Annotated in this window: 46 protein-coding genes, 1 pseudogene and 1 riboswitch (2 of these 48 running past the window's edge); of the genes and pseudogenes, 23 read left to right on the top strand and 24 right to left on the bottom strand. The window is 70.9% G+C overall.

Annotated features, from left to right (window positions below; genetic code table 11):
* Nucleotides 1–1,495, bottom strand: partial view of an MFS transporter gene (locus AQJ27_RS00665; RefSeq protein WP_067360103.1) — the 5' portion only. Its footprint begins 5 nt before the window's first position; 1,495 of the gene's 1,500 nt are visible here — the first part of the coding sequence; the start codon lies at nt 1,493–1,495; the stop codon falls past the left edge of the window.
* 209 nt (nt 1,496–1,704) lie between these two features.
* On the opposite strand from AQJ27_RS00665, the gene AQJ27_RS00660 reads away from it, so the two are divergent.
* Nucleotides 1,705–2,058: an ArsR/SmtB family transcription factor gene (locus AQJ27_RS00660; protein ID WP_067360098.1), complete on the top strand. Its 354-nt coding sequence runs from the start codon at nt 1,705–1,707 to the stop codon at nt 2,056–2,058.
* 5 nt (nt 2,059–2,063) lie between these two features.
* A complete protein-coding gene (locus AQJ27_RS00655; protein WP_067360092.1) occupies nt 2,064–2,600 on the top strand; it encodes an SRPBCC family protein in 537 nt (178 codons plus the stop codon).
* 37 nt (nt 2,601–2,637) lie between these two features.
* On the opposite strand, the gene AQJ27_RS00650 is transcribed toward AQJ27_RS00655, so the two are convergent.
* The 4 genes from AQJ27_RS00650 to AQJ27_RS00635 all read right to left on the bottom strand — a co-directional run bounded on the left by AQJ27_RS00650 (nt 2,638) and on the right by AQJ27_RS00635 (nt 8,801).
* A complete protein-coding gene (locus AQJ27_RS00650) occupies nt 2,638–5,463 on the bottom strand; it encodes an NHLP bacteriocin export ABC transporter permease/ATPase subunit (protein WP_067360090.1) in 2,826 nt (941 codons plus the stop codon).
* A gap of 1 nt (nt 5,464) precedes the next feature.
* Nucleotides 5,465–7,687 (bottom strand): NHLP family bacteriocin export ABC transporter peptidase/permease/ATPase subunit, encoded by a 2,223-nt coding sequence (locus AQJ27_RS00645; RefSeq protein ID WP_067360088.1) that lies wholly within the window; start codon nt 7,685–7,687, stop codon nt 5,465–5,467.
* Nucleotides 7,684–8,493, bottom strand: coding sequence for an HlyD family efflux transporter periplasmic adaptor subunit (locus AQJ27_RS00640; protein ID WP_067360086.1), 810 nt, complete (start codon nt 8,491–8,493; stop codon nt 7,684–7,686). The genes AQJ27_RS00645 and AQJ27_RS00640 overlap by 4 nt, the downstream gene beginning before the upstream one ends.
* Before the next feature lie 92 nt (nt 8,494–8,585).
* On the bottom strand, nt 8,586–8,801 hold the full coding sequence (locus AQJ27_RS00635) for a hypothetical protein (protein ID WP_067360085.1): 216 nt from the start codon (nt 8,799–8,801) through the stop codon (nt 8,586–8,588).
* A gap of 669 nt (nt 8,802–9,470) precedes the next feature.
* Here AQJ27_RS00635 and AQJ27_RS00630 point away from each other — a divergent pair.
* Complete coding sequence (locus AQJ27_RS00630) at nt 9,471–10,865, top strand: S1 family peptidase (protein ID WP_201264241.1); 1,395 nt, start codon at nt 9,471–9,473, stop codon at nt 10,863–10,865.
* A 151-nt stretch (nt 10,866–11,016) separates the two neighbouring features.
* Here AQJ27_RS00630 and AQJ27_RS00625 read toward each other — a convergent pair whose 3' ends face one another.
* Complete coding sequence (locus AQJ27_RS00625; RefSeq protein WP_067360083.1) at nt 11,017–13,179, bottom strand: SpoIIE family protein phosphatase; 2,163 nt, start codon at nt 13,177–13,179, stop codon at nt 11,017–11,019.
* A 179-nt stretch (nt 13,180–13,358) separates the two neighbouring features.
* On the opposite strand from AQJ27_RS00625, the gene AQJ27_RS00620 reads away from it, so the two are divergent.
* The 4 genes from AQJ27_RS00620 to AQJ27_RS00605 all read left to right on the top strand — a co-directional run bounded on the left by AQJ27_RS00620 (nt 13,359) and on the right by AQJ27_RS00605 (nt 19,206).
* Nucleotides 13,359–15,803, top strand: a complete 2,445-nt coding sequence (locus AQJ27_RS00620) for a SpoIIE family protein phosphatase (RefSeq protein WP_067360081.1) — start codon at nt 13,359–13,361, stop codon at nt 15,801–15,803.
* A 60-nt stretch (nt 15,804–15,863) separates the two neighbouring features.
* Nucleotides 15,864–17,384 (top strand): HEAT repeat domain-containing protein, encoded by a 1,521-nt coding sequence (locus AQJ27_RS00615; protein ID WP_079064711.1) that lies wholly within the window; start codon nt 15,864–15,866, stop codon nt 17,382–17,384.
* Nucleotides 17,385–17,488: 104 nt separating this feature from the next.
* Nucleotides 17,489–18,655 (top strand): acyltransferase family protein, encoded by a 1,167-nt coding sequence (locus AQJ27_RS00610; RefSeq protein ID WP_067360079.1) that lies wholly within the window; start codon nt 17,489–17,491, stop codon nt 18,653–18,655.
* Nucleotides 18,656–18,705: 50 nt separating this feature from the next.
* Nucleotides 18,706–19,206 (top strand): metallophosphoesterase family protein, encoded by a 501-nt coding sequence (locus AQJ27_RS00605; protein WP_067360077.1) that lies wholly within the window; start codon nt 18,706–18,708, stop codon nt 19,204–19,206.
* Nucleotides 19,207–19,211: 5 nt separating this feature from the next.
* Here AQJ27_RS00605 and AQJ27_RS00600 read toward each other — a convergent pair whose 3' ends face one another.
* The 7 genes from AQJ27_RS00600 to AQJ27_RS00570 all read right to left on the bottom strand — a co-directional run bounded on the left by AQJ27_RS00600 (nt 19,212) and on the right by AQJ27_RS00570 (nt 26,876).
* A complete protein-coding gene (locus AQJ27_RS00600; RefSeq protein WP_067360076.1) occupies nt 19,212–19,868 on the bottom strand; it encodes an SRPBCC family protein in 657 nt (218 codons plus the stop codon).
* Nucleotides 19,852–21,012 carry an XdhC family protein gene (locus AQJ27_RS00595; RefSeq protein WP_079064710.1) on the bottom strand — a complete coding sequence of 387 codons (1,161 nt, stop codon included), beginning with the start codon at nt 21,010–21,012 and terminating at the stop codon, nt 19,852–19,854. The genes AQJ27_RS00600 and AQJ27_RS00595 overlap by 17 nt, the downstream gene beginning before the upstream one ends.
* A 33-nt stretch (nt 21,013–21,045) precedes the next feature.
* Nucleotides 21,046–22,191, bottom strand: a complete 1,146-nt coding sequence (locus AQJ27_RS00590; RefSeq protein WP_067362549.1) for a vWA domain-containing protein — start codon at nt 22,189–22,191, stop codon at nt 21,046–21,048.
* A 77-nt stretch (nt 22,192–22,268) separates the two neighbouring features.
* Nucleotides 22,269–23,153, bottom strand: coding sequence for an AAA family ATPase (locus tag AQJ27_RS00585; protein WP_107120658.1), 885 nt, complete (start codon nt 23,151–23,153; stop codon nt 22,269–22,271).
* A 5-nt stretch (nt 23,154–23,158) separates the two neighbouring features.
* Complete coding sequence (locus AQJ27_RS00580; RefSeq protein ID WP_067360074.1) at nt 23,159–24,010, bottom strand: FAD binding domain-containing protein; 852 nt, start codon at nt 24,008–24,010, stop codon at nt 23,159–23,161.
* The gene (locus AQJ27_RS00575) at nt 24,007–26,409 is read right to left on the bottom strand and encodes a xanthine dehydrogenase family protein molybdopterin-binding subunit (RefSeq protein WP_067360072.1); all 2,403 of its coding nucleotides are present in this window, start codon (nt 26,407–26,409) and stop codon (nt 24,007–24,009) included. The genes AQJ27_RS00580 and AQJ27_RS00575 overlap by 4 nt, the downstream gene beginning before the upstream one ends.
* The gene (locus tag AQJ27_RS00570) at nt 26,406–26,876 is read right to left on the bottom strand and encodes a (2Fe-2S)-binding protein (RefSeq protein ID WP_067360070.1); all 471 of its coding nucleotides are present in this window, start codon (nt 26,874–26,876) and stop codon (nt 26,406–26,408) included. The genes AQJ27_RS00575 and AQJ27_RS00570 overlap by 4 nt, the downstream gene beginning before the upstream one ends.
* A 247-nt stretch (nt 26,877–27,123) precedes the next feature.
* Between AQJ27_RS00570 and AQJ27_RS00565 the strand changes: the two genes are divergently transcribed.
* Complete coding sequence (locus tag AQJ27_RS00565; protein WP_201264242.1) at nt 27,124–29,109, top strand: elongation factor G; 1,986 nt, start codon at nt 27,124–27,126, stop codon at nt 29,107–29,109.
* Between the two features lie 115 nt (nt 29,110–29,224).
* Entirely contained in the window at nt 29,225–31,093 is a 1,869-nt protein-coding gene (locus tag AQJ27_RS00560) for a cellulase family glycosylhydrolase (protein ID WP_235613426.1), read from the top strand.
* On the opposite strand, the gene AQJ27_RS00555 is transcribed toward AQJ27_RS00560, so the two are convergent.
* Complete coding sequence (locus AQJ27_RS00555; RefSeq protein WP_067360066.1) at nt 31,086–32,354, bottom strand: YncE family protein; 1,269 nt, start codon at nt 32,352–32,354, stop codon at nt 31,086–31,088. The two genes, AQJ27_RS00560 and AQJ27_RS00555, sit on opposite strands and share 8 nt — an antisense overlap.
* A 173-nt stretch (nt 32,355–32,527) precedes the next feature.
* On the opposite strand from AQJ27_RS00555, the gene AQJ27_RS00550 reads away from it, so the two are divergent.
* The 3 genes from AQJ27_RS00550 (at nt 32,528) to AQJ27_RS00540 (ending at nt 35,131) form a co-directional block, all read left to right on the top strand.
* Complete coding sequence (locus tag AQJ27_RS00550; RefSeq protein WP_067360065.1) at nt 32,528–33,181, top strand: TetR/AcrR family transcriptional regulator; 654 nt, start codon at nt 32,528–32,530, stop codon at nt 33,179–33,181.
* 165 nt (nt 33,182–33,346) lie between these two features.
* Entirely contained in the window at nt 33,347–34,027 is a 681-nt protein-coding gene (locus tag AQJ27_RS00545) for an HAD family hydrolase (RefSeq protein WP_067360063.1), read from the top strand.
* A gap of 111 nt (nt 34,028–34,138) precedes the next feature.
* Nucleotides 34,139–35,131, top strand: a complete 993-nt coding sequence (locus AQJ27_RS00540) for a polyprenyl synthetase family protein (RefSeq protein WP_067360061.1) — start codon at nt 34,139–34,141, stop codon at nt 35,129–35,131.
* On the opposite strand, the gene AQJ27_RS00535 is transcribed toward AQJ27_RS00540, so the two are convergent.
* On the bottom strand, nt 35,118–35,465 hold the full coding sequence (locus AQJ27_RS00535; protein ID WP_067360059.1) for a hypothetical protein: 348 nt from the start codon (nt 35,463–35,465) through the stop codon (nt 35,118–35,120). The genes AQJ27_RS00540 and AQJ27_RS00535 overlap by 14 nt on opposite strands.
* A complete protein-coding gene (ctaD, locus tag AQJ27_RS00530) occupies nt 35,462–37,147 on the bottom strand; it encodes an aa3-type cytochrome oxidase subunit I (RefSeq protein ID WP_067360058.1) in 1,686 nt (561 codons plus the stop codon). Before ctaD ends, AQJ27_RS00535 begins: the two co-directional genes overlap by 4 nt.
* A gap of 105 nt (nt 37,148–37,252) precedes the next feature.
* On the opposite strand from ctaD, the gene AQJ27_RS00525 reads away from it, so the two are divergent.
* Together AQJ27_RS00525 and AQJ27_RS00520 are read left to right on the top strand one after the other, a co-directional pair.
* Nucleotides 37,253–37,816, top strand: coding sequence for an RNA polymerase sigma factor (locus tag AQJ27_RS00525; protein WP_067360056.1), 564 nt, complete (start codon nt 37,253–37,255; stop codon nt 37,814–37,816).
* Nucleotides 37,809–38,795, top strand: coding sequence for a CU044_5270 family protein (locus tag AQJ27_RS00520; protein ID WP_067360054.1), 987 nt, complete (start codon nt 37,809–37,811; stop codon nt 38,793–38,795). The genes AQJ27_RS00525 and AQJ27_RS00520 overlap by 8 nt, the downstream gene beginning before the upstream one ends.
* A 116-nt stretch (nt 38,796–38,911) precedes the next feature.
* Here AQJ27_RS00520 and AQJ27_RS00515 read toward each other — a convergent pair whose 3' ends face one another.
* Nucleotides 38,912–39,763, bottom strand: coding sequence for a bifunctional 5,10-methylenetetrahydrofolate dehydrogenase/5,10-methenyltetrahydrofolate cyclohydrolase (locus AQJ27_RS00515; protein WP_067360051.1), 852 nt, complete (start codon nt 39,761–39,763; stop codon nt 38,912–38,914).
* Nucleotides 39,764–39,786: 23 nt separating this feature from the next.
* A riboswitch (ZMP/ZTP riboswitch) is annotated at nt 39,787–39,873 on the bottom strand.
* A 17-nt stretch (nt 39,874–39,890) separates the two neighbouring features.
* Nucleotides 39,891–40,862: a hypothetical protein gene (locus AQJ27_RS00510; protein WP_067360049.1), complete on the bottom strand. Its 972-nt coding sequence runs from the start codon at nt 40,860–40,862 to the stop codon at nt 39,891–39,893.
* 59 nt (nt 40,863–40,921) lie between these two features.
* Between AQJ27_RS00510 and AQJ27_RS00505 the strand changes: the two genes are divergently transcribed.
* The gene (locus AQJ27_RS00505; protein ID WP_079064708.1) at nt 40,922–41,536 is read left to right on the top strand and encodes a MarR family winged helix-turn-helix transcriptional regulator; all 615 of its coding nucleotides are present in this window, start codon (nt 40,922–40,924) and stop codon (nt 41,534–41,536) included.
* A gap of 24 nt (nt 41,537–41,560) precedes the next feature.
* On the opposite strand, the gene AQJ27_RS00500 is transcribed toward AQJ27_RS00505, so the two are convergent.
* Nucleotides 41,561–41,926: a nuclear transport factor 2 family protein gene (locus AQJ27_RS00500; RefSeq protein WP_067360047.1), complete on the bottom strand. Its 366-nt coding sequence runs from the start codon at nt 41,924–41,926 to the stop codon at nt 41,561–41,563.
* A 172-nt stretch (nt 41,927–42,098) separates the two neighbouring features.
* Between AQJ27_RS00500 and AQJ27_RS00495 the strand changes: the two genes are divergently transcribed.
* The gene (locus AQJ27_RS00495) at nt 42,099–42,395 is read left to right on the top strand and encodes a hypothetical protein (protein ID WP_067360045.1); all 297 of its coding nucleotides are present in this window, start codon (nt 42,099–42,101) and stop codon (nt 42,393–42,395) included.
* Nucleotides 42,396–42,525: 130 nt separating this feature from the next.
* On the opposite strand, the gene AQJ27_RS00490 is transcribed toward AQJ27_RS00495, so the two are convergent.
* Nucleotides 42,526–44,280 (bottom strand): ABC transporter ATP-binding protein, encoded by a 1,755-nt coding sequence (locus AQJ27_RS00490; protein ID WP_067360043.1) that lies wholly within the window; start codon nt 44,278–44,280, stop codon nt 42,526–42,528.
* A 727-nt stretch (nt 44,281–45,007) separates the two neighbouring features.
* Between AQJ27_RS00490 and chvE the strand changes: the two genes are divergently transcribed.
* Both chvE and AQJ27_RS00475 read left to right on the top strand, forming a co-directional pair.
* Nucleotides 45,008–46,096 (top strand): multiple monosaccharide ABC transporter substrate-binding protein, encoded by a 1,089-nt coding sequence (gene chvE, locus AQJ27_RS00480; protein WP_067360037.1) that lies wholly within the window; start codon nt 45,008–45,010, stop codon nt 46,094–46,096.
* Nucleotides 46,097–46,164: 68 nt separating this feature from the next.
* A complete protein-coding gene (locus AQJ27_RS00475) occupies nt 46,165–46,359 on the top strand; it encodes a hypothetical protein (protein ID WP_067360035.1) in 195 nt (64 codons plus the stop codon).
* Nucleotides 46,360–46,408: 49 nt separating this feature from the next.
* Here the strand turns inward: AQJ27_RS00475 and AQJ27_RS00470 are convergent, their stop codons facing one another.
* From AQJ27_RS00470 to AQJ27_RS00455, 4 genes are all read right to left on the bottom strand, one after another.
* The gene (locus tag AQJ27_RS00470; protein ID WP_067360033.1) at nt 46,409–49,186 is read right to left on the bottom strand and encodes an alpha/beta hydrolase family protein; all 2,778 of its coding nucleotides are present in this window, start codon (nt 49,184–49,186) and stop codon (nt 46,409–46,411) included.
* A 364-nt stretch (nt 49,187–49,550) separates the two neighbouring features.
* Nucleotides 49,551–51,476: an SMI1/KNR4 family protein gene (locus AQJ27_RS00465; RefSeq protein ID WP_235613427.1), complete on the bottom strand. Its 1,926-nt coding sequence runs from the start codon at nt 51,474–51,476 to the stop codon at nt 49,551–49,553.
* A 122-nt stretch (nt 51,477–51,598) separates the two neighbouring features.
* Complete coding sequence (locus AQJ27_RS00460) at nt 51,599–51,835, bottom strand: hypothetical protein (protein ID WP_067360031.1); 237 nt, start codon at nt 51,833–51,835, stop codon at nt 51,599–51,601.
* 99 nt (nt 51,836–51,934) lie between these two features.
* Nucleotides 51,935–53,074: an inorganic phosphate transporter gene (locus AQJ27_RS00455; protein WP_067360028.1), complete on the bottom strand. Its 1,140-nt coding sequence runs from the start codon at nt 53,072–53,074 to the stop codon at nt 51,935–51,937.
* Between the two features lie 281 nt (nt 53,075–53,355).
* On the opposite strand from AQJ27_RS00455, the gene AQJ27_RS00450 reads away from it, so the two are divergent.
* The 5 genes and pseudogenes from AQJ27_RS00450 to AQJ27_RS00435 form a co-directional block, all read left to right on the top strand.
* Complete coding sequence (locus AQJ27_RS00450) at nt 53,356–54,174, top strand: carbon-nitrogen hydrolase family protein (RefSeq protein ID WP_096239680.1); 819 nt, start codon at nt 53,356–53,358, stop codon at nt 54,172–54,174.
* Nucleotides 54,171–54,611, top strand: a pseudogene (locus tag AQJ27_RS58340) (glycosyltransferase); the annotation flags it as partial. The gene AQJ27_RS00450 and the pseudogene AQJ27_RS58340, both read left to right, overlap by 4 nt.
* A 507-nt stretch (nt 54,612–55,118) precedes the next feature.
* Nucleotides 55,119–56,204 carry an S-(hydroxymethyl)mycothiol dehydrogenase gene (locus AQJ27_RS58335; protein WP_067362543.1) on the top strand — a complete coding sequence of 362 codons (1,086 nt, stop codon included), beginning with the start codon at nt 55,119–55,121 and terminating at the stop codon, nt 56,202–56,204.
* A complete protein-coding gene (locus AQJ27_RS00440; protein ID WP_067360026.1) occupies nt 56,204–56,833 on the top strand; it encodes an MBL fold metallo-hydrolase in 630 nt (209 codons plus the stop codon). Before AQJ27_RS58335 ends, AQJ27_RS00440 begins: the two co-directional genes overlap by 1 nt.
* Nucleotides 56,834–56,956: 123 nt before the next feature.
* On the top strand, nt 56,957–57,671 hold the 5' portion of the coding sequence (locus AQJ27_RS00435) for an SDR family oxidoreductase (protein WP_067360024.1). 200 nt of this gene lie beyond the right edge of the window; the window shows 715 of its 915 coding nt (coding positions 1–715); its start codon is at nt 56,957–56,959; the stop codon falls past the right edge of the window.

The raw sequence follows: 57,671 nt of genomic DNA, 5'->3' as shown, positions 1-57,671 counted from the left end.
TGTGGACGGCCCGCACGGCGTCCGGGTCCGCGTCCAGGGTTCCGCGGCGGTAGAGCAGGAAGGCGATCACCGCGCCCGCGGCGAAGAAGCCCGCGGACCACCAGAAGGCGGTGGTGTAGCTCTCGATCGTGGCCTGCGCCTGGACCAGCTTGCTGGTCGCGTCCTTGCCGGCGAGATAGCTCGTCGCGGCGCTCGCGGCCAGCGTGTTGAGCAGCGCCGTACCGATCGAACCGCCCACCTGCTGCATGGTGTTGACCGTCGCGGAGGCGACACCCGCGTCCTCCGCCGCGATCCCGCTGGTGGCCAGCGACATGGCGGGCGGCATCACGATGCCGAGGCCCGCGCCGATCAGCAGCAGCGGCGGCAGTACGGCGGTCGAGAAGTCGGAGGCGACTCCGATGCCGGTCAGCCAGGCCATGCCGCCCACCGCGATCGCGAAGCCCGCGGGGATGACGACCTTCGGTCCGATCCGCGGCACCAGGACGGTGGTGGAGACCTGGGCCATGACCATCAGGGCCGCCATCATCGGCAGGAACGCCACACCCGTCTTGGTGGGGCTGAAGCCCAGGTTCAGCTGCAGGTAGTAGGTGAGGAAGAGGAAGACGCCGAACATGCCCGCACCGGTGATCAGGACGGTGACGAAGGACGCGGCACGGTTGCGGTCGAGCAGCACGCGCATCGGCAGCAGCGGGTGCTCGGCGCGCGTCTGCCACCAGGCGAACGCGCTCAGCAGGATGCCACCGGCGGCCAGGAAGCCCCAGGTCTGGGGCGAACTCCAGTCGTGCGTCTCGGCGTTGGAGAAGCCGTAGACGAGGGCGAAGAGGCCGGAGGAGACCAGCAGAGTGCCCGGCAGGTCGAGCTTGGAGTTGGCGGCGTCACGGTGATTGCTCAGCAGTACCCAGCCACCGGCGAAGGCGACGACCGCGAAGACGAGGTTGACGAACAGCGTCCAGCGCCAGTCGAGCGCGTCGGTCAGCACACCGCCGAGCAGGAGGCCCACCGCGCCACCGGCGCCGGCGATCGCCCCGTAGACGCTGAACGCCTTGGCGCGTTCCTTGGCGTCGGTGAACGTCGTGTTCAGCAGCGAGAGCGCGGCGGGCGCGAGCAGCGCGCCGAAGACACCCTGCAGGGCGCGCGCGGTGACCAGCATCCCGAAGCTGGTGGAGGCGCCGCCGAGCACCGAGGCTCCGGCGAATCCTGCGATACCGATGAGGAAGGCGGGCTTGCGTCCGAAGAGGTCGGCGATGCGTCCGCCGAGCAGCAGCAGGGAGGCGAAGGCCAGCGAGTACGCCGTGACGATCCACTGCCGGTTGCCGTCGGAGAAGCCGAGGTCCGCCTGGGCGGAGGGCAGGGCGATGTTCACGATGGTCGCGTCGAGGACCACCATCAGCTGTGCGATGCCGATGATCGAGAGGATCCACCATCGCTTCGACGATGGAGTGGACGATCCGTCCACGGTGCCCTTGCGGGCACCTTCGGTCAGGGTCTGGGACATGGGAGAACCACTCCAGGGAAGTCGCTCAGGGGTTACAGGAACATAAGCGAAACTGTTTCGTACACCTGGAGATTAGAACACCCCCAGCGAAACGGCAACGTTTCGCTGGGGGTGTCGGGTGAGGTGGCCGTCACAGTGGCGCCGGAGGTGGTCGGTGCCGCGGCACATATGCCTTGACGAGAATATAACCAGCGAGGCATATTGGGGCCATGTCCGACGCCACCCTCTGGACCGCTCTCGCCGACCCCCACCGTCGTGCGATCGTCGCGCTGCTCCTTGAGCGCCCGCGGCCGGTCGGAGAGATCGTGGAGGCGTGCGGTCTGAGTCAGCCGAGCACGTCGAAGCATCTACGGGTGCTCCGCGACGCGGGCCTGGTGCGTGTACGACAGGACGCGCAACGCCGTGTCTACGCCCTCGACCCGGCCCCGATCGCCGCACTCGACACCTGGCTGACCCCGTACCGGAAGCTGTGGAACGAGAGCCTGGACGCCCTCGGCCGCCGCCTGGACAGGACGGCGGGGGAGCCGTCGGACCCCCCGGAAGACCCCACCCCTAAGGACTGAGCCACATGTCCGCCGAACCCACCGCGCTCACCGGCACCTATCTCACCCTCGACGACGGCCGCCCCGCCGTCCGCTTCAGCCGCACCTACGACCACCCCGTCGACCGCGTCTGGCGGTTCGTGACCGACCCGGACGAACTGGCCGAGTGGTTTCCGTCCCGGGCGGAGATCGAGCTGCGCCCCGGCGGCACGATCAGGTTCAGCGGCGACCCGAACATGCCCGAGTCCACGGGCCGGGTCCTCGCCGTCGACCCGCCCCGGCACCTCTCCTTCGACTGGGGCGGTGACGAGCTCCGCTTCGACCTCGACGCCCTGGACGAGAAGCGCACCCACTTCACCCTCACCCACGTCCTCGCGGCCGAGAACACCGCCGCCCGCAACGGCGCCGGCTGGGAGGTGTGCCTCGCCGCCCTGGACGCGAAGGCCCGCGGCGAGCGCTTCGCGGGCCCGCACGCCGGGGCCACCGCGCCCTGGAAGGAGATCTACGCCCGTTACGTCGAGGCCGGGGTCCCGTCCGGCGCCCCGGTGCCGGGCATGGACTGACGGCGCCCCGGTACCGGGAGGGACCGACGGCGCCGACTCAGGCCAGTTGCCGTCGCACCAGCTCGTGCAGCCGCCCGCCCGTGTCCGCGAGCAGATGCGCGGGCGGGCCCTGCTGGGCGACCCGGCCGTCCTCCATCACGATGACACGGTCCGCGTCCATCACCGTGGACAGCCGGTGCGCGATCACGATCCGGGTGGCGTTGAGCGCCCGGGTGCTCTCGATGACCGTGCGCTGGGTCTCGTTGTCGAGCGCGCTGGTCGCCTCGTCGAAGAAGAGGATGCGGGGCCGGCGGATCAGCGCCTGGGCGATCATCAGGCGCTGCCGCTGGCCGCCCGAGATCGCGCCGCTGCCGGAGACGATGGTGTGCAGCCCCATCGGCATCCGCCTGATGTCCTCGGCCAGGCCGGCCATCTCGGCCGCCGCCATCGCCTCCTCGGGCGTGTACGGCTCGGTGCCGCAGATGCAGTCCAGGATCGAACCGGTGAACGGCTGGGCGTGCTGGAGCACCACACCGCACTGACGGCGTACGGCGGACTGGTCGAGCGCTCCCAGGTCCTGCCCGTCGTAGAGCACACTGCCCGAGACCGGCTTGTCGAAGCCGATCAGCAGCCGCAGCAGCGTGGACTTTCCGCAGCCGCTGGGGCCGACGATCGCCACGAACTCGCCGGGCTTGATGTCGAACGACACGTCGTCCAGGACCAGCGGACCGTCGTCGGCGTACCGGAAGGACAGCCGCCGGGCCTCGATTGCGCCGGACAGCACCCCGGGGCGGGTGCTCGCCACCCGCACCTCCGGCGTGGCGTCGAGCACCGGCTTGATCTCCTCGAACATCGGCAGCGCGGCCGCCGCCGACACGAACGCGCCGGTCACCTGGGTGACCGAGGTCAGCAGCATCGTCATCGACGTGCTGAAGGTCAGGAAGTCGGCGGCCGACAGCGAGCCGCGCGCCGGACCCGCGAGCAGCATGAACATCAGCAGCGAGCACAGCGGCAGGTACACCGCGCCCATCACCGTCGTGAGGTTCTTGATGCGGCCGACCTTCTGCTGGAGCTCACGGCTGCGCGCGAACTCGCCCGCCCAGGCGGCGTACGCGTAGTTCTCGGCCGCCGCGACCCGCAGCTTGGGCAGGCCGCGCAGGGTCTGGAACGCCTGGTTGTTCAGCTTGTTGCTGAGCACGACCAGGCGGCGCTGCCAGCGCACCTGCCACAGTCCGAGCCCGAGGAACGCGGCCGCGATGACGACGAGCATGCCGATCGCGGCGAGCGCCAGCGGCACGCTGTACCAAAGGAGCAGCCCCAGGTTCATCGCACCGACCGTGCCCGCCTGCGCGAGCGTCGGTCCGACGCCCGCGAGGAGGCGGCGGATCGCGCTGATGCCCATGGCGGCGCTGGCCAGCTCACCGGTCGAGCGGGACGTGAAGAACTTCGTGGGCAGCCTCAGCAGCCGGTCCCACACGGCCGGTTGGAGCGTCGCCTCGATCCGCCCCTCCATCCGCAGCATCGTGAGGTTCTGGAGCAGCATGAACGCGGCCGACACGATGCTGGTGACCATGATGGCCAGACAGACCTGCACGATCAGGCCGTGCTGCGCCTTGGGCACGTACTCGCCGAGCACCTTGCCGGTCGCGATCGGCACCAGGGCGCCGATCGCGACGGTGACGAGACCGCTGATCGCGAGGTTGCGCAGGTCGCCGCCGGTGCCCTGGAGGCAGAAGCGCAGCAGCCGCAGCGGGCTCAGCTTCCGCTCGGGCAGCGGACGGTAGAACATCACGGCCCGCGCCTCGAACTCAGGCGCGTTGGCCTTCTCGACCGGGGTCTCCCGGCCCGAAGACGGCTGTACGGCCACGTATCCGCCGCGCCGCCACAGCAGCGCGACCGGGGAGCCCGACACGGCACGGTGGCCCACCAGCGGGCCGATGTTGTCGTGCCACCAGCGCCCGTCGAGGCGTACGGCACGGGTGCGGACGCGCGAGGCGAGCGCGATCCGCTCCACCGGGTCGAGCCGGTCGCTCTCCGTGCCGCTCTGCGCGGACTCGGCGAGGGTGATCCCGGACGCGCGGGCGACCAGCTTGCAGGCCGCGTACGTGGCGTCCGCGTCGGCCGCCGTCGGGCGCTTGGACGACTTGCCGATCGACGCCAGCAGGGTCCGGTCGGCCTGGGCGCGGACGGCCTCGCCCGCCTTGATGCCCGCTGCCGTACGGTCCTCGTGGCTGGCCTCCAGCTGCTCGATCCAGCGGTCGAGCGTGGACAGCAGCCGGTACTGCTGGTCGACCATGCCCTGCCAGACACCGGAGTCCATCAGCAGATCGGCCGCCGCCTCGGCACCGTAAAGGGAGCCGTACTGGACACTCCCGGGCGGCACCTGCATCCAGAAGACGTCGTCGTCGGTCAGCGCGGCGGCGTTCTCCGTGGCCATCGGCGCCTGGAAGAGAATGGACAGGCTGCGGCCGACGCCGAGGGCGAGGGCGTACTCCAGCGGGCTCGACGTCGGCGGTACGTACTGGGGGTTGCCGTAGTCGTCGTAGGACCAGGTCTGGGTGTCCACCGGCTGGTACAGCTCGCGCAGCACGATCCGGCGCACCACGCAGTCCCGCAACGGCCGCCCCACGAGGGTGTGTTGCGGGCCGGCGACGGGGCCGAGCAGCAGGGAGCCCGCTTCGAGGCGGCCGAGATGGTGCCAGTGGCCCTGCTGGACGGCGTCGACCGCGAACAGGTCCATGGCGCCCGCCGCCACCAGCCAGAGGACCTGCGGTCCTTCCAGGTCGAGGCGGCCGAGGCCGGAGCAGTCGACCGGCGTACCCATGCCGCCGAGCGCGCCGAGGACGAGGTCCCCCTCGCGTGCGCCCTCGTGAACCGTGGTCATCTCATCGCTCCTTGACCAGCTCGGCGTACGGACCGCCGGCCGCCACCAGGGCGTCGTGCCGCCCGCGTTCCACGATCGTGCCGTGCTGCAGCACGACGATCTCGTCGCTGTCGCGCACGGTGCTGAGCCGGTGCGCGATCACCACACAGGCGCAGCCGCGCTTGCGCAGGTTGTCGATGACCGTCTGCTCGGTCTCGGCGTCCAGCGCGCTGGTCACCTCGTCGAGCACCAGGATGCTGGGCCGGCGCACCAACGCCCGTGCGATCTCCAGGCGTTGACGCTGGCCACCGGAGAAGTTGCGGCCGTCCTGCTCCACCCGGCTGTGGATGCCACCGGGGCGGCGCGTGACGACGTCGTACAGCGCCGCGTCCTCCAACGCCGCGACCACGGCCTCGTCGGGGATGGACGGATCCCACAGCGCCACGTTGTCGCGGACCGTCCCCTCGAAGAGGAACACGTCCTGGTCGACGAAGGAGACGGAGGCGGCCAGCGCGCCGCGCGGGATGTCCTCCAGCCGCTGTCCGTCGATGCGGATCGTGCCCTCCCACGGGGCGTACAGGCCCGATATGAGCCTGGAGACCGTGGACTTGCCGCTGCCCGAGCCGCCGACCAGGGCCACCTGCTGGCCCGGGCCGACCGTCAGTGAGAAGCCGGTGAGCAGGGGTTTGTCGAGCGGGCTGTAGCCGAACGTGATGTTCTCCAGCTCGACATGACCCTGGAGCCGGCGGGTGGACTCGCCGCCGCCGGAACGGGCGTAGAGCGGGTCGGTCTGGAAGTTCTCGACGTCCTTGAGCCGGGCCACGTCGGCGGCGAAGTCCTGGATGCGGCCCGCGACGCCGTTGAGCCGGGTGAGGGGTGCGGTGAAGCGGGTGACCAGGGCCTGGAAGGCGACGAGCAGACCGACGGAGATGTGCCCCTCGACCGCCCGCAGACCTCCGATCCACAGGATCAGCGCGGAGTTGAGCGTCGCGAGCGTCGGTGCGACCACGCCCAGCCAGGCGCTCGGCACCCCGAGGCGCTGCTGCTCCTCCAGGGTGGTCGCGTGCTGGCCCGCCCACTTGCGGAAGTAGCCGTCCTCCCCGCCGGTCGCCTTCATCGTCTCGATCAACTGGAGGCCGGTGTACGCGGTGTTGGTGAGGCGCGCGTTGTCGGCGCGCAGCTTCGCCGTACGGGTCGCGCGCAGCCGGATCACCACGCGCATCGCGATCACGTTGAGCAGCGCGACACCGATGCCCACGGCCGTGAGCTGCGGGTCGTAGGTGTAGAGGAGCACCGCGTACAGGACGACCACGATCGCGTCCACGCCCGCCGCCGCGAGGTCGCGGGCCAGGGTCTCGGCCACTGCGTCGTTCGACTGGAGCCGCTGCACCAGGTCGGCCGGGCTGCGCTGGGAGAAGAACGTGACGGGCAGCCGCAGCAGATGGCGCAGGAAGCGGGCGCTGGAGAGGGTGGAGGAGATGATCCGGCCGTGCAGCAGGTTCGCCTGCTGGAGCCAGGTCAGCACGACGGTCAGCACCACACAGGCGCCCATCGACGCGAACAGCACACCCAGCAGCGAGGTCCGGCCGCCGATCAGATACGTGTCGATGTACGTCCGGCTCAGCGCGGGGACCGCCGCGCCGACCGCGACCAGCAGCAGGCTCGCCAGTACGGCCGCGGGCATCGTGCCGGAGGTGCCGCGCAGCCGGGCCGGCATGGCACCCAGGACGCCCGGCTTGCGGCCGCCCTTGTGGAAGTCGGGCCCCGGCTCCATGACCAGCACCACACCCGTGAAGCTGGTGTCGAAGTCCTCCATGGGCACGAAACGCCGGCCCTTGCCGGGGTCGTTGATGTGCACACCGCGCCGTCCGAAGCGGCGGCCCATGCCGTCGTAGACGACGTAGTGGTTGAACTCCCAGAACAGGATCGCGGGCGCCTTCACCTCGGCGAGCGCGGCCGTGTCCATCTGCATGCCCTTGGCCGTGAGGCCGTAACTGCGCGCCGCCTTGAGCAGGTTGCTGGCGCGCGAGCCGTCCCGGGAGACACCGCAGGCGATGCGCAGCTCTTCGAGGGGGATGTGTCGGCCGTAGTGGCCGAGCACCATCGCGAGGGAGGCGGCGCCGCACTCCACGGCCTCCATCTGGAGGACGGTGGGGGTGCGGACCGTCTTCCCCTTCGCCTTGGGGACCGTGCGCTTGGGCGGGGCGGTACGGCGTCTGCTCCGGGTGTCCGGTGCGGGGGTCACGGCAGGAGCCAATCGACGGGGCGCTGATCGGCCAGGCGGATCGAACCCGTGGCCACGGTCATGGAGGTGAGCGCGAACGGCGGCCCGTCGGCCGAGGACCACTTCAGACCGCTCTTCGTCGCGGCGGAGCGGTCGAGGCGGACCAGGACGGCCACCGGCCTGCCCTTCTTGGTGAACTGTTCGCCGAGTTGGCTGTCACCGAGGAAGGAGGAGATCTGCTGGGGGGTCTGCACGCTGCGGCCGACCGCCTTCACATGGCCGCGCAGTACTCCGTACTGCTGGGTCGGCACCGACTGCACGGTGAGGTCGACGGCGGCGTTCGCGGGGATGGTGGCCGCGCTCTCGGCGGGGACGTACACCGTCGCGTAGAGCGGATCATCGGCGTGGGCGACCTTCTCCACGGCGGCGACGTTCGCGCCGGTCGAGATGATCGCGCCGATGGTGGCGGCGAGCGCGGTGACGCGTCCCGCGGCGACCGTGCGGACGACGGTCGTAGCGCCCTGGGCCGTACGGACCTTGAGCACGGGCGCGTTCGCGGGCAGCCGTTCGCCCTCCTGGGCGACGACCTCGGTGACCTGCCCCGCGACGGGGCTCTGCAGGATGTAACTGCCCTCGCCGTGGGTGAGGACGGCGGGCGCGCTCACGGTGGACGCCACCGTGCCCGTCACGGCCCAGACGGACGCCGCCGCCATGACGACCACCGTCACGGACAGGGCGAGCCAGCCCTGGGGGCGGGCGAAGCGCACCGGAAGGTCGAGCTCTTCGGGCGACTGCAGCTTGGCGAGGGCCTGTTGGCGGAACTGCACGGGACTTCCCTCACCTGTTCGAGAGGTTTACGGCATCCGAGAAGTCCCGGAACCGGGGAGTGGTTCCGGGACTCAACGGCACTGAAACGCGATCAGAGACCGGCGACCAGGCCCGTGACCGGGGCGGTGTTGAGGCCGGTGACACCCTCGACGGTGCCGACAACCGTGTTGACCAGGCCGGAGACCGGGGCAACACCGTCGACCAGGCCGGAGACGGTGCCAACGGCGTTCAGCGACAGGCCGCCGGACACGTTGTCGAGGTCGGCGTCCGAGATCTCGGCGGTGGCAACCTGGGGGGTGGAGTTCATGAGGGAACTTCCCTTCGTATGGATATTCATAAGGGGGAGAGCGGCCCCCCTCTGGGGACAGATGACGGCCGCCACCGCGGGGGTGCGGCACCCGATTCCGAGCGCTGTGCGGCGCCCGTTCCCGGATGCCTGGCTGCGACCTCCGCGGTGCAACGGATCAAAGCACGCTCGTGGCGCGCGCATCCAATCAACCGGGGCTCTCACCTGCGAACTTGAGCGCGGCCGGGTCCCAACCGTGCAGGTGTGCGCACGTCTCGGCAGTCAGTTCTTCACATGCTGCACGGCATTGTTCCGTCCCCGCGCTTGTCGCCCCGCGCCCGAAAGGGACAGTCCCACCGCAATGGCGCGGAGGGGGGCGCGCGAGTGTGCAGATCCGCTGTCCTCCGTGACGCGCCTGCGTATTCGATGTGCAGATTCCCTGAAGCCAGGATTCCGCTCCCGCCGGAAGACGGACCGTTACCGATCGGTAGCGGAACGTGCCGGATCGGCTGCTCACTCGGTGTAATGGCCCGATTGCCTGGTATTCCATGCGTTTGGCCAAGCCAACTCGGCTCTTTTTTAAACACAGTTGAACAGCCCGCGCGGCTCACGCGTATCAACAGGCATCCAGGCGCCCCCTAGTCAGCCGCCGGACGGTGGCCTCGACCCCGTCCCCAGGAGGTCAAAGAGTTGAGTCACAAAAGGATTCCCAAGCGCAAGGCCGCCATCGCTGTCGGAGGCGTCGCGGCGCTCGGAGCGGCGGCTCTGCTGCTGCCCCACGCCAACGCCTCGCAGACCGACGCGAAGGACGCCGCTCCCAAGACGCTGAAGTCCGCGGACGCCTCGAGCCTGGCCTCGCTCATCGCCTCCCAGCTCGGTGACGCCTACGGCGGCGCGTACTGGGACGCCGCGAAGCAGCAGGTCATCGTCAATATCGTTGGCAACAACAGCAATGTCGTCAACACCGTCGAGAAGGCCGGCGCTGTTCCCCGCAGTGTCGACAACAGCCTGTCCACGCTCAAGACGGCTGCCAAGACACTGAAGTCCGACGCGACCATCCCGGGCACCGCCTGGTCGATCGACCCCAAGACGAACCAGGTCCAGGTCACCGCCGACAGCACCGTCACGGGTGCGAAGTGGGCCAAGCTGACGTCGACCGTCGACTCGCTCGGTTCCGGCGTGGCCACGGTCAAGAAGTCCGCCGGTACGTTCAAGACGTTCGTGTCGGGCGGTGACGCGATCTTCGCCCAGACGGACGCCGGCGGCGTCCGCTGTTCCCTCGGCTTCAACGTCACAGCGAGCGACGGCGCCCCCGCCTTCCTGACCGCCGGACACTGCGGTGTCGCGGCCAAGCAGTGGTCGGACTCGCAGAACGGCCAGCCGATCGCGACCGTCGACCAGGCCACCTTCCCCGGTGCCGGCGACTTCTCCCTCGTGAAGTACGACGACCCCGCCACCCAGACGGCGAGCGAGGTGAACGAGGGCAATGGGAAGACCGTCCAGATCACCCAGGCGGCGGACGCCACGGTCGGTCAGCAGGTCCTCCGGATGGGCAGCACCACCGGTCTGCACGACGGCTCGGTCACCGGCCTCGACGCCACGGTCAACTTCCAGAGTGAGACCGACCCCAACGGCGTCGACACCGTCACCGGTCTCATACAGACCGACGTCTGTGCCGAGGCGGGCGACAGCGGTGGCTCCCTGTTCACCGCGGACGGCAGTGCGATCGGCCTGACCTCCGGCGGCAGTGGTGACTGCACCGTCGGCGGCGAGACCTTCTTCCAGCCCGTGACCGCCGCCCTCCAGGCGACCGGCGCGACGCTCGGCGCGGGTGACGCCGCGGGTGCCGGCGACGCGAGCGCCGCGGCGACCGACCCGGCGGCCACGGACCCGGCGGCCACCGACCCGGCGGCGACCGACCCCGCGGCCACCGACCCGGCAGCCACGGACCCGGCGGCAACCGACCCCGCGGCCACGGACCCGGCGGCCACCGACCCGGCCGCGGGCGACGAGTCCGGGACCGGCAGCCACCAGTCCAGCACCGGTATGGACGCCGGCTCCGGCCTGGTGACCAGCACCCCGTGACACCGGTGACCACGAGCCACTGACCCGGCCGCGCCACCACGGCCCGGTCGGCAGTGGAAGGGTCCGGCCCTCCGGCGGGAGGGCCGGACCCCACCGCGTTTCCCCCCGCCGCTCACGAGAGGGCCGTACCTCGCGGGGTTTCCGGTACCGCTCAGTCGTGCGGACGCGCCCGCAACAGCAGCAGCGCCACGTCGTCGAGCCGCTCCTGCGACACCGCCCCGCTCTGCTCGACGAGACGGTCGGCCAGCGCGTCCAGCGGCAGGTCACCGCCCTCGGTGAGTTTCCGGCCGAGGTCTGCCAGGGCGTCCTCGATGTCCACGCCGGGCGACTCGATCAGACCGTCGGTGTACAGGGCGAGTACCGAACCGGGGACGAGCGGCACCTCGGTCGTCGGATACGTGGCGGCCGAGTCGATCCCCAGCAGTGGTCCACCGGCCAGGTCGAGCACCCGGACCCGCCCGTCCGGCCGCAGCAGCAGCGGAGGCGGATGACCCGCGCGCGACATGACGGCCACCTCGCGCGCCGGGTCGAGACGCAGATAGAGACAGCTCGCGAAGAGTTCGGCCCCCAGGTCGATCAGCAGCCGGTTGGTGCTGCGCATGACCTCCTCCGGCGGCTGACCGACGGTCGTGTACGCCCGTACGGCCGTGCGGATCTGCCCCATCAGGCCCGCCGCCGTCACGTTGTGCCCCTGCACGTCACCGATGACCGCGGCGGCCAGACCGTGCGAGGGCATCAGGTCGTAGAAGTCCCCGCCGATCTCCATCCCCTGGGTGGCCGGGAGATAGCGCGCGGCCGCCTCGATCGAGGGCAGCGTGGGCAACGAGTGCGGCAACAGCGCGGCCTGCAGACCGTGTGCCAGCTGCAGCTTGGCGTCGTAGAGCAGGGCCCGCTCAAGGGCCTGCGCGATCAGACCGCAGAGGCTGGTCAGCACGGCACGCTCCTCCGCCGGGAAGGTGTGCGGCTCCGCGTACCCGAGGACGCAGGTGCCCACCGGCCGTCCGGACGCGATCAGCGGCAGATACGCCCACGCCGCCATCCCGTCGGGCGTCGCACACCCGTCCGGGTAGAGGCGCTCCAGCTGCTGACGGGAGTCGAAGAACGCCGGCACCCCGGTCTTCAGGGCCTGGGTGCCCGGAGTCTGCGCGCTCAGTGGCACTCCGTGCCAGCACTCGACGACGTTCGCGTCCGCGTACCCACGGTGGCCGAGCACGTGCAGGCGGCCGGACCGCGAGCCGAGGACGACCAGGGCCTTGCTGCCGACGGCCGGCGCGATCTCGTCCGCCACCAACTGCACCACGTCCTCGACACCGGCCGCCTGGGTGAGCGCGCCGGCCAGACTCAGCACCTGGGTGATGGTCACCAGGCGCGGGGTGGTGTCGTCCTCGCCGTACCGCGACTCGAGGCGCCCCATCTCGGCCACCGCCCGGGCCCGGGAGATGCGCACGCTCAGTCCGGTCGTACTCGGATAGAGCCGGAACGACATCCAGTCGCCGGGCGGCCGCAGCGCCACGAACGACGTCACATGCTGGCTGATCAGCGCGGCCCGGTAACGGTCCTCGTAGACCGGGTCGTTGAGCCAGGGCACCGACGCCCACAGCTGGGTGCCCAGCAGCCCGCTGACCGGGACGCCGAGCATGTCCGCCGTCGCGGCGTTGGCGAAACTGATCCGGCCGTTCAGGTCCAGGGCACACAGCCCGTACGGCAACCGCGCCACCATCCGCGCCGCCTCCAGCGTGCCGAGCACGTCGGTCGCCGGAGCCGCGGACGACCCCAGCAGATCCGCCTCGGGATGGGCCGGACGCCGTTCCGTCGCCGCCCGCTCCAGACGCAGCGCGAGCCGGGCGCAGGACGCGGTGAGATGGTCGCGTTCCCGGTCGGAGAGGTCCAGCGGGTGCGATCCGGGCCAGGTCACGAAGACGGCGCCGTACACGTTCCCCGCGGTCGCCACCGGGAGGGCGGCCAGCGCGAAGGGGTACGGCAGGACCATGGCGATCCGCGGGAAGCGGCGGGCCATCTCCTCCTCGCCCCCGACCCAGACAAGGCGCCGCTCGCGCACCGCCAAGGCGACCGGGATCGGCGCGTTGAGCCCCACCCGCTCCCACGGCGCCGCGAACGACCTGGGCATGCCCGCCATGACCGCCATCTCCAGCACGGCCTCACCCGGCGTCAGCAGGTACACCGCCCCGGAGTGGGCGTGGACCGCCTCCATCATCGAGGCCAGCGTCAGCGACAGCATCGGCCGCCCGACCGGCATCGGCCGCCGTCCCGCCGGCGCCTGCTCGGACCTCTGCCAGTCGGACACGCCGACCACCTCCTCGCAGGGCCGCGCGACGGGACTCAGGGATCAAGGCTCCCTCGTGACGGCCCTTCCCGCACGGCGAGTGCCACCCGCGGCACAGGGTGCCGCTCGTGGACTCCGTCGCAGGCCCGACGGCCCCGGAACGGTCGCAGGGGCTGCGCGAGCGTCCCGGAAGCGCTGTAATTGCGGACGTGGTCAGTGAGGGCGCTGCGGAGCGCGGAACGAGGACGCTGCGTGCCGAACTTGCCCTCAAGACGCCCACCCCGGACCTGGACCCGCGCGAGCGACAGCGCCGCGTGCTCGAACTGGCACTCGTCTTCGCGGGTGCGAGCGTCGTCGCGGTGTACTCGCCCACCGAGAGCGGCGACGAGCTGTACCTGTCCGAGTCGGCAGGTGTCCCCAGGACGCTCTACGGCCTGCGCGACAGCTATGTCCTCACCGGCGGCTCCCCGGCGGTGGACGCGTATCGCTCGGGCCGACCGCTGTGGCTCGGCCCGGCGGAGATCGCCCACTGCGCCGACGCCCGCAGGCTGCCGTCCCAGGACTTCTGGCTGGCCGTCCTGCCCCAGCCGGACGGTGGCTGCCTCGTGGCGGCCGGCGAGCGCCCGGGCGGCTTCGACGAGGAGGACCGCGAGTGCCTCGGCCTGATCGCCGAGGCCGCCGTCGTCCCCGCGCCCGGCTCACGGCGCGACACCGGCGCCCGGCCCACCAGCTCGTTCGACCTCGCCATGGACACCGGACACCTCGAGGTCGACGGCGAGATGCTGGAGCTGTTCGGCCTCGACGCGGCCGAGTTCGACGGCAAGGTCGAGAGCCTGCTGTCGATGACCGTCCCCGAGGACCTGCCCACGCTGATGTCCGTGGTGGAGGCGGACCACATGTCCATCGGCGAGCGCGAGCTGGAGTTCCGCATCCTCCAGCCCTCCGGAGAGCCGAAGTGGCTACGGCTGCGCGGCCATCTCGTGCCCGGCGGAGAGGGGCGCCCGGCGCACCTCGTGGGCACCGTCGCCGACGCCTCCAAGCTGCGCTCCGGCGTCAGCGACGTCGCCCGCGTCCAGCGACTCGCCTCGACCCTCGCCACCGCGGGCACCGTCCGTGACGTCGGCCGGGCCGTGGTGGCCGCGCTGCGGGGCCCCCTGCGGGCCGACCGGATCGCCCTGGCCGAGCTGGAGGGCGACCGTCTCGTCGTCACCCTCCTCGACCCTCCCGAACCCGACGCCTGGCCCGAGGTGTGGCGCTCCGAGTGGCGCTCGGAGTGGCCCGACGCGCCCGTACGCGCCATGCCCACGCTGGAGGCGGCCCTCAGCGAGGGGCGCCCCGCCGTCTGGCCCGCCGGAGCACCCTTGGAACCGGCGCTCGCCGACGTCGGCCCCGGCGGTCTCGCCATCCTGCCGCTGCCCGCAGGCGGCCGGATGGCGGGTGCCTGTCTGATCGGCTGGGACGACCCGCACGAGTTCGGCGCCGACGAGCGCGCGCTGCTCACCGCGTCCGCGGGCCTCGCGGGCCAGGCCCTGACCCGCGCCCACGCCTTCGACGCCGAACACGAGCTGGTCGGCATGCTCCAGCGCTCCCTGCTGCCGCGCCGCCTGCCCCGGATCCCCGGCGCGGTCGCCGTCGCCCGCTATCTGCCCACCACGGCGGGCCTTGAGGTCGGCGGCGACTGGTACGACGTCATCCCGCTGCCCGACAACCACGTCGCCCTCGTCATCGGCGACGTCCAGGGCCACAACGCCCAGGCGGCCACCCTGATGGGCCAGATGCGCACGGCCCTGCGCGCGTACGCCGTCGAGGGCCACCCCCCGGACGTCGTCGTGCAGCACGCCAACCGACTCCTCATGGACCTGGAGACCGACCTCTTCGTCACCTGCTGCTATGTCGACGTGGACCTCGAGGAGGGCACCGCCTGGTGCGTACGCGCCGGACACCACCCGCCCGTGCTGCGCCACCCGGACGGCACAACGGAGGTCACCGTGTCCGAGGGCGGACCACCACTGGGCGTCGTCACCCAGGCCGACTTCCCGATGATCCCGCTGCGACTGCAGCGCGGCACGGTCCTCGCCCTGACCACGGACGGGCTCGTCGAGTCCGCCGAGGTCGACATCGAGGACGGACTGAACCGGCTGGCCGGCGAACTGACCGCGTCCGACCCCGCCCACCTCGGATTGGTGGCCGACGGACTGCTCACGGGCGCCAACCGCAGCGACGACGTGGCCCTCCTCCTGATGCGCTACGACGGTCTGGCGACCCGCCCGCTGCGGGAGAGCTGGACGGTGTGGCGCGTCCCGGAGGCGGTGCGGCACGCCCGCCGCTTCACCCGGCGTACCCTGCGCGCCTGGGGCGTGCCCGACGACCGCATGGACGGCGCGCTCCTCGTCGTCTCCGAACTCGTCACCAATGCCCTCGTACACACCGACGGGCAGGTCAGACTCGACATCACCCTCATCAACCACCGCCTGCGGATCTCCGTCGCCGACACCTCCCCCCGTACGCCCATCAAGCCCACCAGCATCGGCTGGGAGGCCACCGGCGGCCGCGGCATCCTCCTCGTCGAGGCCATGTCGTCGACCTGGGGCACCGTGCCGGTCAGCGGCGGCAAGCAGGTGTGGAGCGAAATCCCGCTGGACGAAGGGGGATAGGGTCGGGCACCAGGTGCTCCTGGGGGGCGGGGGCCGGTCTGCACACGGGGGGCATCGAGCATGGGGAAGACACCTGAGCGGATATGGGAGGAAGCCGACCTGACCGCGCGGCGGCTGGCCGGGCTGGCACTCAACCCCTCCACCCCGCAGGACGTCCTGCTGCGGCTGCTCGCCGAGGGTCCGCCGGCGGTACGGATGGTGCTGTGCCGGGACCGGGTCCTGCCCGACGCCGTCGTGGACGCGGTGATCGAGCACCCCGACACGTACACCCGCAGCTTCTTCGCCCGCAATCCCCACGTCGATCCGGCCCAGCGGGTACGACTGATCGACGACCCGGAGTGGTTCGTCCGCGCGCACCTCGCCGATGGGCCCCGGATGCCTTTCCAGGTCCGGCCCGAGCCCCTGCCCGACGAGGCCCTCGTCCACATGATCAGGACGTACGGGAACGACGAACTCGCCGGCCTCTTCTACCAGCAGATCTCCACCGAGCTGCTGCGGACGATGCACACACACCCGGACGCGAAGGTCCGCCGCTGGGGGGTCGGCGCGTGGGAGTGGCTGTCCGCCGACGCGCGGGCCGCGCTGCTGGCGGACCCCGACGAGGGCGTCCGGGACAGGGCGCTGTTGCGCACCCACAACGAGGATGCGGCCTGGCTGGAGAGCGCGCTGCCCGCCAAGCCCTGTCACGGACGCACCGGCATGCTGTGCAACCTGCCCCTCACCAGAGCCGTCGTGGACCTTGTCCTGACCGCTCCGGCCAGTGACGACGAGCGGGCGATGATCGCCCACAACCCCAGCCTCCCCGCCGATGTGGTGGTCCTGCTGGCCGCCGATCCGGACCCGGAGGTGCGGGAGGGCATCGCGTACCGCGCCGACCTCGGACCCGCCGAACGCCGTGCGCTCGCCGTGGACCCCGACCCCAAGGTGCGGCTCGCGCTGTCCCTGCACCCGGCGCTGAGCGAGGAGGAGCGGGCCGCGATCGACTACGAGGTGCCCATGGACCGCGGTTTCTCTCACTGGCCCGCACCATGGGTGTCACGAGCCCCCGAGGACGTCCGCCGGGACGCCCTGTCCGCCCACCCGATGCTGCGCAGGAAGGCAGCCGGGGTCCACTCGCTCCCGCCGGACCTCGTGGCACGCCTGGCCGACGACGAGGACCTCGGTGTACGCGTCACGCTCGCCCAGAACCATCCCGACGCCCCCGCGGCCCTGCTGCTGCGCAGTTTCCTGGAGTACACCGGCGCCGACCGCTCACACCTCGCCACCCGGCCGAACTTCCCGACCACCCGACTGGCCGCCTTCGCCGACCACGAGGACCCCGAGGTCAGAGCCCTGGCCGTGCGCGACCCCGAGATCGCGCCGGTCGTCGTGGAACGCCTCACCAGGGACCCGGACCCCGCCGTACGGGCCGCGGCGGCCCGCCACCCGAGCCTCCCGCGGCCCCGGCTGACGGAACTCCTCGACGACGAGGAACTGGCTCATCCGGCAGCCGCGAACCCGGCGTTGGACGTGGCGGAGATACGGCGGCTGGCGCGGACGCTCGGGGACCCGGCCGGGCCCCGCGCCGATACGCTGACCTGAGCGGCCGGCCCGGTCCGCTGTTCCCGTTCACCGACTCCGAGGCGTACACGCCGATGATCGGACGGTAGGTGAACACCGGCCCGGAACGGCACGTGAGAAAGAGTATGGGAACCCCACTCACCGTCTCTCCACCGCTGGAGCGGCCCGAAACGCGTGGACGCGGCCAGGTGCTGGGCCTTGACGGGCTCCGCGGCCTCGCCGCGCTGTACGTGTTGCTCTTCCACTGCTGGCTTCTGACCATGCCGGGCTTTCCCGAGAACTCGGGTCCCGCCTGGCTGGGCTGGCTGATGTACGGGCGTCTCGCCGTGGTCTTCTTCCTGGTGCTGTCCGGTTTCTCCCTGGCCATCTCACCGGCGCGCAACGGCTGGCACCTGGGCGGTGTTTCCCGGTTCCTGCGGCGGCGCGCGTGGCGCATCCTGCCTCCCTACTGGGCGGCACTCGCGTTGAGCCTGGCGGTCGCCTGGTTCGTGGTGCCCGCCTCGCATTTCGGACCGCCGACCGGCACATCGATTCTGGTGTACGGCTTCGTGGTCCAGGACGTATTCACGGCTCCCACGCCGAACGGGGCCTTCTGGTCGATCGGCGTGGAGGCGGAGCTCTATCTCGTCTTTCCGCTCCTCCTCCTCGTCCGACGGCGGCTGGGCGCGGTCGTCCTGGTCGCGAGCGTGACGCTCCTGGTGATCGCACGTGGCCTGCTGGCGCCGCACGCGTCCCCGGTGGAAGGCGTGAACTGGCTGACCCCGAACCTCGCCCCCGTGTTCGTCGCAGGGCTGGTGGGCGCGGGGATCGTCGTCGCGCCGGAGAAGATCCGGCGCCTGCCGTGGCACTGGCTCGCCGCTCTGGCCGCCCTGCCGGTCGTGGCCCTGGTCGTCATCAAGGGGTCGGTGTGGACCGTGGACCACTATTTCTGGATCGATCTCGCCGTGGCACCCGCCATGACCATGATGATCGCGGCGGTTGCCACCGGCAGGCCCGCCGTCCTCATGCGGCTCCTGGCCACACGCCCCATGCGCGGCCTCGGCGACTTCTCCTACAGCCTCTACCTGGTTCACCTGCCGATCGTCATGATCGTCTGCCGGAAGGTGGCCCCACATTTCGTGTCGCCGGGTCTGCCCGCGTTCTGGTTCACGCTGACACTGGCACTGCCCGCCTCGGTACTGGGAGCGTGGCTGTTCGCCAAGCTGTTCGAGCTGCCGTTCAAGCGGAACCGATCATGGAAGTCCATGTTCTCGGCAGGGCGCGAGCTGACACGACCGCACTCCGCGAGCTGACACGACCGCACTCCTCGCGGTGACCCGACCGTACTCCTAGGGTGGGTGCCGTGCGTCTGCTCCTGATGTCCGACACCCACCTGCCCAAGCGGGCCAAGGCACTGCCGCCGCAGCTGATGGCCGAACTCCCGCACGCCGACGTCGTCGTCCACGCGGGCGACTGGGTGGACACCGCCACCCTCGATCTGCTGGAGGAGCGGTCCCGCAGGCTCGTCGGGGTGTACGGCAACAACGACGGCCCGGCCCTGCGCGCCCGCCTCCCCGAGGTCGCCCGTGCCGACCTGGACGGTCTGCGCCTCGGCGTAGTCCATGAGACCGGTGCCGCCCAGGGCCGCGAGCGGCGCTGCGCCGAGCGCTACCCCGACCTCGACGTCCTGGTCTTCGGACACAGTCACATCCCCTGGGACACCACCACCGGGACGGGCCTGCGTCTGCTCAACCCGGGCTCCCCGACCGACCGCCGCCGCCAGCCGCACCACACGTACATGACCGCGACCGTGACCGAAGGACAGCTGACCGAGGTGACCCTGCACCGCGTCGACCCCGGCTGAGGCACTCAGGCGTGCCGGCGGCGTCGTATGCGCACGAAGACCAGCGCCAGTACGGCGGTGGCCACCACGACCGCCACGCGTTTGGCGACCGGAGGCCCGGCGGTCCGCAACAGGTCGATCGGCTCGACCGGTTGGAGCGGCTGCACGGGTCGGTCCGGTTGTGCCGATCGGAATGGTTCGACCGGCTCGACCGGCTCGACCGGCTCGGTCCGTTCGGTCGGTTCCTCGAGGCGCCGCGCCAGACACTCCGCGAACTGTCCGACCAGCTTGTCGCCCACCTCCGCCATGACGCCGCGACCGAACTGCGCCGGACGCCCCGTGACGGTCAGATCGGTCCGTACCGACACCGCCGTGCCGCCGTCGCGTTCGGCGAGCGTGCCCGTGACCGTGGCCCGCGCGGTGCCCTGGCCGCGGGTCTCCTTGCCGTTCGCGATCAGTACCATCCGGTGCGCGGAGTCGTCCTGTTCCTCGAAGACGGCGGTGCCCCGGTACGTCACCGTGATGGGCCCCACCTTGACCTTCACCGAACCGGTCACGGTCTTGCCGTCGTAGTCGTCCACCGTCGCGCCCGGCATGCACGGGGCGATCCGTTCGACGTCCAGGAGCGCCCGCCAGGCGTCGTCGACGGGAACGGGGACGGTGAACTCATGATGCAGTTCCATGGTGCTCTCCTCCAGGCGTATCGGCGGGTCCGGCGGGTGTATCGACGGGTCCGGGATGGATCGCCCCGCCCGTCGCCGTCAGCGGCGCCCCGCTGCCGCCCCACCGCAGTGCGACGATCTCCGCGGCGACGGACACGGCCACCTCCTCCGGCGTACGGGCTCCGAGGTCGAGCCCGACCGGCGAGCGCAGCCGGGACAGCTCGCCCTCCGACAGACCGGCGTCGATGAGCCGCTTCCTGCGGTCGTCGTGGGTACGACGGCTGCCCATCGCCCCGATGTACGCGGCCGGGCGGCGCAGTGCCTCCTCCAGCAGGGGCACGTCGAACTTCGGGTCGTGTGTCAGGACGCAGATCACCGTGCGCGCGTCGGTCGTCGTACCCCGCAGATAGCGGTGCGGCCAGTCCACGACGACCTCCACACCCGCCGGGAAGCGTTTCGCGGTGGCGAAGACCGGGCGGGCGTCGCACACCGTGACCCGGTAGCCGAGGAAGTCCCCGATGCGGGCCACCGCCGCCGCGTAGTCGATCGCGCCGAAGACCAGCATGCGCGGGGGCGGCGCGAAGGAATGGAGGAAGACGGTCACGACGTCCTCGCGGCGCTCGCCGTGCGGTCCGTAGTGCCGCCGGATCGTGGCGCCCTGGGCCAGTTCACCGCGGGCGTCGGCGGTGACGGCCACGTCCAGACCGGTGGAGCCCAGCGAACCGGCCACCTCGTCCGGCCACACCGCGAGCGTGGCCCCGAGCGGCGCCGGTCCCTCGATCACCGTCGCCACCGTCACGGGCCGGCCGGCGGCCACCGAGTCGGCCACCGCGGCGAAGGAGGGGTCCTCGGCGGGCGTCACCCGGCGGATGAGCAGGGTGATCTCGCCGCCGCAGGTGAGTCCCACGGCGAACGCGTCCTCGTCGCTGTACCCGAAGGTCTCCAGGCGGGCCTCGCCGGACGCCACCACCTCCTGGGCCAGCTCGAAGACCGCCCCCTCGACACAGCCGCCGGACACACTGCCCACGACCTCGTCGCCCGGCCCCACGGCCATGGCGGCCCCCGGGTCCCGGGGTGCGCTACGGCTGACCGTGACCACCGTGGCGAGCCCGAAGGGGGAGCCCGCCGCGTACCACCGCTCCAGCGCCGGGAGGATCTCACGCATCGCTCGCTCCGCTCACCACAGGGTGCGTCCCACTCAAGAGTCCGCTCCTCTCACCACCGCCGCCAGCCGCTCCAGCGCGGCCGGACTGTGTCCCTCGACGAACGCGTCCACGCTCGGCAGCGCCGCGGCCATCCCGCCGGCCAGGGGCGCGTAACCGGGTCGGGCCTTGCGCGGATTCGCCCAGATCACCCGGTGCGCGAGCCGGTGCAGGCGGCGCATCTGCTCCGCGAGCAGGGCCGGATCGCCACGCTCCCACCCGTCGGACAGCACGACGACCACCGCGCCGCGTGCCATGCCCCGCCGCCCCCACCGGTCCAGGAAGCCGCGCAGCATCTCACCCAACCGGGTGCCGCCACGCCAGTCCGGAACCGCCGCCGCGAGCGCGGCCATGGCCGTGTCGGGATCGCGGTGCGCCAGTTCACGGGTCACGCGGGTCAGCCGGGTACCGATCGTGAAGACCTCCGTGCGGGTGCCCCGTGCGGCCCCGCCGGCGCGGGGGCCGTGGAGGGCCGCGTGCGCGAAACGCAGCAGCGCGTCCGCGTACGGCCCCATCGAGCCGCTCACGTCCACGAGCAGCACCACCCGGCGCGGCCGGTCCGCTCGAGCCCGGTGCCGCAGTCGCACCGGCTCCCCGCCGCCGCGCAGCAACTCCCGCACCGTGCGCCGCGGATCGACGGCGCCCCGCCGGGCCGGATGCCGCCGTGCGGTGCGCCGGGCCTCGCCGCGCAGGGTGAACGCGGCCCGCAGCCGCCGCAGTTGGTCGCGCTCGGCGGCGGTCAGCTCGGCGAAGTCCCGGTGGCGCAGTACGTCGGTGGAGTCGGCCAGCACGGCCACGGGTACGGCGTCCTCGGACCGCGCCGCCGCGCGGGGCACCGTACCGGCGCCGCGCAGGACCGTCCGGGTCCGCGGCGGGGGAGCGGACCGGGCCGGGGCGACGCAGGGCCGGCCCCCGAAGTACGCCGCGAAGACCCGCTCGTAGCGCTCCAGGTCGTCCTGGCTCCCGCACAGGGTGAGCCGGCCCGCCCAGTACACGTCCGAGCGCGCACCGGGATCGAGCACGTCGAGCGCGCCCAGGAAGGCCTGCACGCGGTCGGGCGACGCGTCGACGCCCGCGGCGCGCAACGCGCGGGCGAACCCGACGACCACGGCGGACGCGTCGACGGAGCGCCCCTGTCCCACCTCGTCCCCGCCCTCCCCGCGGCTGCGGCCGTCCCGGCCGTCGCCGCCATGGCTGCCGTCCCTGCCGTTCACGCTGCTCACGTCTCCCGTGCCGCGAGGATCGCCGACAGATCCAGCCCCCGTGCCCGCTCGGCGTCCTCCCGGTACTTCAGCACCGACCCCAGGGTCGCCACGGCCAGCTCCGCGTCCACCTCGCTCGCCCCCAGCGCGTCCAGGGCCTGCGCCCAGTCGATGGTCTCCGCGACGCCGGGCGGCTTGACCAGGTCCTCGGCGCGCAGGGCCTGCGCGAGTGCGGTCACCTGCTCGGCCAGCCGCTCCGTGACCTGCGGCAACCGCCTCCGTACGATGGCGAGTTCACGGGCGAACCCGGGATGGTCGAACCAGTGGTAGAGGCACCTTCGCTTCAGCGCGTCGTGCACCTCGCGCGTCCGGTTCGAGGTCAGCACCACGACGGGCGGCACCTGCGCCCGCAGGGTGCCCAGTTCCGGAATGGTGATCGTGTACTCGGACAGCAGCTCCAGCAGGAACGCCTCGAACTCGTCGTCCGCGCGGTCGATCTCGTCGACCAGCAGCACCGACGGCTGCGTCTCCAGCGCCCGCAGCAGCGGACGCGTGACGAGGAACCGCCGGTCGTACAGCTCCCCTTCGAGCCGGTCGGCATCCGTCACGCCCGCCGCCTCGGCCGCCCTCAGGTGCAGCAGCTGACGCGGGAAGTCCCAGTCGTACAGGGCCTGGGAGGCATCGATGCCCTCGTAGCACTGGAGCCGGATCAGCGGGGCGTCCATCGCCTCGGCCAGGGCGGACGCGAGCGCGGTCTTGCCCACGCCCGCGTCGCCCTCGCAGAACAGCGGCCGGTGCAGCCGCAGAGCCAGGAAGCAGGCCACGGCCAGCCCGTCGTCGACGAGATACCCCGTCTTCTCCAAGCGGGCCCGCACCTCCGCCGGACCGCTCACCTCGTGCATGGGCGCTACTCCAGGGCCGCCAGTACCGCGCGTCGCGTGAGCACCCGGGCCAGGTGCGCGCGGTACTCGGGTGAGCCCGAGGGATCGGACGAGGGGTGCGTGCCCTCCGCCGCCGCCTCGGCGGCCCGTGCCACCGCGCCCGGTTCGGCGTCGGCGCCGGTGAGCGCCGCCTCGGTGGACGTGGCCCGCAGGGGCGTGGAGCCCATGTTGGTCAGTCCGATCCGGGACTCGGCGAGGTGTCCGTCGTCCCGCCGGACGAGCGCCGCCACGCCGACCACCGCCCAGGCCTGCGCGACCCGCTGGAACTTCTCGTAGTGGAAGCCCCAGCCCTCGGTCGACGGGATCTCCACCCGCACCAGCAGTTCGTCCGGGCGCAGCGCGGTCTGCAGATAGTCGACGAAGAACTCGCGGGCCGGGATCGCGCGCTGCCCGTCCGGTCCCACCGCGATCAGGGTCGCGTCGAGCGCGAGGACCACGGCGGGCAGGTCACCGGCCGGATCGGCGTGTGCGAGCGAACCGCCGAGGGTGCCGCGATGGCGTACGGCGGGATCGGCGACCGTGGCGGTGGCCGCCGCCAGGAGCCCGGCGTGCCGGCGCACCAGCGGATCGCGGATGACGTCGTGGTGCGAGGTCATGGCGCCGATGACCAGCGTGCCGGCGTCCTCGCGGATCCCGCGCAGCTCTGGGATCCGGCCGACGTCGACGACCAGTTCGGGGAAGGCGAGCCGCAGCCGGAGCAGGGGCAGCAGGCTCTGCCCGCCGGCCAGCACCTTCGCGTCCTCGCCCGCGTCCGCGAGGGTGCGCACGGCCTCGTCGACGCTCGCGGGCCGTACGTAGTCGAATGCGGGGGGAATCATGCCGACGCCTCCTCACCTGAGCGGACGGACCCGTCCGCCGCCCGAGCGGACCGAAGGGCTTCCCAGACCCGCTGCGGCGTGCAGGGCATCCGCACCTCGGTCACTCCGAGCGGGCGCAGCGCGTCCACGATCGCGTTGACGACGGCGGGTGTGGAGGCGATGGTCCCCGACTCTCCGACTCCCTTGGAACCCAGGGGATTCGATGTCGCCGGTGTCTCCGTCCGGTCCGTCACGAACTCGGGCAGGTCGGCCGCCGAGGGCACGAGGTAGTCGGCCATCGTGCCCGAGACGAGGTTGCCCTCGTCGTCGTACACGGCCTCCTCGTACAGCGCCTGCGCGATGCCCTGCGCGACCCCGCCGTGCACCTGCCCCTCGACGATCATCGGGTTGATGACGCTGCCGACGTCGTCGACGCACACGTACGAGCGGATGGTGGTGAGTCCGGTCTCGGTGTCGACCTCGACCGCGCACAGGTGGGTGCCGTGCGGGTAGGAGAAGTTGTCCGGGTCGACCAGGTGCTCGGCGTTGATGGTGGGCTCCATGCCGTCGGGCAGGTCGTGCGAGGAGAACGTCTCGAAGGCGACCTCCTGGATGGTCCTGCGCGCCTCGGGCGAGCCCTTCACGGAGAACACGCCGTGCGTGAACTCAAGGTCGTGCTCGCTCGCCTCCAGCAGGTGCGCGGCCACCTTCCGTGCCTTCTCCACCACCTTCTGCGCCGCGTGGTGCACCGCGGCCCCGCCGACGACGAGCGAGCGCGAGCCGTAGGTGTCCATGCCCTGGGGCGCCGCCCTGGTGTCGCCGTGCACCACCTCGATGTCCTCGAAGGGCACCCCGAGGACATCGGCGGCGATCTGGCTCCAGCAGGTCACATGGCCCTGTCCGTGCGGGCTGGTGCCCGTGACCACCTCGACCTTGCCGGTGGGCAGCATGCGGATGCTCGCCGCCTCCCAGCCCCCGGCCGCGTACCGCAGGTCACGCAGCACCCGGCTCGGCGCGAGCCCGCACATCTCGGTAAACGTGGACACGCCGATGCCCAGGCGTACCAAGTCGCCGCGCCGGTTGCGGTCCGCCTGCTCGGCGCGCAGCTTGTCGTATCCGAAGAGCGCGAGCGCCTTGTCCGTGGCGGCCTCGTAGTTGCCGCTGTCGTAGGTCAGACCGGCGATGGACGTGTAGGGGAACTCCTCGTGCCTGATCCAGTTGAGCCTCCTCAACTCGATGGGATCCAGGTCGAGTTCGACGGCCAGTTCGTCCATGATCCGTTCGATGGCGTACGTCGCCTCGGGGCGTCCCGCGCCGCGGTAGGCGTCGGTCGGCGTCTTGGTCGTGAAGACGCCGGTGCACGTGAAGTCGTACGCGTCCATCTTGTAGATCGCCGGGTACATGAAGGCGCCCAGGATCGGGATGCCCGGGGTGACGAGCATCAGATAGGCGCCCATGTCGGCGAGGAGGTCGACCTTGAGGCCGAGCAGCCTGCCCTCGCTCGTGGCGGCGATCTCGATGTCCTGGATCATGCCGCGGCCGTGGTGGGTCGCGAGATAGCCCTCGGAGCGCGACTCGGTCCACTTCACGGGCCGTCCGAGCCGCCGGGCGACGGCCAGGGCGAGGGCCTCCTCGCCGTACACCTGGAGTTTGGAGCCGAAGCCGCCGCCGACGTCGGGGGCGATCACGCGCAACTTCTGTTCGGGGATGCCGGTGACGACGGCGAGCATGATCCGCAGGATGTGCGGGATCTGCGTGGCCGAGTAGACGGTGTACTCGCCGGAGGCGGCGAGCGGCGTGACCACGACGGCGCGCGGCTCCATCGCGTTGGGGATCAGCCGCTGCTGGAGATAACGGCGCTTCAGGACGACGTCCGCGCGCTCCCGCACGGCCGCGTAGCTCTCGCCGGTGGCCAGCGGCCAGACGTAGCAGCGGTTGGTTCCCTTGTCGGAGTGGACCAGTGGGGAGTCCTCGGCGAGGGCGGCCTCCAGGTCGAGCACCGGGGGCAGGGGTGTGTAGTCGACCTCGACGGCCTCCAGGGCGTCGGCGGCCGCGTACCGGTCGCGGGCCACGACGACGGCCACCGGGTCTCCCGCGTACCGGACCTCGTCGACCGCGATCGGCGGGTGGTCGGGCAGCACGATGTCCTCGGTGACCGGCCAGGCGCAGGGGAGTGAGCCGAGGCCCTCGGCGAGGTCCTGGCCGGTGAACGCGGCGACCACGCCGGGGCGCTCACGGGCGGGTGCGACGTCGATCCGGTCGATCCGGGCGTGTGCCATGGGGCTGCGCAGGATGGCCAGGTGGAGCAGTCCGTTGACGTTGATGTTGTCGGTCCAGTTGGTCTGCCCGGTGACGAGACGGGCGTCCTCCTTGCGCAGCCGGGAACGGCCGACCTCCGGTTCGGCGATCTGCTCCGTCATGACGACACCTCCTGTCCGGAGGCGGCGAGGACCGCGCGCACGATGTTCTGGTAGCCGGTGCACCGGCAGAGGTTGCCCTCCAGTGCCTCGCGTACCTCCTGCGGGCCCGGGGCCGGGTTCTCGCGCAGCAGATCGCGGGCCGCCATGATCATCCCGGGGGTGCAGTAGCCGCACTGGAGCGCGTGCCGCTCGTGGAACGCCTTCTGGAGCGCATGCCACTCACCGTCGTGCGCCAGCCCCTGGATGGTGGTCACTTCGCTCCCGTCCGCCTGGACGGCGAGGACCGAGCAGCTCTTGACGGTCTCCCCGTCCAGGTCGACCGTGCAGGCCCCGCAGTTCGACGTGTCGCAGCCGATCGGGGTGCCGGTCAGACCCAGGTGGTCGCGCAGATAGTGGACCAGGAGGAGGCGGGGTTCGACCTCGTCCTCGTACGCGGTGCCGTCCACCTTCACCGAAATGCGGGTCATGTGCCCTCCCAGAGAGCCAGGTGAGAGGTATCAGCCATTTTACGTGGTGTGCGTCACTTTAGGGCTGGGCGAGGAGGGCGGCGAGTGCTGCGGCGGAGATTTGTTGAGCGTTAATCCGTTGCTGCCGGGCGAGGCCGCCTGCTGCACTGGGAGGGAAGCGTCCACCAAGATCAGGGAGCAGCGATGCGCACACCGTTCATGTCCACCCAGGAAGGAATCACTCCCACTCCAAAGGACATGACACCCGGTGCATATGCTCAACCTGGGAATCCTGGCGCACGTAGACGCCGGTAAGACAAGCCTGACCGAGCGGCTGCTGCACTCGGTCGGAGTCATCGACGAGATCGGCAGCGTCGACGACGGGAACACCCAGACCGATTCCCTCGCGCTGGAGCGGCAGCGCGGCATCACGATCAAGTCCGCCGTGGTCTCCTTCGCGGTCGACGACGTGACCGTCAATCTGATCGACACCCCGGGACACCCGGACTTCATCGCCGAGGTGGAGCGCGTGCTGAGCGTGCTCGACGGCGCCGTGCTGGTGATCTCCGCCGTGGAGGGCGTGCAGGCGCAGACCCGCGTGCTGATGCGGACGCTCCGGCGGCTGCGCATCCCCACGCTCGTCTTCGTCAACAAGATCGACCGCGGTGGGGCGTGCTGCGAGCGCGTGCTCGACGCCGTGGCGGCGCGGCTCACCCCAGCGGTCGTTCCCATGGGCGAGGTCCGGGCGCAGGGCACGCGGGACGCAGGCTTCGGCCTGTTCGACGAGGCGCGGCTCGGCGCACCGTTGCTCGACCTGCTCTCCGAGCACGACGACGCGTTGCTCGCTGCCTACGTCGAGGGCCGGGTGTCGTACGACCTGATCCGCGCCGCTCTGACGCGGCAGACCGGGCAGGCCCTGGTGCATCCGGTGTTCTTCGGCTCGGCCGTGACGGGCGCGGGGGTCGACGAACTGATCGCGGGGATCAGGGAGTTGCTGCCGCGCGCCGAGGCCGACGTCGACGGCCCGGTCTCGGGCAGCGTCTTCAAGGTCGAACGCGGACCCGCCGGGGAGAAGATCGCGTACGCCCGGATGTTCTCCGGGACGCTGCGCACGCGCGACCGGCTGCCTCTGGGCGACGGCGCGGAGGGCAGGGTCACCGCGATCAGTGTCTTCGACCGGGGTGCGGCGGTGCGCGAGGAGTCCGTGGCGGCGGGGCGGATCGGCAAGCTCTGGGGCCTCGCGGACATCCGTATCGGCGACACCATCGGCGTACCGCGGAAGTCGTCGGCCGGCGAGCACCACTTCTCGCCCCCGACCCTCGAAACCGTCGTCGAACCCCGCCGTCCGGCCGACAAGGGCGCACTGCACGGCGCCCTCACCCAATTGGCCGAGCAGGACCCGCTGATCGATCTGCGCCAGGACGAGACGCGCAAGGAGATCTCCGTCTCGCTCTACGGAGAGGTGCAGAAAGAGGTCATCCAGGCGACTCTGGCCGATGAGTTCGGCATCGACGTCCTGTTCCGCGAGACGACACCCCTGTGCATCGAGCGGCCCCTCGGCAGCGGCGCGGCGGTCGAGTTCATCAAGAAGGGCCCCCATCCCTTCCTCGCGACCGTCGGCCTGCGCGTCGATCCGGCCCCGGTCGGCTCCGGGGTGGAGTTCCGGCTGGAGGTCGAGCTCGGAGCGATGCCGTACGCGTTCTTCAAGGCGGTCGAGGACACCGTGAAGGAGACGCTCGCGCAGGGAATCCACGGCTGGCAGGTGACGGACTGCACGGTCACCATGACCCACTCCGGCTACTGGCCCCGGCAGAGCCACGCCCACCAGGGCTTCGACAAGAGCATGTCCAGCACGGGCGCCGACTTCCGGGGCCTGACCCCCCTGGTGGTGATGGACGCGCTGCGGGCGGCGGGCACCCAGGTGTACGAGCCGATGCACCGTTTCAGGCTGGAGGCCCCGGCGGACACGCTGGGCGCGGTGCTGCCGGTGCTCGCGAAGCAGGGAGCCGTCGCGGGGACCACCGAGCTGCGAGGCGCTTCGTGCGTGCTGGAGGGCAGGATCCCGGTCGCCCGGGTCCATGGGCTGGAGCGGAAACTCCCGGGGCTGACCCGCGGCGAGGGCGAGCTGGAATGCGCCTTCGACCACTACGCACCGGTCCTGCGGGGCGAGGTCCCCGACCGCCCGCGCACCGACCTCAACCCGTTGGACCGGAAGGAGTACCTGCTGAACGTGACGCGGCGGGTCGGCGCCTGAGCCTGCACCCGGCGACACGTCTCCCAAAAGATCTCCAGAAGATCCTCAGAACATGAAACTTACTCTGGAGTCAGAAGTATTGACGCCCACTTGCGCACCCGCGAATGTTGTGGACATGTCGAAGTTACGTGCGCGTCTGCTCGGCGTCCTCGTGCTCCTCACCGGCTTCCTCTCGGCGGTGGGCGCCCAGCCCGCCGCCGCGGACGGACTCCCCGACTCCCTGTGGTTCGACGCGCCCGCGGCGGCCACTCTCACGGTCGACAAGGGCCGCTTTCTCGACGGACTGGGCCGCGAGGTCGTCCTGCGCGGCTACAACGTCTCCGGCGAGACGAAACTCGAAGAGAACAGCGGTCTGCCCTTCGCCTCGGTCGCCGACGCCAAGAAGTCCGCGACGGCCCTGCGGGCCCTCGGCGGCGGCAACTCCGTGCGCTTCCTGCTCTCCTGGGCCCACGCCGAACCCGTACGCGGGCAGGTCGACTCCGCCTATCTCGCCTCCGTCACCGACCAGATGCGCGCCTTCCTCGACGCCGGTATCCGCGTGTATCCCGACTTCCATCAGGATCTCTACTCCCGCTACCTCTTCAATTCGGGCAGCTGGTACACCGGCGACGGAGCCCCCAAGTGGGCCGTGGACGCCGGAAACTACCCGAGCGAGTCCTGCGGGATCTGCATCTTCTGGGGTCAGAACATCACCCAGAACGGAGCCGTGAAGCAGGCACAGTACGACTTCTGGCACAACGCGTACGGCGTCCAGGACGCCTTCCTCACCACGGCCCAGGCCACCATGACCTACGTCAGACAGCACGTCACCACGGCCCAGTTCGCGGGCCTTGTCGGCTTCGACCCGTTCAACGAGCCGTACGCGGGTACCTACGACTCCGGGCAGACCAGCCGCACCTGGGAGCGGGACCTGCTCTGGCCGTTCTATGTGAAGTTCCGGGCCCGGATGGACGCGGCCGGCTGGCAGGACAAGCCCGCCTTCGTCGAAGCCAACCTCTTCTGGAACTCCAACATCGACTCCCAGAAGCAGGAGGGCGGCCTGCTCGACGCGGGCACCCTCGGCCCGCGCTATGTCTTCAACACCCACTTCTACGACCAGAAGGCCATCTCGGGCATCCTCATGTGGGGCAATGCCGCGGACGGCCAGTACGCCACCGACTTCGGGACGGTCCGCGACCGCGCATCGAGCGCGGGGACGACGGCGATCGTCAGCGAGTTCGGCCATCCGCTGTCGGGAACGGTCTCCGGCAAGGCCCCCACGGTCGACAAGGCGATGTACCAGGCCCTCGACTCCCGCGTGCCGGGAGCCACTTGGTGGACCAAACCGGCGTCCTCCGGCCCGGTGCTCTCCGGCAACCAGTGGCAGTGGGACATCTACAACGGCCGCCATCACGAGCTGATGAACGGCAACGCGAGCAAGGTTCTCACCTCCGGCGACGCCTGGAACGACGAGGACCTCTCGGCCGTACGTCTCGACGACTCCGGCACGGCCGTCCTGCGCCAGGACGCCCGCCTGCTCGACCGGCTCTATCCGAGCGCGACCTCGGGCAGCACGGTCGCCTTCACCTACGAGGACCGCTCCCGGGACGGCTCCACCACCCTGACCTGGAACCCGGTTCCGTCGTCCCTGCCGCACGTCTCCCAACTGGTGGGATCGGGCCAGTACGGGCTGCTCGTGTGGCGCTCGGCCGGCGGCAGCGCTCCCACCGAACTCCATCTCCCGGCGTCCTTCCCGACCGCGTCCACGACGGTGGTCTCCGACCTCGGGGCGACGATCTCCCCGCCCGCCTACACCACGACCACCCCGATCGCCGTGGCCCCCGAACCGGGCGGCACCGGCAGTCGCCGACTGCTGCTCACCGCACCGGACTCGGGGACCCTGCACTACGCGCTGGTCACGAACGGGGCGACGGCCCCGTCCGCCGATCTGCTGAGCGCGGCCCGTTCCGAACTGAGCTCATGGGCCGCGTCGACGGTCAACTAGTCGAAGGACCGGTCCAGTTCGCCTGCACATGGCCGAGGCGAACACGCTGGGGGTGGTCGCCGACCGGCACCGACACCGTCTTCTGCCCTGTGGCGAAGTCGATGGCGGTGACCTGGTCGGCGCCGCTCTCGGAGACGACGCAGTCCTTGCCGTCACCGCTGACGGTCGCCCAGTACGGCTTCGAGGCGGTGACGAGCGGGCCCTCCTGGAGGGTGGCCCGGTCGACGACGGTCGCATAGTCGTCCATCGTTCCGGCGACGCACAGTTTCGTGCCGGACGGGTTCATCGAAATGCCGTGGTGGCGCGAGTCGTTGACCCAGGTGGTGCGGTCGGTGCTGGTCGCGGGGTTCATCGGCAGGGTCTTCACCCGGGTGATCCGGTCGGAGGCCACGTCGTACTCCAGGAAGCCGTTGAAGAACGACACCTGGAAGTACAGCTTGGACTCGTCGGGGCTGAAGACGGCGGGCCGGACCGCGTCGGAGAAGTCCGTGAGGCCGATCGCGTCCAGCCGCTGCCGCATGTCGATCACCTTGACCTGCTTGTAGGTGGTCGCGTCGACGACGGTGATGTGGCGGTCGCCCTTCGTCCAGTCCAGCCAAGGGTCGTCGAGTGAGGTGTTCACATCGCCGATGGCCATGTTCCAGATGTACTTGCCGTCCCGCGTGAAGATGTTCTCGTGCGGCTTGTCACCGGTGGCGAAAGAGCCGAGCTGCTTGCCCGTGTCGATGTCCAGCACGTGCACGGTGTTCGCGGTCGACGCGGAGACCGCGACGCGGGTGCCGTCGGGGGAGACGGCCATGTGGTCGGACCGGTAACCGGCCACGGGGAAGCGCCAGTTGATGTTCCCGGTCGCCAGGTCGATCGAGACGACATCGGCGAAGCTCGGGCGGGAGACGACCACCGACCTGCCGTCGGGCGTGGAGTACATGTCGTCGACGAACTGGTCGTGGCCCTCGCCGACACCGTTGCGGATGGCCTGGAAGTAGATCCACTTGATCGGATCGGCGTTGATCTCCGCCATCCGCGCGTCCTTGTCCGGGACGACGTTGATCCGGCCGACCTTCGCGAAGTCACCGGTGGACTTGATGACGTCCGCGGTGCCGTCCCAGTTGTTGCCCACGAACATCACTTCGCGCAGGTCGGCCGCGGCGGTCTGCGCGGCGGTCCTCTCGGAGGCCGCGGTCGCCGTACCGCCGAGGGTGAAGGTGAGGGCGACGGCGGCGGCGAGCGTACAGAGGTGTCTGGGTCTGAGGGCAGACATGGTGGGTCCCTTGTCGTAGGCGGGGGGTGCGGGTACCGAAAAGTCTGAACACGACTGAGTTCAGAGTGGACTTACTGGAAAGTAAGGAAGGGGTGGCGCTCTCCACAAGGGTCCGTGCACGACAAAATCACCGGAGGGGCGAACGGTTCGTCCCTCCGGCGAGGGAGGAACGCGTGGCGGGCAGGATCAAACAGCCGACCGGCCGTTACGGAGGCAGGACCGCCGCGGAACGGCAGGCCGAGCGACGCTCACGCTTTCTGGCGGCCGCGCTCCAACTCTTCGGTGACAGCCCGGGGTTCAGAGCCACGACCATCGCGGCGCTGAGCGAGGCGGCGGGACTGTCGACGCGTCAGTTCTACGAGGAGTTCCGCACCCTCGAGGACGTGCTGGCCGCCCTCCATCTCCAGGTCAACGACTGGGCCGAGGCGGCGGCTCTGGCCGCCCTCGCCGACGCCCAGGACCTGCCGCTCGCCGAGCGCGCCGACGCGATCTTCCGCGCCTACGCCGCGAACGTGACGGCGGACCCGCGCCGCATCCGCATCACCTTCGTCGAGATCATCGGCGTCAGTCCGCGCCTGGAGGAGCAGCGGCTCGCCCGCCGGGCGCGCTGGGTCGACTTCATCTGCGCCGAGGCGACCGCGGCCGCCGACCGTGGCGAGGCGGTGCCCCGCGACTACCGGATCGCCGCCACCGCCTTCATCGGCAGCGTCAACGGACTCCTGCACGACTGGCGCGCCGGATGGGTGGCGGCCACGCTCGACGAGGTGGTCGAGGAACTGGTCCGTCAGCTGCTGGGGATCCTGCGACCGGTGGGGTGGAACCTGTAGGGGTCCGGAAGCCGATGCCGTGACCTCACTGTGAGTGCCGTGCCGTGCCGTGCCGTGCCGTGTGGTGTCGTGCCGGCCGCCGGTCGAGGTGTACTCGAACCCGGTGGTGCATCCCTGGGGATCCGCCACGGGGCCTGCTCGGGGGCCTGATGGCATGATCAGGGCATGATCGGTGAACCTGCTCGGCCCGGAGCCAAGAAGTATGTCCTGTTCGATGTCGATGGCACGTTGATCGATGCCGTGGACAACCAGCGCCTGGTGTGGAGGGTGTGGGCCGAGCGATACGGACTCGACCCCGATGAGGTCCACCAAGTGGCCTTGCGGACGAGGCCGATGGAGACCTTCGCGCAGGTCGTTCCGGACCGTGACCCGCAGGAGTGCCTGGCCGCACTGCATGAACTCGAGGACGAGGACGTCCGGTCCGGCGTGTACGCGGCCTTCGACGGCGCGTCCGAGCTGCTGGACGCTCTGCCGCCGGACGCCTGGGCGCTGGTGACGTCGAACTACGAGCACCGGGTGCGCGGCCGCTTCGCCCGCACCGGCCTGCCGGTCCCGAGGATCATCGTGGATGCCGCCTCCGTCGAGGAAGGCAAGCCCTCGCCCACCCCTTATCTCCTGGCCGCCAAGCGGCTCGGTGCCCAGCCGCAGGACTGTCTGGTCATCGAGGACGCACCCTCCGGCGTGCGGTCCGGACTGCGTGCCGGGATGACGGTGTGGGGGGTCAACGCGCCCGCCGCGGTGGACGGGGTGCACCGTCACTTCGGGAGCCTGCGCGAAGCGGTCCGCGACATCCTCGCCGTCACACCCTGGTCCCAGGCCGCGACCACACCATCGCCGAAGCAATGAAGAACTATCGCAGAAGCCGTGGCTGAAAGTCGCTCTGGTTGACCTTCAGCCGGAGTGATCGAATCGGTGCTCGATTCAATCTCGGTGGTGAGGGGTCTCCACGTGCGTTCCATGTCCTACTTGGATCTTCATCGTCGGTTTTCGGTGGACATCGACGCGGAGATGGAGGCCACGCTGGGAAGACTCTCCCCGCAGGCCGGCGCGGTGCGGGCCGCGGTCGCGGAACTCGTGCGGAACCGCGAGTTCACCTATCCGCTCTCGGTACTGCCGCTGATCGTGCATGCCGTGGAGACGGGCGCGCCCGAACCGGCCGTGCCGCTGGCCGTCGTGCATGAGCTGTGGTGGATCTCGGCGTGCCATCTCGACGACCTGGCCGACGGGCAGAGCGCCCACCTCGGCGGAGACCTCGGCGGAGCCGAGGCGCTGCTCGCCGCGTTCGTCAGCGGGACTCCACTCCCTCTGCTCGTCGTCCAGTCGCAGGCCGTCCCGGAAACGGTGCGCGGCGCCCTGTCGGCCGAGCTCGTGAAGTGCTGGATCCTCGCGACCGAAGGCCAGTTGAGTGACCTGCGCGGAGATGCGGCGACGGCCACGCGCGACTCGGTGGTCACGGCCTACCGAGGGAAGTCCGGCGCCCCCTTCAGCATGGTCACCGCAATGGCGGCCGAATTGGCGGGTGTCGAGAAGGAGAGAGTGGAACTCTGGCGTGATTTCGGCGATGTGTTCGGCATCCTGTGGCAGATGTTCAACGACCAGGAAGACATCCTGTCCGGCCGCAACGAGGATCTTCTGAACGGCACGGTGACGTATCTCCTGGCATGTGCCCTCGATACGTCCGTCTCCCCCTCCACCGAGCGCATCCTGAGGCTGCACGCCGACGCGAGGAATTCCGGTGACGCCCGAGCGGAACTCGTCGACACCCTTCTGGCACCGGTCGTTCTTGGTCGGTACGAGGACGACATCAACAAGTTCCGCGGCGAAGCGCACCGCATTCTGGACGAACTGGGTGGCGACGAGACCTACTTGTCGGTGATGCGGAATCTGGTGGACGAATCGTCCAGGATGCTTCTGCGTGCCGACCTTGCTCGCGAGGTCACCGTCGGCTGACCGAGACGACGGTCACCAGGGCGAAAGCGGCGCCGAGGAGGAACAGGGCGCAAAGGCGCCGACGCAGTGCGCGGTACCTCGCCTCGTACTCGGCCCGCAGTTCCCGGCCGCGCCGTGCCGTCCGCTCCCAGGAGCGGCGGGTGAGGGCCACGTAGCTGTCCGCGAAGTGTTCTTCCACCTCTTCGCGTTGGGTATCCGTCAGGCAGGCCAGGGAATGGGTGAAACGAGCCGCTTCCGTCCGTCCCTCGGCCTTGGTGGCCTCGATGAGCAGATGGCCCTCCAGTTCCTCGATGAGTGTCCGCGGGGACGGCGGTCGCTGGTCCATGGTCGTCATCGCAGTTCCTTCCGGGGCGTCTCCGGGCGTGCGGCCGCGGCCGTGATCTCCGGGTGGTGCAGGTCGAAGGCGGGGGACTCGCTGCGGATGCGCGGCAGGGTGAGGAAGTTGTGACGCGGCGGGGGACAGGAGGTCGCCCACTCCAATGAGCGGCCGTAACCCCACGGGTCGTCGACCTCGACCTTCTCGCCGTACCTGGCGGTCTTCCAGATGTTGTAGAAGAACGGCAGGAGGGAACTGCCGAGGAGGAAGGAGAAGATGGTCGAGACGGTGTTGAGAGTGGTCAGGCCCTCCACCGCCAGATAGTCGGGGATACGGCGCTGCATTCCGTTCGCACCCAGCCAGTGCTGCACCAGGAACGTGCCGTGAAAGCCCACGAACAGCGTCCAGAAGGTGACCTTTCCGAGGCGCTCGTCGAGCATCTTGCCGGTGAACTTCGGCCACCAGAAGTGGAATCCGGAGAACATCGCGAACACGACCGTACCGAAGATCACGTAGTGGAAGTGCGCCACCACGAAATACGAGTCCGAGACCGGAAAGTCCATCGGCGGCGAGGCGAGCATCACACCGGTCAGACCGCCGAAGACGAAGGTGATCAGGAAGCCGGTCGCCCAGAGCATCGGGGTCTCGAAACTCAGCGATCCCTTCCACATCGTTCCGATCCAGTTGAAGAACTTCACGCCTGTCGGTACGGCGATGAGGAACGTCATGAAGGAGAAGAACGGGAGCAGCACGCCACCGGTGACGTACATGTGGTGCGCCCACACGGTCACGGACAGACCGGCGATGGAGATCGTCGCGGCGATCAGGCCCATGTAGCCGAACATCGGCTTGCGGGAGAACACCGGGACGACTTCGGAGATGATGCCGAAGAACGGCAGGGCGATGATGTACACCTCCGGATGGCCGAAGAACCAGAAGAGGTGTTGCCAGAGCAGGGCACCGCCGTTCGCCGCGTCGAAGACGTGGGCACCGAACTTGCGGTCCGCCTCCAGCGCGAACAGGGCGGCGGCCAGCACGGGGAAGGCCAGCAGCACCAGAACACCCGTGAGCAGCACGTTCCACACGAAGATCGGCATGCGGAACATCGTCATGCCGGGGGCGCGCATGCAGATGATGGTGGTGATGAAGTTGACCGAGCCGAGGATCGTGCCGAATCCGGAGAGCGCCAGACCCATGATCCACATGTCGGCGCCGACACCGGGCGAGCGGACCGCGTCCGACAGCGGCGCGTAGGCGAACCAGCCGAAGTCGGCCGCTCCTTGAGGTGTCAGGAACCCGCCCACGGCGATCAGCGAGCCGAGGAGATAGAGCCAGTACGCCAGCATGTTCAGCCGCGGGAACGCCACATCGGGCGCGCCGATCTGCAGCGGCATGATCCAGTTCGCGAAACCGGCGAACAGCGGCGTCGCGAACATCAGCAGCATGATCGTGCCGTGCATCGTGAACGCCTGGTTGAACTGCTCGTTCGACATGATCTGAAGCCCCGGCCGGGCGAGTTCGGCGCGCATCAGCAGCGCCATCACCCCGCCGACGCAGAAGAAGCCGAACGCCGTGACCAGATACAGCGTGCCGATCGTCTTGTGATCCGTGGTGGTCAGCCACTTCACCGCGGCGAGTCCGGGACGCCGCGCACGCGCGGGAAGGGCTGCGGGCGGCGTCGTCACTGTGGTGCTTTCCATGCCCCGCCTGTGTCCGCCGCCGGCCCCGCCGTCACACTTGAACCAAGCGACGAGCGTCACACCCGCACCTGTGACGATCGCGCACCTGCCGGACACCTACGGATCATGAGCAACGACGAGACTTTCGCCGCTGCCTATCGCGAGCACTACTGGGCGGTCAGCCGCTACGTGGCGAGGCGACTGGACGGCCGGAGCAGTGATGTCGAGGAGGTGGTGGCGGAGGTCTTCACCGTCGCCTGGCGGCGCCGGTCCGACCTCCCGCCGTCCCCGCTTCCCTGGCTGTACGGGGTGGCACGCCACTGCCTGGCCAACGCCGTACGCGGCTACGGGCGCCGCCGCAGGCTCCTCGACCGGATCGGCAACGACGAGAGCGCGCACGGCAGACAGGTCGTCGACAGCCCCGACTCCGCGTCACCGGGCGACTGGGTGCACGAGGCGCTGGCCCGGCTCTCCCCGGCCGACCAGGAGGTACTGCGCCTCACCGCCTGGGAGGACCTCGGCGTCGACGAGGTCGCCGTCGCCCTCGGCTGTGGCACCCGCGCCGCGGCCATGCGCCTGCACCGCGCCCGCCGCCGGCTCAGAGCCGAGATCGACCATATGCACATCACCGTGGCCGGCGGCACTGCTTCGCCCCGCCGCGACACCCCGAAGGAGCACGGCCATGGCTGACGAACTCGACATCCTGCGCCGCGCCAACCCGGTGCCGTCCACCGACCCCTGCTTCCACGACCGCGCCCTCGACCCGTACGCGGAGCGTCGCCTCAACCAACTGCTGTACGGCGAACGGCACCGCACGAGCCCCCGTCCGCTGCGCCGCTGGCTCTGGAGCGTCGGGACCGCGGCCGCCGTCGGTGTCGTCGTCCTGACGCTCACGCTGTCGGGATCGACCACCACCCCGGCCGTGGCCGCACCCCGCCCGCTGATCGTCGAGGCGGGCTCCACCCCCGTACCCCTGGACCAGCTCGCCGACCGAGTGGCCGCGTCCGCCGGCTCGCAACGGCTCGTCCAGGGCACCCACGTACAGACCTGGAGCATGGGCCTGACCTCCGGGCCCGGGGCCCGGCCGCCGATCACCCTCCCCGCGGAACGCGTGGTCCGCTGGAAGGCCGACGGCAGCCATACGGAACTCGTCGTGGCGACCGACCCCCGCCATCCGGGCAAGCCGGTCCTCACCGACGCCGACCCCGTCCCCCGCACGGTCGAGGACGGGCACGTCCTCAGCAGGCAGACGTACCCGCCGAGCTGGAGCGACGCCCCGCCGGTGGCCCGGCCGCCGCACGAAGCCGAGCGGCTGCGCGCCTACCTCGAGGAGATCGACCGCACCGAGACCATGGGCACACCCCAACTTCTCGACGCCGTCGCCGAGTTGCTGAACAACTGGACGCTGGGCGCCCGTGAGGACGCCGCGCTCGTCCGCGTCCTCGCCGACGCGAAGGGCCTGCGCCCGGCCGGGGCGGTCACCGACCGGCTGGGCAGGCAGGGACAGGCGTACGTGTACGACGACACCGCGCACTCCGCTCGCCGGATGCTGATCCTCGACCCGAGGACCGGCGCCGTACTCGGGATCGAGGACACCGTCACCAAGGACGATCCCGAGTACGGCGTCAAGGCCGGGGACGTGATGTCGTACAGCGCGTGGATGCGTTGAGCGGACCCGAAACCCTGTGAGCGAACGTGAAACGCTCTAGTCGAACCCGAAACGCTTTAGTCGAACCTGAAACGCTGTGGCCTGACCCGAAACGCTGTAGGCGAGGCCGAAACGCTTTACCGGAGGCCGAGTTGGCGCTCGGCCCCGGTCACGGTCTGCTCCAGCAGAACCGCGATCGTCATCGGGCCGACACCGCCCGGCACCGGCGTGATCAGCCGGGCCCGCTCGCGGGCGGTGTCGAAGTCGACGTCGCCGACGTTCCCGGGGTTGTAGCCCGCGTCGATCACGACGGCTCCCGGCTTGATGTCCTCACCGCGGATCAGCCGGGGCCGGCCCACGGCGGCCACCACGATGTCCGCCTCGCGGACGACCGAGGAGAGACCGATCGTCCGCGAGTGGCAGTAGGTCACCGTGGCATCACGGCCGAGCAGCAGCATCCCGACCGGCTTGCCGAGGATCGCGCTGCGCCCCACCACGACGGCGCGCTTGCCCGCCGGGTCGACGTCGTACTCGTCGAGAAGCCGCATGATGCCGCCGGGGGTGCAGGACACGAAGCCCGGCAGCCCGAAGCTCATCGCCGAGTACGAGCTGAGCGTCACCCCGTCGACGTCCTTCTCGGGCGCGATGGCCTCGAACGCCGCCCGCTCGTCGATGTGCGGCCCGACGGGGTGCTGGAGCAGGATGCCGTGCACGGTCGGGTCGTCCGACAGCGCCTTCAACGTGTCGACCAGCTCGGCGGTGGTGGTGCCGGCGGGCAGGGCGACGTGCCGGGACTCGATGCCGGCCTTGCGGCTGCGGTTCTGCTTCATCCGCACGTAGGTGACCGAGGCGGGATCCTCGCCGACCAGCACCGTCGCGAGACACGGCGCCATCCCCGTGCGCCCGGTGAGTGCGGCCGCGCGCTTCGCGGTCTCCTCGACGATGCGGCGCGCGAGACCCGCGCCGTCCATGAGCTGGGCCTGGGACATGAGCTACTCCTGAGCGTCGCTGACACAATCGCCCAGGCGCGCGGCAAAGACCCGTTCGTCAGGCCGCTCCCCGGTGGTACTCCACCTCAGCGCCAGTCACGGCCCGCGACCAGGGTAACTCGTACGATCAGCTGCCCGACTCGGCGGCAACGGGCGGCGCCGTCGGGTCGATCCCGGTCAGGAACCCCCTGGCCTGTGCCTCGGTGGTCACGGCGCCGATGGCCCCGGCCCAGCGGGCGATCTCGCGGACCAGCGCGACGGCCCCGGCCTCGTCGCCCGCGTCGCGTGCCAGCACCGCCAGGAGCAGCTGCTGCGAGAGCGTACCGGGGACGGTCCCGGCCCGGGCACCGAGCTCGGTCGCCCTGCTCCAGCGCTCCCGCGCCCGTGCGTGGTCACCGTGATCGTGGTCGTGATCGCCGAGGTGCCGCAGCGCTTCACGGACGAGCAGATCGTCACCGGAGTCGTGTGAGCCGCCTGCTCCGCCTGCTTCACCCGTTGCCCCTGCTGCACCCGAATCATCTGCCTCCCCCGCTTCACCGGCGCGCAGCGCGGCTTCGTAGTGGCCGGGCGCGAGGTCCCGCTCGGCGAAGAGATTGTCGGCGACGAGGCCCAGATACATCTCGGCCCAGCCCCGGCGCACATCGTCCGGGGCCTGGCCGCGGAGCCGCTCGGCGTGCGTGCGGAGGGCGGCCGGTGCGTCCGGGTCCTTGCCGTCGGGTCCGGCACGGAAGGCACCGTCGACGCGCACCTGCCCGAGGTAGCCGTGGCGCAGCCGGAGGAAGTCCAGATCCCAGCGGATGTCGGAGGGCGCCTCATCGGTGGGTCTCCCGTCGAGGCTCTCGCCGAGGACCTCGACGAATTCCTCGGCGGCGGCGAGCCGTGGCCCCGCCAGGGCGGTCCCGCCGAACCAGTCGCTCTCCAGGGCGACTTCGGCGGCGGCCAGGGCGAGGCGGGCACGGGACCGCGGATCGGTCGCCCCGGCCGAGTCGAGCAGGCGCGTGGCTCGCTCCCAGCGGCCGCCGATCCTCAACTCCCTTGCAGCGGCGATGAGTTCGTCGAGCGGTACGGCCGTACGAAGGGTACTTGCGGTGTTCGTCATGGCAGGGAAAGTAGTAATCCGAAAAACTATCCACAAGAAAACCATCTATGGAGGGGCGCATGGAAGACGTGAAGGCGGGAGATGTGACAGCGGACGAGGCGAAGACCGCGCGGGGGCAGGCGTCGGCGGCGGACTCGGTCGACCGGCATGTCGCGGTCTGGGCGAAGGAACTCGACTGGATGGACCCGGTCAAGGAGGAGATCTTCGTCCGGCTCGCGATCCTGGCCCGGCACGCGGCCCAGGCCCGCCGGGACATGCTCGACACCGACGGGTTGCAGCACTGGCAGTTCAAGGTGCTGCTGATGCTGCGCAGACTCGGCCCGCCCTACGCGGCGAGCCCCTCGCAGCTCGCCGACATGCTCGGGCTGACCCGCGGTGCCCTGTCGGCGCGGCTGGGTCCGCTGGAGGGGGAGGGGCTGATCGCCCGTACCCACCACACGGCCGACCGGCGTCGCGTGGAGGTGCGGCTCACCGACGCCGGATACGCCGCGTTCGAACAGCACGCGGTGTCGGAGGACCGGGGTGAGAACGCGCTGCTCGCAGTACTGACCCCAGCAGAGAAGCGGACGCTCGCAGACCTGCTGCGGAAACTGGTCGTGGCAGCCGAGGCCGCTGCGAGCGCGAGCGACCCATCTCGGCCTTCGCCGAGAAGGTCCAGGTCAGGCGAGAGTTGATCTGGACCTTCGGCCAGTTCCTTCCTATTCGTCCCATGCCTGGAGCAGTGTGTGTTCGGCGATCTTGCCGTCCCGCAGCGAGACCATCGAGCTGGCGAATACCCGCACGCCGTCCGGGTACTGGCAGGACTCGGTGAACGCGACGTGGTCGCCCTGGACGACACACTCTTCCAACTTGTGGGTCATGTCGCGGCTGTAGACGTCGTTGAGCATCTCGGCGATCTCGCCGCGACCGTGTTTGATCATCGGGTGGCTTGGCTGGGTGTTGCGGTCGACGATGGTCATTTCCGCGTCGTCCGCGTAGAGCGACAGGAGATCCGCCGCACTGTGTCCTTCTATGCCCCGGCGTAGCGCTTCGGTGTCGAAGGCGGGGCCTGCCATGGTGCCCATGTCGACCTCCTTGGAAGGCCGCGGTCCGCCACGGAAGGGACCGCGAAGGGCCTCTCTACCGAGCGTCCTCCGCCCCATGGCCCACGGCAAGCCCAGCCGGTGCGATGCGCCTCTCGGGTGAGGAGCGGGGGACGGCCGTGACCGTGCGCCGTCCGGGACCGTTGCTGCAAGCATGATCTCAACACGACGTATGGTCGCCGCCGTTGGTCTCGCCGTCGGTGTCACGGGCCTCGCCGCGCCGATGGCGTCCGCGGCGGCCGCCGAGGCCCCGGACGCGGGGAAGCTGAACCCGATTTCCCAGCTCGACGCGCTCGCCGTCAGCGACATCCCCGCGGAGCACCAGGCCGACATCCCGCGCGTCTCCCAGCAACTGGGCGGACTCAACCGCCTGAACGACCTCAACCAGTTGCACCAGGTCACCGACCTGGTCGCCCCCGTCACCGGACTCCTCCCGGGCCTCCAGGCCTAGGGTCTGTCCTTCGGGTCGGGCGCCTGTCCGCCCGTGTCTGCCCCCGGCACCCCGTGCCGGGGGCAGACACGTATGCCGTCGACCTAGTGAAGGAAAGTTCGTACGGAGAACGCGCGGCGATCCGCTCTCCTCAGCCCGCCGTCGCGAGGAACTGGGTCGCGGCCAGCTCGGCGTAGAGCGGGTCCCCGGCCACCAGTTCCCGGTGGGTGCCCACGGCGCGTACGCGGCCCGCGTCCATGACGACGATACGGTCGGCCATCGTCACGGTGGACAGCCGGTGCGCGACCACCAGGACCGTGGTCGTGCGGGCCACATCGGCGACCGTGTCGCGCAGCGCGGCCTCGTTCACCGCGTCGAGCTGCGAGGTCGCCTCGTCCAGGAGCAGCAGGCGGGGGTGGCGCAGCAGCGCGCGGGCGATCGCGACCCGCTGGCGTTCGCCGCCGGACAGCTTGGTGCCGCGGTGCCCGACGAGCGTGTCCAGGCCGCGCGGCAGCCGGGCGACCAGCCCGTCGAGCCGGGTCGTCTTCAGTACACGCGTGACATCGGCGTCGTCGGCCTCCGGGTTGCCCAGCAGCAGGTTGTCGCGCAGGGAGCCGGACAGGACCGGGGCGTCCTGCTCCACGTACCCGATGGCCGACCGGAGCCGGGGCAGGTCCCACTCGTCCAAGGGGCGGCCGTCGACCGTGATGACGCCCGCCTCGGGGTCGTAGAACCGCTCGATCAGCGAGAACACGGTGGTCTTGCCGGCGCCGGAGGGACCGACGAAGGCGGTCATGCCGCGGGCCGGGACGGCGAAGGTCACGCCGTGGTGGACGTACGGCAGGTCGTCGGCGTACCGGAAGCGGACGTCGTCGAAGGCGAGCGCGGCCGGCGCGGCGCCCGGGGTCGGCAGCGGCGCGGGCAGCGCGTCCGGTTCGGCGGGCAGCCGCAGCGCCTCCTGGATGCGCGCGAGCGCGCCGGCGCCGGTCTGGTACTGGGTGATCGCGCCCACGACCTGCTGGATCGGCGACATCAGATAGAAGACGTAGAGGAGGAAAGCGACCAGCGTGCCGACTTCGATCGCGCCGGTCGCGACCCGAGCGCCGCCCACCGCGAGGACAGTGATGAAGGCGATCTGCATCGCGAGACCGGCCGTGTTGCCCGCGGCCGCCGACCACTTGGCGGCCCGTACGCTCTGCCGCCAGGACTCCTCGGCCGCCGCGTGGATGGTCTGCTCCTCCCGGTGCTCGGCACCCGACGCCTTGACCGTACGCAGCGCGCCCAGGATCCGCTCCAGCGAGGCGCCCATCACGCCCACGGCGTCCTGCGCCTGCTTGCTGGCCCGGTTGATGCGGGGCACGATCACGCCGAGCACCGTGCCCGCGCACAGGATCACCCCCAGGGTGACGCCGAGCAGCACCACGTCGACCAGGCCCATCATCACCACCGTCGCCACCAGGGTGAGACCGCCGGTACCGATGCCCACCAGCGAATCGGTGGTGACCTCGCGCAGCAGCGTGGTGTCGGAGGTGATGCGGGCCATCAGGTCGCCCGGCTCGCTGCGGTCCACGGCCGGTATCCGCAGGCGCAGCAGATACGAGGACAGGGCACGCCGCGCGCCGAGCACCACCGACTCGGCGGTGCGCCGCAGTACGTACGAACCCAGCGCCCCCACCGCGGCGTTGGTGACCACCAGCGCCGCCATGCCGATGAGCGCCCGCCCGATGGGCCGGTCGTGCGACAGGTCGTCGATGAGCCCCCGCGCCACCAGCGGCAGCACCAGACCGGTGGCGCCGGTCGTCAGCGCCAGCAACGCGCCCGCCAGCAGCGCCCATCGATGCGGTCGTACGTACCCGAGAAGCAGCCGCCAGGCGGGCGGTCCGGCGTGCGGCTCTGCGATGCTCACGGTGCTCCTAGCGGGGGTTCGGTGCGGAGCGTTCAGGCTACGTCGGCGCGGCCCCCGGAGGGGACGGGCCACCCGGTGGCAGGGGCGGCCTCGCCTGCCTCACCAGTGGCGCAGTCCTGTGAGGCAGGCCAGATCCGAGCGTTCGGGGAGCAAATCTCCAAGACCTTTCCGGAACCCTTACCGGACCTCCCCCGTTGACACCCCGCGCCCGCCCTCCTAGGGTCACGCCTACGTTCCGAACGTGTGACGACATTTCGAACGGTTGAAAGGCAACTTCCCTGTGCATCACCGGAGTTGGAACACGTGTGGACGCAACCCCGCGGCGCTTCGATCGGCGATCCGCGAGGCGCCGAGGCTCCTGAGCCCCAACTCCACAATGTTGCGCAGAACCTGACCGTCGGTTACCTCGTCAGGCAATACTGGTGGCTCACTCCCATGGAGATGCGCGCCAAAGACCCCGACGACCTCGGTGGCCGCGTGCGGATCTGCAAGGTCGCCGAGCTGATCCGCCGCGGCGCACCGCTTCACCTCGAGTTCGGGCTGTTCAGGGCGCCCGGGATCCACCCGTACGGCACCCATACGCGGGGACCTCAATCTGGCTGCGGCACGGCACCGACTCGCGCTCGACCGGCTTGTCGGCCGTCGACTCGTTCAACCCCCGCTCCCTTAAAAACTTCTGATACGCCGTCATCTTTCTCAACGACGAGAAGAACAAGGAACGATCACCATGCGCAATCGCAGAGCCGCCCTCGCCGCCATCGCCGGAACTGCCTCCGTGGCCCTCACCATGTCCGCCTGCGGCGGCGAGAACAGCACGGGCAGCTCCAAGGGCGGCACGATCGGCATAGCCATGCCGACCCAGGCCTCCGAGCGCTGGATCACCGACGGCAAGAGCGTCGTCAAGGACCTGCAGGCCAACGGGTACAAGACCAAGCTGGTCTACGGCGAGAACGACCCGGCGACCCAGGTCTCACAGATCGAGAACCTGATCACGCAGGGCGTCAGCGCACTGATCATCGCGGCCATCGACAACAAGTCGCTCGACAAGGTGCTCCAGCAGGCCGCCGACGCGGACATCCCGGTGATCTCCTACGACCGGCTCATCCTCGGCACCAAGAACGTCACCTACTACGCGTCCTTCGACAACGAGCAGGTCGGCCGGCTCCAGGCCCGCTTCATCATCGACAAGCTCGGTCTTGAGCACGGCAAGGGCCCGTTCAACATCGAGCTGTTCGCCGGTTCCAGCGACGACAACAACACCAAGTACTTCTTCAGCGGCGCGTTGCACCTTCTGCAGCCGTTCCTGGACAGCAAGCAACTGGTCGTCCAGTCCGGTCAGACCGCGCTCAACCAGGTCACCACCCTGCGCTGGGACGGTGCCACCGCGCAGAAGCGCATGAACGGCATCCTCGCCACGTCGTACAAGACCAAGCAGGTGGACGCTGTCCTGTCGCCGTACGACGGCATCTCCATCGGCGTCCTGGCAGCGCTGAGGTCGGACGACTACGGCTCCATCAGCAAGCCCCTCCCGGTCATCACGGGGCAGGACGCCGAACTGGCCTCGGTCAAGTCGATCATTGCGGGCCAGCAGGCGCAGACCGTCTACAAGGACAGCCGCCTGCTCGCCGATGTCGCCGCGAACATGGTCGACGACGTGCTCAACAAGAGGAAGCCGCAGCTCAACGACACCAGGACCTATGACAACGGCGCCAAGGTCGTGCCCGCCTACCTGCTGCAGCCCATCAGCGTCGACAAGACCAACTACGACAGTGTTCTGGTCGCGGGCGGCTACTACACCGACGCCGAGCTCAAGTAGCCGAACGGCCATGGCCTGTTCATGCCGCGGGCCTCGGCGCCGTGGCGCAGGCGTCGAAGAGGAGTGCGGTGACGCGTACCGCGTCGTCTCGCCCGGCCCTCGGTGGCGTGCTTCCGCAGATGCCGCCCAGCGCACGCAGGACCGTCCTCGCGGACGCCGACCGCGACTTCCGCCCCCGGGCGATCTCCTCCACGTGGATGATGGCAACGGTCCTGCATGCGCTCCGCCTGACCTGGACCGGCCTTTGCCCCGGCGACACGTAGGGGGGCATGGACCACCCTGTCCATGCCCCCCCATACGCAGGACGGTCTACTACGGCGCGTCCACCACCGTGCCCGTCAGCACGGGATGGTCGGGAAGCGGTTGCGCGTTGTCGTCGGTCAGCGCGAGGCGCAGCGACTCGGCCGGCTCTGCCAGTTGGTCCTTCACCGTCGGCACGGTGAAGTCGGCGGTGGTGGTCCCGGCCGGGATGTCCGTCCACAACCACGGGTTCGCCAGGGAGAGTGCGCGCTCCGGGTCGGGGAGCTCACCGGCGTGGTCCATCAGCCACTGCGGGTCCACGTCCTTGGTGGACAGCTCGGCGCCCTCGGTGACCGGAAGCACCCGCATCAGCTGCAGGATGTCCACCTCGGCGGGCTCGGAGAGCGAGATCCGCCACGTCAGCGTCCCTCCTTCGGTCACCCGGTCCGTGACCGGCGTCAGGGTGACCGAGGGCGCGGGGTCGTCGTTCACCGCGGTGACCCCGCCTCGGTACGAGCCGATGACGGCGCCGCGCACGGCCTTCGCGACGACGTCGTACTGCTCGTCGTAGCCGAAGCGGGTGTCGCCCGTCACCTTCACGGGCACGTCGATGGGGGCGCTGCCCGGCCGTACCGTGACCAGCTTGTCCTTGGCCTGTCCGGTGTCCGGGTCGAGGACGGAGAAACGGACCCTGCCGCTGCCGTGCCCGGAGACCTGGACCGGGATGTGGTAGGTGAGGGTGCCCGAGTCGCCCTCCTTGACGGTGAGTCGGCCGATGTCGACGCGCGGCAGCGTCGTGGCCGTGGCCGCCGGGGTACCGGGGGCCCAGCCCCAGGCATCCATCAGCCAGGCCTGTCCGGACGGTGAACGCGGGCTCAGTTCAAGGGACTTGACGTGCTTCAGATCGAGGCCGGCGCGGGTGGCCGCGGTCAGCGGGACGCGCAGCTCGCGCGCCCAGTAGGAGGCGGTCCGTTCGGTGCCCGGCAGCCCGTCGACCTGGACCCGGCCGAGCTCGGCCCGGCGGCCGTCGGAGTCGGTGACGGCCACGTCCAGCTCGGTGCCGGTCGTGTTCGGCGGCACGAACAAGCGAAGTGCCAGGCTCTTGGCACCCGAGAGGGACACGGGAGCGGCGGGGCGGACCTTTGTCGCCGCGCCCGGCGCCGACCACTTCAGCGCGACCGCGCCGCGGCCGGCCTCCTTCTCCGTCCACCACCGCGCGAAGTGCGGCGACCTCCCCGCGGTGTCGGGGCCGAGGCAGGCCACGGCCGCGTCGGGGTCGAGCGCCGAGCACAGCCTGCCGCCGGTCACTTTCACCGGGGCGTCGGGCAGGAAGCCGCCCGTGCGGCGGGCGCCGACCGCGTGGGTCAGCACGCGGGCCGGGTCGGCCGAGCGGGCGCGCCGGCCCGAGCCGTCGAGCAGCGGGCGCACCCGGTCGTCGCCGGCGACGAACAGCCGTGCCGCGGCGGCGATGTAGGTGGCGCCGGCCTGGTGCTGCTGGTCGGCGGTGAGCCGGGTGCGGGCGCTCGTGGAGCACACCGGGTCGGGCTGCTGTTCCGGGTCGTCCCAGAAGTCGTCGGAGGAGGGTGCCTCGGACTTGCCCGGCGTCCACTCGGTGTTGAAGAAGTTGTGGTTGGCGCCGACCACGTAGACGGCGCTGTGCAGGGCGGTGCCCCGGCTGACCCCGCGCGTTCCGTCGACGTACACCTCGCCCTGGAGGTCGGAGACGTCGCCGTCGCAGCCGGGGAGGATCGTTGTGGACGGCACGTCGGCCACCGGATTCTGGCCGAAGATCGTCGGTCCGATGAGGACGGTCCCGCGGATCTTCCAGCGCACCGGGCCTCGGTAGCCGTCCTGTGCGGCGGGCGGCGGGTAGAGGCTGTCCATGGCGGCCCGGTTGACGCCCTCGCCGCCGCGCGAGTGGCCGACGAGCAGCACGCGGGACAGGTCGGCCTCGGCCGCGTCGGGCACGGCAGCCGGGGCGGTGCCCGGGTGGGCGGCCCAGCCGGCCCACTTGGCGAGGTGCTGTCGCACCAGCGAGGAGCGCGCCTGCGCACCGCCGTCCTCGACGTCCCCGTCCTGGCCGTTGATGCCGTTCGCCGAGATCGACACCGTCACATAGCCCTGGGAGGCCAGCAGCTTCTGGTCCTTCAGGTAGCCCTTGTGGCTCGGTATCGGCTGGGTGCCGGCCGAGCAGGGCCACTCAAGGGTCACGTCGTCCTCGGACCCGCCCGGCTTGAAGCAGGTGGGGTGGCGGCCGTGGAGGAACAGGGCGAGCGGTCGCTTGCCGGTGGCGCCGGTGGGCGCGACGACGACGGCCTGCATCTCGACCGGCTGGGCGAAGCCGGGGAGCTTCACCGGGTCGAGGTGGTACTCGCCGGTGACCGTGCGGTACCCGCCCGGCCTGCCCGGGTCCACGGAGTTCACCGGGAGTGGGGCCGGGGGCTGCGCGGCCTTCAGGGAGTTCCTCGGCTTCTTGCGGGTGTTGTCGGCAGGCGTGTCCAACCGGCGTCCGGCCGCGAGGACTTGCAGGTCCTTGAGCGGGGTGGCTCCGTGGAGAGCGAGGCGGAACGTGTGGCCGTCCTTGGCTGCCTTCGGTATGCCGAGCAGTCGGCCGGCCGCGTGGAACTCGACACGGGCGTCGCCCACGGGCACGGCCCTGTCCGACCGCCAGACCAGTTCACGCGCGACGCCCTTCCCGGTGACACGCCAGCCCGGTGGCAGTGGGCTCTCCGCCTTCTGCGTCAACGGCTCCACCTTGGCCGGATGTTGGGCCTGGGCCAGTCCCGGTGAGCCCGCCAGGGCCGCGAGAACGGCGACGGCGGTGACCGCTATTCGCCGGGTACGGTTCAAGGATCCCCTCCTCACACTTCGAGCGCGGGCGCCCCGTCGATACCGGGGGCCCCTCGCGCCTCGAAGGAAGCGAAACGGGACCTGTGGGTTGCCTGTGTCAGGGAAGTGTGCCCGCGCGGGACAAGATTCTGGTCACCGGGAACTCCCCACGCGGACGCCGGAAAAGGCCCCCTCCATGGGCCGAACTCCCCCTGTCCGCACGGCCGTCGTCGGCACCGGCCATCGCGCCCGCATCCTCGACACTGCCCGGGGCGACGGCGACTCCCTCACCGTCGCCCTTGCCCACCGCTTCAACCCGGGCTGCTTGCGAACTGTCCCGTGACCTCACGGACCGGCATCCCGCCTCGGCCGCCGACGTATGGCGTCAGGGCCGTGCGCGGACCACGCCCAGCGTCACATAGCCCTCGCCGGGGCCCGGCGGCCGGTTCCAGGGCCGGGTCCGGAAACTGTGGAGACGTCCGCGACTGAGGGCGAACCGGGGCAGCCGGACACCGAACTCGGCGGCAAGAGCCTCCAGGGCACGGCGCTCGCCCAGCCGCTCGCTCAGCCGCTCGGCGTGCGCGTCGTCCTGCGGGAAGAGACGGTCCGGGTCCAGCGCGGCCGGCACGGACCCCCGTCTGCTGACCGAGGTCCCCCGGACGGTGAACGCGTACCGCTCCTCGCCGTTCTCCGTGACGGACAGATGGAAGACACCGGGACGGTGGGTGCGGCCCGGCTCGCTCCACACCGTCACCGCACGGGTGTCCCGGGAGGCGGCGATGCCCGGGGAGACGAACCACCGCTCGTCGAAGCTCCTGCCCGGCCGCGGCTCGAAGGCGAAGCTCCAGCCGGGGCCCGCCCGGCCGACGGTGGCCAGCGCCTCGTCCTCCCACGTCACGGTGCGGTTGCCGTGGAAACGCGTGCGGGAGTCCCACAAGGTCATCGGCGCGTTCAGCACGGCGTTCTCGGGGGCGCCGATACGACCGGGCAGCTCGGCCGGCTCCACCGACTCCACGAGGACGAAGCGGTACGACACCAGGAAGTTGCCGGGATCTCCTTCCGCGAGCCATGCCAGGCCCGGCGGGTCAAGGTCGGCCGCGGGAGCCGGTGTGTCGCCCCGCTGTCCGGCCCGGGGTGTGGCCAGCAGTTCCCGGCCCCGCTCCGGGGTGATCAAGGGGCCGAGGAGCGGGTCGGCGCACAGGCCGACCGGCGCGAGGTGCTCGGGGCCGATCGGCCGCCACTCGGGCAGCGCGGCGCGCAGAATGCGCCAGGCCGCGTCCCCGTCGCCCCAGCGCGCCAGCTCCCGCGCCGCCTCCACGGCACCGCCGAAGGGGCCTTCGGCGGTGTAGCGGAAGGTGCCGTCCCCCACCTGCCGCAGGATCTCGTCCGCCGCCTCGCGCACCTCGTCGGAGGCGTCCCTCAGGCGGTGGGCCGACGACGGGCCGTCCCGGTGGTGCCGTACGTCCTCGGCCGCCAGTACGGCCAGAAACTCGGGCGCGTACAGCGGGTCGGCCGTGAGCCCCGGGAAATACACCATGTAGGTCTCCCCGAGCAGCCGGCGGATCTGGTCGCGCAGCCCTGTCGCCCGGGGCCTGCCGTACGCGATCGCCTCCGCCAAAGACGCCGAGGCCCGCTCGTACCTCCCGCTCAGCGCGTCCAGCCGCGCGGTCTCGACGGACGCGTCCAAGGCCCTCGTCGTCGCGTTGACGAACTCCGCCCCCGCACCCCCCGAGCAGCTCGCCTGCAGGCTGTGGAACTCGCGGTACATCGCCTCCATGAACGCGCCGAACGACGCGTACCGTTCCGGAGGACTCGCGTGCCACGACGCGTACCAGTACACCGCCCACTCACCGGCGTCGTCCACGTCCCCCGGGTCCAGCAGTACGTAGGCCGCGTCCGACTCCACGTCCAGCTGCAGCGCCCGCTCCCACATCCCGGCGAGCAACACGTCCTCGGGCGTGGAGTCGTCGTCCAGATCCCCGGGAAAGTACTCGGCCAGGCCCGCCGCGTCCTCGTGTCGGCGCACCGTGTCGGTACCGGCGAGCAGCCAGACGAAGCCGCCCGCGTGCCGCCAGCCGTCGCTCACCGCCAGAAACGTCCGGTACGAGGGCGGCAGCCGGTGCCCGAGCCGCTCCTCCAGGGCCTGGATGCGCTCCTCGGACGCGGGCGGGAACCCCAGCCAACGCGTACGCACAGGCTCCTCGTCCCGCACGTGTCGCTCGCTCGCCGGTGCGCCGGGGTCCTGCGCGTCTGCCCATTCCTGGCTCCAGCGCACCAGGAAGGACAGCCAGTCGTCCATGAAGTCCGTCATGTCGGCGATCCTGCCGGCCACCACTGACAACGCCCCGGTTGTCCCGGGCAGTTCGGGCCCGCAGGCCGGCCCTCGGGCCTGGAGCCGTGGACGACCGGTTCCGGCACGATCGGGAACGGATGTCAGCCGCCGATGATCAGGGTGAGCCCGTAGACGGCGACAGCCAGGCACGCGCAGAAGCACAGCACCGCTGTCGCGGTGGCCGTCCGGTGGGCGCCGTGGGAGCGTGCTCCGCCGTGTCCTGCGCCGTCGTCACGGGGCTGGGCGGCGACACCGAGGGAGAACAGCACGACCGTGAGCAACGTGATCCCGAGGCTCACACCGAACACACCGCCGAGGGCGGCCCAGTGGATGTCCATCGCCGCGCCTCCTTTCGCTGCCGGACGGGACGGGACGGGACGAGACGAGAGGGAACAGGACGGGAAAGAACGAGACGGGAGGGGACGGTCGGCCGGCTCTCAGACCGCAGGCTGTTCCACGCGCTCGGCCGACCGGGCGGGCAGTTCGTTGACGTTGTCCGGAGTCACGGGCCGGTGGCGCGACAGGGCCCAGAACCCGGCCGCCGCCGCGGCCGCGACGGCGGCCACCAGGGCCACGCCCGCGGTGCCGTGGCCGGCGGTCCAGGCCGCCGCGCCGCCGACGGCCGCCGCCGCGGGCAGCGTGAGCAGCCAGGACAGTGCGATGCGCCCGGCCACTCCCCACCGCACCTGGGCCAGCCTGCGGCCCAGGCCCGCGCCCAGGATGCTGCCGGTGCACACCTGCGTGGTCGACAGGGGGAATCCCATGTGGGACGAGGCGAGAATCACGGCCGTCGCGCTGGTCTCGGCCGCGAAGCCCTGCGGCGCCTCGATGTCGGTGAGCCCCTTGCCCATGGTGCGGATGATTCGCCACCCGCCCGTGTACGTGCCGAGCGCGATCGCCATTCCGGAGATGAGTACCACCCACCAGGGCGGCGCGGAGTCGTGGGCGAGCGCCCCGGTCGAGATGAGGGCCAGCGTGATGACGCCCATGGTCTTCTGCGCGTCGTTGGTGCCGTGGGCCAGCGCCACCAGCGACGCCGAACCGACCTGCCCCCGGCGGAATCCCCGCCGCGCCTGGTCGGGGGCCGTCCGCCGGGTGATGACGTACGCGAAGTAGGTCGCCAGCAGGGCCACGACACAGGCGACGAGCGGCGAGACGACGGCGGGGATCAGGATCATCTCGACGACCGCTCCGAACTGCACCGCGGATCCGCCGGCGCCCACCCACACCGCGCCGATCAGCCCGCCGAACAGCGCGTGCGACGAACTCGACGGCAGCCCGGCGAGCCAGGTCAGCAGGTTCCACAGGAGAGCGCCGACGAGCCCCGCGAAGATCATCACCAGGGAGACCTTGGCGTCGTCCACGATGCCGCCGGAGATGGTCTTGGCGACCGCCGTGGACAGGAACGCGCCCGCCAGATTCAGTGCTCCCGCGAGGGCGACGGCCACGCGGGGTCTCAGGGCCCCGGTGGCGATCGACGTCGCCATCGAGTTGGCCGTGTCGTGGAACCCGTTGGTGAAGTCGAAGGCCAGGGCCGTCAGGACGACCACGACGAGGAGGAACGAGACGGTACCCACGGGGGGACCTCCGAAGACGGGACGACCCCCACGTCCGCCGTGCCGTCCCCCGCCCGGACGTGTTCCACGCTAGGCGGCTCCTCCCGGGCCCGCGACCGGGGGCCCGCGACCGAGGGCCCGGTCGGGGGCCCGGCTCACGTCGGCCCCGGCGCCGCTCACGCGGTCGCCGCCGAACGGTCGCCGGGCGAAGCCTCGCCACCCTTCCGATCAGCGCGAGTTCGGCCGCCGCGCCGTACGTCCGTCGCCGCCCTGCCCGATCTCCAGGGCAAGGCCTCGACGAGGTGGGGCCGCCGGTCCCGGTCGCCGTGGCCCTCGGCGACCGGGTGTACCTCCACGTGTCCCACCGGTCCGACGCGGAGTCGCGCGCGGCGACCGGGGGCTTCGCGGTCGTTCGTGAGGGGTCGGCCGGCGCGGTGCTCGCCATCGGCGCGACCCTCGACCCGGGTGCTGCGCGCCGCCGGGGGTGCCACCCCGGGGCTGGATCTCGCGGCCTCGCGGGGGAGTTGACCGTCGTCGCGGGCTACTGCGAGGCCGACGGGGACGCCCGCTACAACAGCGTGGTGTGCGTGAACGGCGACGGAGTGCTCGGCAACCACCGCAAGGTCCACCAGCCGCTCGGCGAGGACGCCGGCTACGCCTCCGGCGACCGCTTCCACGCCTTCGACACGTCCGTCGGCCGGATCGGCATGCCCCTCTACTACGACAAGACGTTCCCGGAGTCCGCGCGCTCCCTCGCCCTGGACGGCGCCGAGATCCTCGCGTGCCTGTCCGCCTGGCCCACCAGCATCACCAACCGCGCCCCGCGCATGGCCCAGGACCGACAGGCCAAACTCTTCGACCTCTACGACCAGGCACGCGCCGCCGAGAACCAGGTCGTCCTCGCCTCCTCCAACCAGACCGGCGCCATGGGCGGCCTGCGCTTCCTCGGCCAGTCCAAGGTCGTCGGCCCCGGCGACATCCTCGCCCGCACCTGGGCCAAGGCGGGCCTGGCCGTCGCCGAGGTCGACATCGCCGCCGAGATCGACCGCGTCCGCCGCGTGCTGCGCGCCTCGACGAACGCCGTCCCGCCGCGTACCGATAGACCGGGGAGCCCCTCGTGAAGATCGCCCTGCTCAGCTGCTCCACCAGGCCGCGCGGCGGTGTCGTGCACACCGTCGCCCTCGCCGAGGCGCTCGCCGCGGCCGGCGAGGACGTCACCGTCCGGTCGCTCGGCCGGGGCGGCGACCGCGGTTTCTTTCGCGAGGTCGACGACGGGGTGCGTGTACGGATCCTCCCGTTTCCCGACGGCCCGCGGGAGGAGACCGTCGGCGCGCGCGTCCTCCGCTCCATCGCCACCCTCCGCGCCGCCTTCGCCCCGTGCGCGGCGGCCTTCGACATCGTCCACGCCCAGGACTGCATCAGCGCCAACGCGGCGGGCCCCTGTGTCCGCACCGTCCACCACCTCGATCACTTCACCACCCTCGAACTGGCCGCCTGCCACGAACGGGCCGTCGTCGAGCCGTACGCACACCTCTGTGTCTCGCGGTCCGTCGCGGACGAACTCCGCGTGGGCTGGGGCCTCGACCCCGCCGTCATCCCCAACGGAGTGGCGTACGAACGGTTCGCGACCACCGATCCCGCGGCCCGCGCCGGCTGGCGCGCCCGCCTCGGCCCGTACGTCCTGACCGTCGGCGGGACCGAACCGCGCAAGGGCTCCCTCGACCTCATCGAGGCGTACGCCCTGCTGCGCGCCGCGCGTCCCGATGTGCGGCTGGTTCGCCCGGTAGTCGCGGTAGTCGAAGAGGATCTCGCCGCCCGCGATCACCCCCTTCGCGTGCCCCTCCCTCAAGGAGGGCTTCGGACTCGCCGGAGGCCTTCGCCACCGCGCTCGGCCGCGCCCTCACCTCGGACGATCCGGTACGCGCCGCCCTTGGCCGGAAGCCGGCCGCCCGCCACACCTGGACCGAGGCGGCCGCACGCCACCTGGCGTTCTACCGGTCGGTTACCGGCGGGTCACACCGTAGGGTCGGTTGACGAACGTCGATCTACGGAAGGGTTCACCACCATGGCGCAGGAAGTACGTGGCGTGATCGCCCCGGGCAAGAACGAACCGGTGCGCGTCGAGACCATCGTTGTGCCGGATCCGGGGCCGGGAGAGGCCGTGGTGAAGATCCAGGCGTGCGGGGTCTGCCACACCGACCTGCACTACAAGCAAGGCGGCATCAACGACGACTTCCCCTTCCTGCTCGGCCACGAGGCTGCCGGGATCGTGGAGTCGGTCGGCGACGGCGTCACGGACGTGGCTCCCGGCGACTTCGTCGTCCTCAACTGGCGTGCGGTGTGCGGGCAGTGCCGGGCCTGTCTGCGCGGGCGGCCCTGGTACTGCTTCAACACGCACAACGCCAAGCAGAAGATGACGCTCAAGGACGGCACCGAACTGTCCCCGGCCCTGGGCATCGGCGCCTTCGCGGACAAGACCCTGGTCGCCGCCGGACAGTGCACCAAGGTCGACCCCGCGGTCTCCCCGGCGGTCGCCGGTCTGCTCGGCTGCGGGGTGATGGCGGGCATCGGCGCCGCCATCAACACCGGCAACGTCGGCCGCGGGGACTCCGTCGCCGTCATCGGCTGCGGTGGCGTCGGCAACGCCGCGATCGCAGGAGCCCGGCTGGCAGGCGCCGCGAAGATCATCGCCGTCGACATCGACGACCGGAAGCTCACCACCGCCTCGAAGCTCGGCGCGACGCACACCGTCAACTCCACCTCGACCGACCCCGTCGAGGCGATCCAGGGACTCACCGGCGGCTTCGGTGCCGACGTCGTCATCGACGCGGTCGGCCGCCCGGAGACGTACCAGCAGGCCTTCTACGCCCGCGACCTCGCCGGCACGGTCGTCCTCGTCGGCGTACCCACCCCCGAGATGAAGCTCGAACTGCCGCTCCTCGACGTCTTCGGACGCGGCGGCGCCCTCAAGTCGTCCTGGTACGGCGACTGCCTGCCCTCCCGCGACTTCCCGATGCTCATCGACCTGCACCTCCAGGGGCGGCTGGACCTGGACGCGTTCGTGACCGAGACGATCGCCCTCGACGGGATCGAGGCCGCCTTCGAGCGGATGCACCACGGTGACGTGCTGCGTTCGGTGGTGGTGCTGTGATGGGCGCCCGTGTCGAGCACCTCGTCACCTCGGGCACGTTCTCGCTCGACGGCGGCACCTGGGACGTCGAGAACAACGTGTGGATCGTCGGCGACGACCACGAGGCGATCGTCATCGACGCCGCGCACGACGCCGACGCCATCGCCGCGGCGGTGGGCGACCGGCGGCTGCTGGCCATCGTGTGCACCCACGCCCACAACGACCACATCGACGCCGCGCCCGCCCTCGCCGAGCGCACCGGCGCCACGATCTGGCTCCACCCCGATGATCTGCAGCTGTGGAAGCAGACCCATCCCGACCGGCTCCCCGACGCCTGGCTGCAGGACGGGCAGGTGATCGAGGCGGCCGGCGCGGACCTGACCGTCCTGCACACGCCCGGCCACGCCCCCGGCGCGGTCTGCCTCTACGACCCGGGCCTGGGCGCCGTCTTCACCGGTGACACGCTGTTCCAGGGCGGCCCCGGAGCCACCGGGCGCTCCTTCTCCCACTTCCCGACGATCGTCGAGTCGATCCGCGAGCGCCTGCTCACCCTCCCGGCAGACACGGTCGTCCGCACCGGGCACGGGGACTCGACCACGATCGGTGCCGAGGCCCCGCATCTGGAGGAGTGGATCAAGCGCGGCCACTGACCGGGCCGGGCCCGTCGCGACACACCAGCGAATCACGACAGGAGATGTCCGGCTTCCGAGGGACTCTCGTGGGGACACACGGGCGAAGGCAGCCCGTGAACCACACGAGCACGGAGGTCGGACATGCCAGGGCCGTTGGACGGCAGGGTCGCGCTGGTCGCGGGAGCGACCCGGGGAGCGGGCCGGGGAATCGCGGTGGAGCTCGGCTCGGCCGGCGCCACCGTCTACGTCACCGGACGCAGCACGCGCGAACGGCGCTCCGAGTACGACCGTCCCGAGACGATCGAGGACACGGCGGATCTGGTCACCGCGGCCGGAGGCGTCGGCATCGCGGTGCCCACCGACCATCTGGTCCCCGCCGAGGTCGAGGCCCTGGTCGCCCGCATCGCGTACGAACAGGGCCGCCTCGATGTGCTCGTCAACGACGTCTGGGGCGGCGAGAAACACTTCGAGTGGGACACCCCGCTCTGGGAGACCGACCTCGACCAGGGCCTCGGGCTGCTGCGCCGGGCCGTCGAGACGCACGCGATCACCAGCCACCACGCCCTGCCCCTGTTGCTGCGCACCCCCGGCGGCCTCGTCGTCGAGATGACCGACGGCACCGCCGACTACAACCGGGACACCTACCGGGTCTCCTTCTTCTACGACCTCGCCAAGGCGTCCGTCCTGCGCATGGCGTTCTCCCTCGGCCACGAACTCGGCCCGCGCGGTGCCACCGCCCTCGCGCTCACCCCCGGCTGGCTGCGCTCGGAGATGATGCTGGACACCTTCGACGTCAGCGAGGAGAACTGGCGGGACGCCCTCGAGCGCGTCCCGCACTTCGCCATCTCCGAGACGC

The sequence above is a fragment of the Streptomyces olivochromogenes genome (genome assembly GCF_001514115.1).
Taxonomy (GTDB): domain Bacteria; phylum Actinomycetota; class Actinomycetes; order Streptomycetales; family Streptomycetaceae; genus Streptomyces; species Streptomyces olivochromogenes.
The sequence above is the reverse complement of the archived record's forward strand: the minus strand, read 5'-3'. Positions and strand labels throughout refer to the sequence as shown.

Coding starts and splice junctions, on each gene's coding strand:
- AQJ27_RS00555 (WP_067360066.1), bottom strand. CDS start 32,354: ATGTCTGCCCTCAGACCCAGACACCTCTGTACGCTCGCCGCCGCCGTC.
- AQJ27_RS00495 (WP_067360045.1), top strand. CDS start 42,099: ATGATCTCAACACGACGTATGGTCGCCGCCGTTGGTCTCGCCGTCGGT.
- AQJ27_RS00505 (WP_079064708.1), top strand. CDS start 40,922: ATGGAAGACGTGAAGGCGGGAGATGTGACAGCGGACGAGGCGAAGACC.
- AQJ27_RS00595 (WP_079064710.1), bottom strand. CDS start 21,012: ATGCGTGAGATCCTCCCGGCGCTGGAGCGGTGGTACGCGGCGGGCTCC.
- AQJ27_RS00580 (WP_067360074.1), bottom strand. CDS start 24,010: ATGATTCCCCCCGCATTCGACTACGTACGGCCCGCGAGCGTCGACGAG.
- AQJ27_RS00660 (WP_067360098.1), top strand. CDS start 1,705: ATGTCCGACGCCACCCTCTGGACCGCTCTCGCCGACCCCCACCGTCGT.
- AQJ27_RS00520 (WP_067360054.1), top strand. CDS start 37,809: ATGGCTGACGAACTCGACATCCTGCGCCGCGCCAACCCGGTGCCGTCC.
- AQJ27_RS00655 (WP_067360092.1), top strand. CDS start 2,064: ATGTCCGCCGAACCCACCGCGCTCACCGGCACCTATCTCACCCTCGAC.
- AQJ27_RS00545 (WP_067360063.1), top strand. CDS start 33,347: ATGATCGGTGAACCTGCTCGGCCCGGAGCCAAGAAGTATGTCCTGTTC.
- AQJ27_RS58335 (WP_067362543.1), top strand. CDS start 55,119: ATGGCGCAGGAAGTACGTGGCGTGATCGCCCCGGGCAAGAACGAACCG.
- AQJ27_RS00540 (WP_067360061.1), top strand. CDS start 34,139: ATGTCCTACTTGGATCTTCATCGTCGGTTTTCGGTGGACATCGACGCG.
- AQJ27_RS00465 (WP_235613427.1), bottom strand. CDS start 51,476: ATGACGGACTTCATGGACGACTGGCTGTCCTTCCTGGTGCGCTGGAGC.
- AQJ27_RS00650 (WP_067360090.1), bottom strand. CDS start 5,463: ATGACCACGGTTCACGAGGGCGCACGCGAGGGGGACCTCGTCCTCGGC.
- AQJ27_RS00440 (WP_067360026.1), top strand. CDS start 56,204: ATGGGCGCCCGTGTCGAGCACCTCGTCACCTCGGGCACGTTCTCGCTC.
- AQJ27_RS00635 (WP_067360085.1), bottom strand. CDS start 8,801: ATGAACTCCACCCCCCAGGTTGCCACCGCCGAGATCTCGGACGCCGAC.
- AQJ27_RS00570 (WP_067360070.1), bottom strand. CDS start 26,876: ATGACCCGCATTTCGGTGAAGGTGGACGGCACCGCGTACGAGGACGAG.
- AQJ27_RS00600 (WP_067360076.1), bottom strand. CDS start 19,868: ATGGAACTGCATCATGAGTTCACCGTCCCCGTTCCCGTCGACGACGCC.
- AQJ27_RS00575 (WP_067360072.1), bottom strand. CDS start 26,409: ATGACGGAGCAGATCGCCGAACCGGAGGTCGGCCGTTCCCGGCTGCGC.
- AQJ27_RS00560 (WP_235613426.1), top strand. CDS start 29,225: ATGTCGAAGTTACGTGCGCGTCTGCTCGGCGTCCTCGTGCTCCTCACC.
- AQJ27_RS00535 (WP_067360059.1), bottom strand. CDS start 35,465: ATGACGACCATGGACCAGCGACCGCCGTCCCCGCGGACACTCATCGAG.
- AQJ27_RS00500 (WP_067360047.1), bottom strand. CDS start 41,926: ATGGGCACCATGGCAGGCCCCGCCTTCGACACCGAAGCGCTACGCCGG.
- AQJ27_RS00585 (WP_107120658.1), bottom strand. CDS start 23,153: ATGCACGAGGTGAGCGGTCCGGCGGAGGTGCGGGCCCGCTTGGAGAAG.
- AQJ27_RS00610 (WP_067360079.1), top strand. CDS start 17,489: ATGGGAACCCCACTCACCGTCTCTCCACCGCTGGAGCGGCCCGAAACG.
- AQJ27_RS00615 (WP_079064711.1), top strand. CDS start 15,864: ATGGGGAAGACACCTGAGCGGATATGGGAGGAAGCCGACCTGACCGCG.
- AQJ27_RS00525 (WP_067360056.1), top strand. CDS start 37,253: ATGAGCAACGACGAGACTTTCGCCGCTGCCTATCGCGAGCACTACTGG.
- chvE (WP_067360037.1), top strand. CDS start 45,008: ATGCGCAATCGCAGAGCCGCCCTCGCCGCCATCGCCGGAACTGCCTCC.
- AQJ27_RS00515 (WP_067360051.1), bottom strand. CDS start 39,763: ATGTCCCAGGCCCAGCTCATGGACGGCGCGGGTCTCGCGCGCCGCATC.
- AQJ27_RS00460 (WP_067360031.1), bottom strand. CDS start 51,835: ATGGACATCCACTGGGCCGCCCTCGGCGGTGTGTTCGGTGTGAGCCTC.
- AQJ27_RS00510 (WP_067360049.1), bottom strand. CDS start 40,862: ATGACGAACACCGCAAGTACCCTTCGTACGGCCGTACCGCTCGACGAA.
- ctaD (WP_067360058.1), bottom strand. CDS start 37,147: ATGGAAAGCACCACAGTGACGACGCCGCCCGCAGCCCTTCCCGCGCGT.